This window comes from Arsukibacterium sp., assembly GCF_033721375.1.
GTDB lineage: Bacteria > Pseudomonadota > Gammaproteobacteria > Enterobacterales > Alteromonadaceae > Alishewanella.
In genome coordinates this window covers 288357-335323 of the sequence record NZ_JAWWAP010000005.1, presented here as the reverse complement: position 1 = coordinate 335323, position 46967 = coordinate 288357, and the positions used below count along the sequence as shown (strand labels likewise).

At 49.1% G+C, this 46967-nt stretch carries 47 protein-coding genes (1 of these 47 only partly in view); 45 read left to right on the top strand and 2 right to left on the bottom strand.

Annotation, left to right across the window (positions count from 1 at the left end):
- The first annotated feature begins 729 nt into the window (after positions 1-729).
- From R3187_RS10105 to wrbA, 17 genes are all read left to right on the top strand, one after another.
- Positions 730-1224: a rod shape-determining protein MreB gene (locus tag R3187_RS10105; protein WP_318966782.1), complete on the top strand. Its 495-nt coding sequence runs from the start codon at positions 730-732 to the stop codon at positions 1222-1224.
- 519 nt (positions 1225-1743) lie between these two features.
- A complete protein-coding gene (locus R3187_RS10100; protein ID WP_318966780.1) occupies positions 1744-2133 on the top strand; it encodes an SMI1/KNR4 family protein in 390 nt (129 codons plus the stop codon).
- Positions 2134-2214: 81 nt separating this feature from the next.
- A complete protein-coding gene (locus R3187_RS10095) occupies positions 2215-2520 on the top strand; it encodes a hypothetical protein (RefSeq protein WP_318966778.1) in 306 nt (101 codons plus the stop codon).
- 112 nt (positions 2521-2632) lie between these two features.
- Complete coding sequence (locus tag R3187_RS10090; RefSeq protein ID WP_318966776.1) at positions 2633-3070, top strand: DUF1851 domain-containing protein; 438 nt, start codon at positions 2633-2635, stop codon at positions 3068-3070.
- A gap of 69 nt (positions 3071-3139) precedes the next feature.
- The gene (locus R3187_RS10085) at positions 3140-3454 is read left to right on the top strand and encodes a hypothetical protein (RefSeq protein ID WP_318966774.1); all 315 of its coding nucleotides are present in this window, start codon (positions 3140-3142) and stop codon (positions 3452-3454) included.
- Between the two features lie 92 nt (positions 3455-3546).
- A complete protein-coding gene (locus R3187_RS10080; protein ID WP_318966772.1) occupies positions 3547-3744 on the top strand; it encodes a hypothetical protein in 198 nt (65 codons plus the stop codon).
- A gap of 131 nt (positions 3745-3875) precedes the next feature.
- The gene (locus tag R3187_RS10075; RefSeq protein WP_318966770.1) at positions 3876-4205 is read left to right on the top strand and encodes a hypothetical protein; all 330 of its coding nucleotides are present in this window, start codon (positions 3876-3878) and stop codon (positions 4203-4205) included.
- Positions 4206-4699: 494 nt separating this feature from the next.
- On the top strand, positions 4700-4891 hold the full coding sequence (locus tag R3187_RS10070) for a hypothetical protein (protein ID WP_318966768.1): 192 nt from the start codon (positions 4700-4702) through the stop codon (positions 4889-4891).
- Between the two features lie 58 nt (positions 4892-4949).
- Positions 4950-5843: a hypothetical protein gene (locus R3187_RS10065; RefSeq protein ID WP_318966766.1), complete on the top strand. Its 894-nt coding sequence runs from the start codon at positions 4950-4952 to the stop codon at positions 5841-5843.
- A gap of 289 nt (positions 5844-6132) precedes the next feature.
- Positions 6133-6456 (top strand): hypothetical protein, encoded by a 324-nt coding sequence (locus R3187_RS10060; RefSeq protein WP_318966764.1) that lies wholly within the window; start codon positions 6133-6135, stop codon positions 6454-6456.
- Positions 6457-6506: 50 nt separating this feature from the next.
- A complete protein-coding gene (locus tag R3187_RS10055; RefSeq protein WP_318966762.1) occupies positions 6507-7034 on the top strand; it encodes a hypothetical protein in 528 nt (175 codons plus the stop codon).
- 99 nt (positions 7035-7133) lie between these two features.
- Positions 7134-7535: a GFA family protein gene (locus R3187_RS10050; RefSeq protein WP_318966760.1), complete on the top strand. Its 402-nt coding sequence runs from the start codon at positions 7134-7136 to the stop codon at positions 7533-7535.
- A 480-nt stretch (positions 7536-8015) separates the two neighbouring features.
- Complete coding sequence (locus tag R3187_RS10045; RefSeq protein ID WP_318966758.1) at positions 8016-9113, top strand: serine hydrolase domain-containing protein; 1098 nt, start codon at positions 8016-8018, stop codon at positions 9111-9113.
- Positions 9114-9847: 734 nt separating this feature from the next.
- Complete coding sequence (locus tag R3187_RS10040) at positions 9848-10312, top strand: DUF3592 domain-containing protein (protein ID WP_318966793.1); 465 nt, start codon at positions 9848-9850, stop codon at positions 10310-10312.
- 24 nt (positions 10313-10336) lie between these two features.
- Positions 10337-10735 carry a thiol-disulfide oxidoreductase DCC family protein gene (locus R3187_RS10035; RefSeq protein ID WP_318966756.1) on the top strand — a complete coding sequence of 133 codons (399 nt, stop codon included), beginning with the start codon at positions 10337-10339 and terminating at the stop codon, positions 10733-10735.
- Positions 10732-11565, top strand: coding sequence for a GNAT family N-acetyltransferase (locus R3187_RS10030; RefSeq protein WP_318966754.1), 834 nt, complete (start codon positions 10732-10734; stop codon positions 11563-11565). The genes R3187_RS10035 and R3187_RS10030 overlap by 4 nt, the downstream gene beginning before the upstream one ends.
- Before the next feature lie 147 nt (positions 11566-11712).
- Complete coding sequence (wrbA, locus tag R3187_RS10025) at positions 11713-12315, top strand: NAD(P)H:quinone oxidoreductase (protein ID WP_318966752.1); 603 nt, start codon at positions 11713-11715, stop codon at positions 12313-12315.
- An 85-nt stretch (positions 12316-12400) separates the two neighbouring features.
- On the opposite strand, the gene R3187_RS10020 is transcribed toward wrbA, so the two are convergent.
- Positions 12401-13030, bottom strand: coding sequence for a PRC-barrel domain-containing protein (locus R3187_RS10020; RefSeq protein ID WP_318966750.1), 630 nt, complete (start codon positions 13028-13030; stop codon positions 12401-12403).
- Between the two features lie 27 nt (positions 13031-13057).
- On the opposite strand from R3187_RS10020, the gene R3187_RS10015 reads away from it, so the two are divergent.
- From R3187_RS10015 to R3187_RS09990, 6 genes are all read left to right on the top strand, one after another.
- Positions 13058-13267 carry a hypothetical protein gene (locus tag R3187_RS10015; RefSeq protein WP_318966748.1) on the top strand — a complete coding sequence of 70 codons (210 nt, stop codon included), beginning with the start codon at positions 13058-13060 and terminating at the stop codon, positions 13265-13267.
- A gap of 40 nt (positions 13268-13307) precedes the next feature.
- A complete protein-coding gene (locus R3187_RS10010; RefSeq protein ID WP_318966746.1) occupies positions 13308-13685 on the top strand; it encodes a hypothetical protein in 378 nt (125 codons plus the stop codon).
- Between the two features lie 105 nt (positions 13686-13790).
- Positions 13791-14576 carry an ABC transporter ATP-binding protein gene (locus R3187_RS10005; protein WP_318966744.1) on the top strand — a complete coding sequence of 262 codons (786 nt, stop codon included), beginning with the start codon at positions 13791-13793 and terminating at the stop codon, positions 14574-14576.
- Positions 14573-15559 (top strand): iron ABC transporter permease, encoded by a 987-nt coding sequence (locus R3187_RS10000; RefSeq protein ID WP_318966743.1) that lies wholly within the window; start codon positions 14573-14575, stop codon positions 15557-15559. Before R3187_RS10005 ends, R3187_RS10000 begins: the two co-directional genes overlap by 4 nt.
- A gap of 74 nt (positions 15560-15633) precedes the next feature.
- Positions 15634-16269, top strand: a complete 636-nt coding sequence (gene cobO, locus R3187_RS09995; RefSeq protein ID WP_318966742.1) for a cob(I)yrinic acid a,c-diamide adenosyltransferase — start codon at positions 15634-15636, stop codon at positions 16267-16269.
- 8 nt (positions 16270-16277) lie between these two features.
- Positions 16278-17126, top strand: a complete 849-nt coding sequence (locus R3187_RS09990) for a cobalamin-binding protein (RefSeq protein WP_318966740.1) — start codon at positions 16278-16280, stop codon at positions 17124-17126.
- Here the strand turns inward: R3187_RS09990 and R3187_RS09985 are convergent.
- On the bottom strand, positions 17123-19261 hold the full coding sequence (locus tag R3187_RS09985) for a serine/threonine-protein kinase (RefSeq protein ID WP_318966738.1): 2139 nt from the start codon (positions 19259-19261) through the stop codon (positions 17123-17125). The genes R3187_RS09990 and R3187_RS09985 overlap by 4 nt on opposite strands.
- Positions 19262-19643: 382 nt before the next feature.
- Between R3187_RS09985 and tagH the strand changes: the two genes are divergently transcribed.
- From tagH to R3187_RS09875, 22 genes are all read left to right on the top strand, one after another.
- Positions 19644-20936 carry a type VI secretion system-associated FHA domain protein TagH gene (gene tagH / locus R3187_RS09980; protein WP_318966736.1) on the top strand — a complete coding sequence of 431 codons (1293 nt, stop codon included), beginning with the start codon at positions 19644-19646 and terminating at the stop codon, positions 20934-20936.
- 22 nt (positions 20937-20958) lie between these two features.
- Entirely contained in the window at positions 20959-21444 is a 486-nt protein-coding gene (gene tssJ, locus R3187_RS09975; RefSeq protein WP_318966735.1) for a type VI secretion system lipoprotein TssJ, read from the top strand.
- Positions 21445-21473: 29 nt separating this feature from the next.
- A complete protein-coding gene (gene tssK / locus R3187_RS09970; protein ID WP_318966733.1) occupies positions 21474-22802 on the top strand; it encodes a type VI secretion system baseplate subunit TssK in 1329 nt (442 codons plus the stop codon).
- 19 nt (positions 22803-22821) lie between these two features.
- On the top strand, positions 22822-24171 hold the full coding sequence (gene tssL / locus R3187_RS09965; protein ID WP_318966731.1) for a type VI secretion system protein TssL, long form: 1350 nt from the start codon (positions 22822-22824) through the stop codon (positions 24169-24171).
- 21 nt (positions 24172-24192) lie between these two features.
- Positions 24193-27732: a type VI secretion system membrane subunit TssM gene (gene tssM, locus R3187_RS09960; RefSeq protein ID WP_318966729.1), complete on the top strand. Its 3540-nt coding sequence runs from the start codon at positions 24193-24195 to the stop codon at positions 27730-27732.
- The gene (gene tagF, locus R3187_RS09955) at positions 27714-28442 is read left to right on the top strand and encodes a type VI secretion system-associated protein TagF (protein WP_318966727.1); all 729 of its coding nucleotides are present in this window, start codon (positions 27714-27716) and stop codon (positions 28440-28442) included. The genes tssM and tagF overlap by 19 nt, the downstream gene beginning before the upstream one ends.
- A gap of 19 nt (positions 28443-28461) precedes the next feature.
- A complete protein-coding gene (locus R3187_RS09950) occupies positions 28462-29232 on the top strand; it encodes a PP2C family protein-serine/threonine phosphatase (RefSeq protein ID WP_318966726.1) in 771 nt (256 codons plus the stop codon).
- Between the two features lie 78 nt (positions 29233-29310).
- Positions 29311-30402 carry a type VI secretion system protein TssA gene (gene tssA / locus R3187_RS09945; RefSeq protein ID WP_318966725.1) on the top strand — a complete coding sequence of 364 codons (1092 nt, stop codon included), beginning with the start codon at positions 29311-29313 and terminating at the stop codon, positions 30400-30402.
- A gap of 58 nt (positions 30403-30460) precedes the next feature.
- Positions 30461-30961, top strand: coding sequence for a type VI secretion system contractile sheath small subunit (gene tssB, locus R3187_RS09940; RefSeq protein WP_097109783.1), 501 nt, complete (start codon positions 30461-30463; stop codon positions 30959-30961).
- 1 nt (position 30962) lies between these two features.
- Positions 30963-32456 (top strand): type VI secretion system contractile sheath large subunit, encoded by a 1494-nt coding sequence (gene tssC, locus R3187_RS09935; RefSeq protein ID WP_318966724.1) that lies wholly within the window; start codon positions 30963-30965, stop codon positions 32454-32456.
- A 54-nt stretch (positions 32457-32510) separates the two neighbouring features.
- Entirely contained in the window at positions 32511-34046 is a 1536-nt protein-coding gene (gene tssC, locus R3187_RS09930) for a type VI secretion system contractile sheath large subunit (RefSeq protein ID WP_318966723.1), read from the top strand.
- A 10-nt stretch (positions 34047-34056) separates the two neighbouring features.
- A complete protein-coding gene (locus R3187_RS09925; protein WP_318966721.1) occupies positions 34057-34911 on the top strand; it encodes a type VI secretion system accessory protein TagJ in 855 nt (284 codons plus the stop codon).
- 5 nt (positions 34912-34916) lie between these two features.
- Entirely contained in the window at positions 34917-35405 is a 489-nt protein-coding gene (gene tssE / locus R3187_RS09920; protein WP_318966719.1) for a type VI secretion system baseplate subunit TssE, read from the top strand.
- On the top strand, positions 35405-37237 hold the full coding sequence (gene tssF, locus R3187_RS09915) for a type VI secretion system baseplate subunit TssF (protein WP_318966717.1): 1833 nt from the start codon (positions 35405-35407) through the stop codon (positions 37235-37237). Before tssE ends, tssF begins: the two co-directional genes overlap by 1 nt.
- A gap of 10 nt (positions 37238-37247) precedes the next feature.
- Positions 37248-38243 carry a type VI secretion system baseplate subunit TssG gene (tssG, locus tag R3187_RS09910; protein WP_318966715.1) on the top strand — a complete coding sequence of 332 codons (996 nt, stop codon included), beginning with the start codon at positions 37248-37250 and terminating at the stop codon, positions 38241-38243.
- A 20-nt stretch (positions 38244-38263) separates the two neighbouring features.
- Positions 38264-40894 (top strand): type VI secretion system ATPase TssH, encoded by a 2631-nt coding sequence (gene tssH / locus R3187_RS09905; protein WP_318966713.1) that lies wholly within the window; start codon positions 38264-38266, stop codon positions 40892-40894.
- A 309-nt stretch (positions 40895-41203) separates the two neighbouring features.
- On the top strand, positions 41204-41683 hold the full coding sequence (locus R3187_RS09900) for an Hcp family type VI secretion system effector (RefSeq protein WP_097109775.1): 480 nt from the start codon (positions 41204-41206) through the stop codon (positions 41681-41683).
- Positions 41684-41783: 100 nt separating this feature from the next.
- Positions 41784-43598 carry a type VI secretion system tip protein TssI/VgrG gene (gene tssI / locus R3187_RS09895; protein ID WP_318966710.1) on the top strand — a complete coding sequence of 605 codons (1815 nt, stop codon included), beginning with the start codon at positions 41784-41786 and terminating at the stop codon, positions 43596-43598.
- Between the two features lie 52 nt (positions 43599-43650).
- Complete coding sequence (locus R3187_RS09890) at positions 43651-43941, top strand: PAAR domain-containing protein (protein ID WP_318966708.1); 291 nt, start codon at positions 43651-43653, stop codon at positions 43939-43941.
- Positions 43942-43943: 2 nt separating this feature from the next.
- Positions 43944-45005 (top strand): hypothetical protein, encoded by a 1062-nt coding sequence (locus R3187_RS09885; protein ID WP_318966706.1) that lies wholly within the window; start codon positions 43944-43946, stop codon positions 45003-45005.
- Complete coding sequence (locus R3187_RS09880) at positions 44990-45982, top strand: hypothetical protein (RefSeq protein ID WP_318966704.1); 993 nt, start codon at positions 44990-44992, stop codon at positions 45980-45982. The genes R3187_RS09885 and R3187_RS09880 overlap by 16 nt, the downstream gene beginning before the upstream one ends.
- A gap of 14 nt (positions 45983-45996) precedes the next feature.
- A protein-coding gene (locus tag R3187_RS09875) for an RHS repeat-associated core domain-containing protein (protein WP_318966702.1) crosses the window boundary here: on the top strand, positions 45997-46967 show its start. Its footprint extends 3172 nt past the window's final position; the window shows 971 of its 4143 coding nt (coding positions 1-971); the start codon lies at positions 45997-45999; the stop codon falls past the right edge of the window.

The following is a 46967-nucleotide window of genomic DNA, read 5'->3' as shown; positions in this document are numbered from 1 at the left end:
TTGTTTCTGAAGGTATGGAGGGTAAGGTAACAAAGGCATTAACCAGAGAAAATATGCTAAGCCACCCAACTTTTAAATCTTGGGTCTCAAGACAATTTCACAAAAGCGAGTACGTGCGCAATCTCGTAAATGAAAACAGTCATGACTCAAAGTAGGTGCCAAGTTACAGCTAACAAGACCAGCCAGCAACGCCCACTGCGTGTGCTGGACCTTCGTTCCGGCGCTTCGCTCCTCCACTACGGCCGCTGCTGGCAGCGTTATATGTCTCATTATGCATAAATATTGTTGCGGAAATTGCGAAATCGTCTTTGGAGAACATGAGCGTATTTGTGAAGACTGGAGATGCAAGGATAAATCAATTATTTGTCCTAAGTGCAGGCATTACTTAAAGGTTATTGAAATGTCATTTCCGTTCGAACAGGAGTGCACCTGGTTATTTTGGACAAGTTCGATATTTGTGCTTTTGGGGTATTTGTTAGAAAAATTAGAGTACGTCAAAGTTGTAGAAACATGGCCATACGCAATAATTTTTTTCATTTGCGTGATCTCAGGTATATATATGCGCTCAAACTCGAGTGCACGATTTCGCGGTGATATACAAACAGTATCGCTTGGGAAAAGTAGCTTATGACATATAACAAGCGCCTAAAACATCGCGGCCTGCGGCCGCTGGACTCGCAACAAGTTGCTCGCCGTTTAGGCGGGCGTTAAGTGGCTTGGAGGCCGCATTTGATATTCGAATTCATTAGAAGCCTGTTTTCCTTCGATCTGCTGGTTGAGTTGAGTGAAAATATAGTCACAATGCAAAAATTTTCAACCGGGCAATTTATTGAAATTGAACCTTGGATAGCGCTGGAAGGCGCAAAGGGAAAAGAAAAGATTAAGGCAATTGGTCGAGAAGCTAAATCATTATCGGGGCCAACTATTCAGACATCGAACCCTTTTTCACATACCAGAAGTTTTATCGGAAATTTCATGCTGGCAGAAAAGATTTTGCAGCATGGTATCTTTACTCTTACTAGCTCAAAGCTGAGAGCCGCGCCGAGAGTAATCATGCATCAGCTAGAAAAAACTGATGGCGGGCTCAGCGATATAGAGGAGCGTGTCTTACGTGAACTTGCAAGCGGTATGGGAGCAAGGGAAGTTTTGATCCATACTGGCAGTAAAATCAATGTGCGCGCACAGAGCTATGATGATATTAAAGCTAAAATCAAAGCCACTTAACAAGTTGCTTAATTTCGTTACCGCCACAAAAAGCGTGGCCTCCACTGGACTGCCTACGCTGCGCTGCGGCAGCCAATTAGCAAAGCGTTATGCGCACCAATAGAAAGGCCCCTGAAAAATGCTACCTAAGTGTTTAAAATGTTCATATCGATTATCTTTGGGCTGGTTTCTTGGTTCTTTTATTTGGACTAAGCATAGGTGCGTAAAGTGTGGCACATTACATGAGTTTACTCCTATGCATAGGCTGTCAGGAGTTTTACCTGTTATTGCAATATTTGGCGGGGTGCCATTATTAGAATCTGTCATTCCTTGGTTTTTCGGCAGGTTGCTAACTATCGTATTGATTGTCACACCTTTAATTTTAATAATTCCAAAGCAATATCGATTATCCTCAGAAGATAGCATGGATTGCCGTGGATAGTTGGTATGCGATTATGATAGCCAAACATAACAATCGCCATCACAACGCGCCTTTGGCGCTCGACTCGCAACAAGTTGCGCGCGTGTGTGGCGAGCGTTATGACTAAAGCTATGCATCAGATTGAGAGTATTCTGGCCAAGAACGAAAAGTATCGGCTTGATAATCCGATTCCTTCCGAGGGCGAAATGGATCAGGCAGAGTTGGCTCTGAGAACTGAATTCAAAGGTTGGTATCGTGATTTTGTCAGATTGGGCGGTTTAAACGATCTGAGGTTTAGCGCTGAAATACTCGCACCACAGGAACTGCTAGAGAATCAGATTTACGTAAAAAGTCGGGCTTATGTGGCTTTTGCTAGCAATGGTTGCGGTGACCTTTTCTGCTGGTCAGTCGGGGAGTCTCCAGCAATCTTTTTTTGGGACCACGAGACAAACCGATTCACAGAGGATGCCCCGGATTTTATTAGTTGGCTGGAGCGTAATCGGTTCTAGTCATAACAAGTCACGGAAGGCGGACGCGTGAGACGAGCCGCTTCGTTCAGCGTTATATTTTTTTTGGAGATTTTTACCTCAATGAAATTTAAATGGATCTTTGCTTCCTTGATAATTATTTCTGGTTGCAGTACTACTTCGAATTTGAATGAAGATTTTTGTGTAAAAAATGAATGTTCAAAACAAACTCAAGTTGCTTTTGAAAAGTTTAAAAAGCATAAAAACTATAAAGCGTTTGCATTCGGCAAAAGCGAAAATGGAGAAGTTTTTGGATTTTCGTATGACTATAAGTCCCAAAAAGCTGCCAACATGCGAGCGTTACTGGAATGTCAAAACAGAGTGGATGCTTTAAAAGCGGATGTAAAGTGTGTTGTAATCAAAAAGTAAAAATATAGCAAGCGCCACAACTGGACAAATACTTGTTGGCTCCTACGCTGCGCTTCGGTTTATAGCCAACCAATATTTGCCCGTTATGCGTGCGCTATGCGCAAAGGAAGACATGAGTATCATTCAGGAAATTAGAGAGTCGTGGGGTTGGGTTGGTATCAATCCTGTTGAAATCGTAGGAGAGAACGATTTTGGCAACCTTATGATCGAAGATTTTGAGGGCAAATACTGGCGCTTGTGCCCTGAAGATGCTTACTGTGAGGTTGTAGCTAACACCCGAGACGAGTTGGTTCGCCTGTCTTCTGATCAGGAGTTTTTGGAAGACTGGCGTATGGAAACACTGGTCGAGCAGGCAAGGGCGAATTTGGGTGAGCTTCCTGAAGGCGCGAAATACTGTTTGGTGATCCCCGGTGTGCTCGGGGGCGAATATGCCATTTCAAACATCAAGACCGCTCCGCTTGTTGAGCTTGTTCGATTCTCAGGCGACGTTGCAAAGCAAATCCATGACCTTCCAGATGGTGCAGAGATTCAACTGAGGGTGGTGGATTGAGCTCGCATAACAATCAGAGGCACGGCGGCGGCTACTCCAATGCGGCTGCGCGTGCTGCGTGCGTTATGCATGAGTAAGATCGTGGTATCAATGGATATAGCTAGAAGAGTACAGATCGCAATGTTAGGTGAGGTTCCTCATACGCTTCGCTTTCTTTACGTGTCGCTAATCGATAAAAAATTGAGTTTCCATGCAGTTTTTACTGATGATGCAACAAACGATCATCTTGAATCAGCAAGTTGCGTGTTAGCGGAAATAATTGCTAGTTGTCCACATAATGTAGTTCTCAATGAAATTATTGAACGCGATAGTAGAAAGCCATGGAAAATAGGTGGCGGTGACAATCTGATGTATTTAAGGTACGGCGAGTTAAGTCATGCATAACAAAGCGCTGTTGTCGCCACTGTCGTGGCTGGGTCGGCTTAGGCTGCGCACCAGCCGCCTCAAACTTTGCGTTATAAGCTCAAGGAGCTACGTTGATCTCTGAACCAGCGAATAGCATTTTAGTTATCATTGTTTGCATAATCGGTGCATTGCACTTTGGCGGTATTCTGGCCACTTCTAAAAAATCACCGGCTTTAGCGTGGATGAAGACAAAACATCCGTATTTCCCTAAGGTATTTGTTGTATTGTTAGTATTAGTAGCATTAACAAAAATAGCTGGTTTTTTTTAGTGCATTATTTAAACATCCAGCATCGGGCTTATAACAAAGCAAGGCACGGCGACGCCTTTTCTATTGCGGTTTCGCCTTCACTACTAAGCCGTACGTGCTGGCGGCGTTAGCGTCTTCAGGAGAAAGCTCAGATGTCATCTGTACCTGAAAAAGATTGGAAAAGGCTTAGCAGCTTAAAAGAGAGCTTGCTTAATTCTGCATGCGAGACAATATTTCGGCGCATCGAGCAAATATCATCTACCCGTAAAGGCCGGGAGCATGAGACTTACTTAGAGCTTTGGAAATTAATTAATAAAGAAGATGAAGTCATCGCTGAGATGTTTAATGATATTAAACGCAGTAATGCAGTGTTTAAAATAGCCGCCTTGAAACATCATGGTGTATTAACTGATGAACAATTGGCACTGTTTTCACAAGAAACACAAGATCAGGTTGCGCGTCTCTGCGAGTACAGACGCTAACAAACAAATATTATCGCCAGCAAAAAGCGCTGGTTGCGACGTCAACCCGCTGCGCGGGTTTCGGCCTGTGCTGCGAGCGTTAACGAGCATTATGAAATACTTCTTAAATCCAAAGTCACTCGCCGTACTCATAGTCCTCAGTGTGATTATGTGGGGTTATTTGGGTTTGCTAATTTACATTGGAGACCCTCGGGTAGCTGATTCGGGTTTAAGTGGTCCGGAGATGCATTTACTAGAATTGCTACTTCTTACAATGTCACTGTGTTCTTTGCTCTATCTATGGGGTTGCTCTGTCATTCATAGTTTTAAAAGCATAAGTAAAGTTATTGGGGTACTTATTGCTTTTATTTGGCCATTAACTTATTTGTACAGTTTATGTTTATTGTGTTCTAGTTGGTTTGTGCGCAGTGCTCGTTAATAAGCGCCATCAAAAACGCGCCCGATGGGCGCTCTAACGCTTGCTGCTTGCGGCGTTAGGTGCCTGAGGAGTTGAGATGTCTGATCCAAACAAAAAGAATACGGAATATTACACTGGCGTAGGTATAGCAATTGGCGTGGCGATAGGCTCTGGTATCGGTATTGCCATGGGTAATGTCGGTCTGGGTATTGGTGTTGGTGTTGCCATTGGAGCTGCACTTGGCCTAAGTATGGCTAAGAAGAAGGGTAGCAATGACGACGGAAGCTAAACACTATCTCAATTTTTTATTTTCTAAAGCAAATTCATGGAACTGAAGTTAACTTTATATGGGTAAGAACAGCTACGTTAAACACCTGTATACTTTTGAGAATGCAGATATGTCCAAATACATAATAATAATGGCTCTATTGATGTTAGTTGGGTGTACTAAAACCGCGCTGGTTAAAGAAAACACAGATATTCATGACCCTTATAGAATAATGAATACGATCCCAGAAGATCTTCAAATCGCTGTAGCAAAGGCTGAAATGTTTGGTGCAGAAATTTACATGCAGGATATTGCAGCTTGGGTTGTTACCGATTTTTTATCGGATAATGGCGTTTTAGGGCGAGATAAACGACTTCGTGGCTGGGTAACCGAACATGCCGATAAAGAAATGACTAGCGGCAGAATGATTGTGACTTTCGTAGGTGATGTTGAGGGCGAATTTAAAGGCTTATATCAAGTAGAAACCCAATCAGGTCGGGTTTTAGAACAAACGTACTTGGCTCATATCGAGGGATTTGAACTCACTTCCAGCCAGCTCTTCATGTTTAAAGCAAGGCAAACTGCGTTAAAAAGCGAATTTAAAGCATGCTCGGATAGGTATAATACCGCCGTTATAAAATTTAATGATGAGGTAAACAATTACAACATCGTTTATCTCTTGGCGGGGTCAGTCAAACATGGGGAAGTTATGGCTGGCGGCAACTACCAATTAATTATTAATGAGTCTGGAGAAGAGATTTTGGAGAATAACCCCCTTTCAAAATCGTGTATTGTGTTACAAAGGACAGAAAGGGTAGCAGCGTTAACTTTAAGTCATATCGTTGAACCTACACCAAACGCTGTTCATGTCTTTCTCAGTTTGTTGCACCAAGTTCCAATTTACATATTAACAACAGAGAATAAAATCACATGGAAAGTTGATGGCAACAAAATCAGTATTGTTAAAAGTTAAGGTTATATAGCCTAACATAGCAACTCACCCGATAAGCGGGTGCCAGGCCAATAGTTTATAACCTGTTTGAAAGACAACTTGGCTGCTATAACAAGCAGGAAATATTCTTTAAATCAGGTAGTTTCGAAGCATGGCCGTTTATTGATAATGCATCTCTTATGCTTGCTAAAAGCAATCCAAGGCTGCTTAATCGTAGCTTATAACAAACCGCGTCGTTCGGAGCCAGCGGCCGCTGCGACGCTTATAGTTCGCATGCATCCGTGGAGCGTTTTATTTAAACAGGCTTATCATGAAGACTCTGCAAATAATTGGTAACATCATCCCTATTTTATTAGTGTGCTTTGCTTATTTTCTATTTGGTGATACTGAACCAAATACACCTGTATATGCAGGCGCTGCTTTGGCTATGGCATGGATAGGCACTGCATTATTTGCTGTTGGTTTCGTCTTGTTGTTTGTAGTGCCTAGCTCATTAATCTTATTAACAACAGAAAATAGAAATTATTTTTCGTTTAACTCAAAAGCCTGGTTGTCTGTATTATTTATTAACTGGCTTTTTATTGGCTTATATTGCTTGAGCATAATAGTTTTTGTTTGGACTTCGGTTCGCTAAATTCACCGGACAAGCAAATTTGAGCTTCCCAAGGATAGGACGTTGCCTCCATGAAGATTGAGTTTCTAAATTCCTGCATCGCTAATTTCATCAGCTTCTTAAATGCCAATTATCAATTGGTTACTCAGTCATATGAAATGCATAAATTTTACGCAGAACAGCAAGAATTATGCTTAGTCTCATTTGAAGAGTATTTTGATGATTGGGCGCAAGCAAATTGGGAACTACTGGTTGAAAGAGTTGTATGCTCCAATAATGAATCACTTGTCATTTATGGTTCGGGCAGTGATTATGAAGCAGCGGCACATAGTCGAGTTTTTTTCCATAATGCAGAGCCAACTCACAAGATAATATGTTTTGCAAAATACACAGTTGTAGATTGTCTCTCTAAATCGAAAGTGGATTTAACAAAATTTGATTTTGATGCTTTCGTTACTTTTGAAGGGAAGTTGTTCGATATGGCACCACCTTTTGATCATGTATTGCTAACTGAACAAGGGACTGTTGGTTGTAGCTATCAACAAATAGTTATACCAGTTGAACAGATTAACTTTGGTGTACAAAAAATTGGAATATAACAAGTGGCATCACTCAGAAAAATTGGTCGCTGCGCGCCAAATTTTCTGGTGTGCTTCGCGTTATGTGTGTGCAAACTACAGACAACAGAGGGAGGCTTGATGACTGGTTATTATGGTACTTGTCTGTGTGGCAATGCAAAATTTGAAGTGCAAGGGACGTTCGACGGTTTTTACCTGTGTCATTGTCAGCATTGCCAAAAGGATACTGGGTCTGCTCATGCGGCTAATTTATTTTCGAAGTCAGCTAAGTTGTCCTGGTTGGCAGGCTCAGAGTCTGTGACTACCTTCAGGCTTCCAGGCACCCGCCACACGAAAAGTTTTTGCAAGTTCTGCGGTTCAGCATTGCCTAACATTCATGAAGGCGGTTTGCTTCTCGTTCCCGCAGGGTGTCTGGATACGGCAGTCTCTATGTCACCAACAGCTCACATCTTTACGTCTAGCAAAGCTGATTGGGATAAAGATTTAGATGATGTACCAGAATTCGAGAAGCTGCCAGAGTGAACGGCTATCACATAAAAATCCGTGTTAGTTCGCACCTCTCGGCGCCGGACTCGCTGCGCTCACCAATTAACTTGGGCGTTAACTGTCTGAGTAAATCGCCAGGTGCTTAAAAATTTGGCATTAATAGAGATTTTACTTTTAACAGCGCTCTCGGCATGGGTTGTATGGCCGATATCAGGACTTTGCTCTGGAAGGTATGTCGGTAATGATTATGAGAGTTGGTTCATACTCGAAATAAATATTTTCGCTCCACTGTCTCTGCTTTTGTTTGTTGGCTCAATTTGGTCTTTAATTAGAAAAACGTGGGTTCCTCAGTATTTTTTGGTTTTTGGTTGCGTAGTGATCATCATTTACTGGCTGGTACACGCTCTGTAAAACAAGGTATAACAAACCCAAGCAATATGCTGCGGCCCGGCGGGCTTTCGCGGGACGCCCAATGCTATGCACAGGGAGTAAGCACTTTTGAGGATGAACACACCTATGTGGATGCCGGTAGGCATATCCATTCTATTATTGGTCTTCGCTGGTTGCAGGGATACCGCATCATCCCAGGACCCGCGTATTGCAAAAGCAGAATCGATCGCCAGAGAGTACGCGACGACCGGGAAATGGCATGGTGGCTTGCTAGTCGCTGACGGCAAGACGGTGCTTTTCCGGGGGGCGGTGGGCCAGGCGGACCGTGATGCTGGGCTGTCGAACAAAGCAACAATGCCCTTTGACCTATTCTCCGTCTCGAAGCCGTTTACTGCTATCGTTGTGCTGCAACTCGTGGAGTCAGGTCAGCTCAATCTCAACGGCAGCATCGCCGACTATCTGCCGGATTACAAAGGACCAGGGGTAGCGAAAATCTTGATCCACCACCTTCTCAGCCATACCGCAGGTGTGCCCGACTATGTCTCTGTCATCCCAAACTATTGGGACAATCTCCCCAATCTCCAGCGTGACAGTGTACTTAAAATAGTCTCTGAGCAACCCCTGGAGTATGTTCCCGGAACGGGATTTGGCTATTCGAACACGGGCTACATTCTGCTGGCGAAAATCATAGAGGAGGTTACCGGGCGCCCATTTGAAGAGGCTTTGCACTCCCGCATATTCGAACCTCTTGGCATGAGCGAGACACACTGGGCGTCAATTCCGGCCGAGGCCGGGGGTGTTGCCATTCGCTATCGGGGTGAGCAGCGAGCTCCGATTGAACGCATCCAAAAAGGGGAGGCGGGGATTGTCAGCTCGCTTGATGACATGTTGCTCTTCGCACGGGCACTGGGATCTGGTGTGCTTCTCTCACAAGCTTCCTGGAACCTCGTTTTCACCCCGCACGGGGACCCTTCGCTTGCTCAGCGGTTTCACCCGGCGCACGGTGCACCCTACGGTTATGGCTTTAGCCTTCCCATCCTGGAGCTTGAAGATGGGCGCCGGGTTCGCGTCGCCGAGCATGGCGGTGCGGGATCCGGAGGGAGCGCAATGTTCCAACGGATAATCGACGCGGATGGTGTTGTAATATTGTGGAACAACGTCGAGGAGGCCATTCCTTACATGCCGGAGATGTTGCTTCTGGTCGCCACTCCGGCTGGTGAGTAGTGGCAAGAACTGCCGCCTCCCAACAAAAAAACATGCTGCGGACTCTCTACCAACCGCCGCTGACGCAGATTGTTAAAAGCTAATGGAGTTATCGTTGAGCATCAGGTGGGAATGATAGTGTTTTGTATGCGGCGCTGAAAAATAGCTTTATTCAAAAGCACGAAAAATTGGCTATGTCAGCCCGGCTGGGTTTGAACGCCAATGTGCATAGCCGAGTGTCGACTATTAATAGGTAAGAGCAATATTTTGCTGTTACCTTGTTTGGTTTATCTGCATTCTTTCAATTCACAGTTCACGGCAAGGAAAAGCATATGTCTGGGCCAGCGCAAAACGGTGTTGTTATTTACTCTGGTGATTTGAGCAACCCTGTATTTAAAGTTTCAAACATTGCAGATTGTGATGGTAATCACATTCAACTTCGGCAGTTAAACAAATGAATAAACGCGGATCAATACAGCAATGATCCAGCCAATCCCAATCGCTCTGCTGCTTGCGCTCGCTATGTATGGTTGCTGGCGCTTGTCGCGCAGGAAAGCGTTCTTCGTGTTGTCTGTTCTCTGGCTGTTGTATGCTGTCTATGAGTACTTTATGTATAAGCGGGTGCTGTGTTCCGGTGAGTGTAATATACGCGTTGATCTGTTACTTATTTACCCCGCGTTACTTGGCGGAACGCTTTGGCTTGCGGCAATGTCAGCCTTCAGAGCAATCCAAAAATTCAGGAGGAAGCGTTGGCGATGAACCTGCCACTGATTGTCGGTGTGATATTTCTGCTGTTTGGTATTTATATGCTGGGCCATGCCATTAGCTGTTATAAAAAGGCAAAATTGAGCCGGCACTGGCCAGCAGTTAAAGGGCGTCTGACTACAGTAAAACTATGGGGCCCGCGGCTGGTTGACGGTAAAACGATCGACGCTGAAAAACTGGATGTGGCGTACAGTTACACCGTTGATGGCATCAGCCACCATGCCCGCAGCGTCAGCTTCTATACGATGGTGTATCCTGAAACTCTTGCCTTTGCCAGACAGCACGCTGTGGGCAGCGACATCAGCGTTTATTATAACCCCCGAAATCATGCTGAGGCGGTGCTTATTTCCGGCCTTAACAAGAATAAACCCTACAGCGATTTAATCCTGGGCGCACTGGCAGTGATTGTTGGTGCCACCCTCGCTCTGCTGGCCTGGTTCAGGATTATTGGCTAAGGTTGGTTGTAAAAAGCAGGAAATATGGATAACCGATATCTGGTGATTTTTGATGGGGTATGTAACTTCTGCAACGGGGCCGTTGATTTTATTATTAAACGTGACCCGGCAGCAAAGTTTGTCTTTACACCGATGCAAAGCGAGCCGGCAAAACAAATAATGCAAACCTACAGTATCAGTAGCGGCGGGCCGGCAACGCTTGTGCTGATTAAACAGGGTAAAGCCTATGTCTGGTCTGATGCGGCGCTGGAAATTGCCAAAGATCTCAGTGGTTACTGGTCTTTGTTTCGCGTGCTAAAAGTGATACCCCGGCCGTTCAGAGACTGGTGTTACCGCCTTTTTGCCCGTAATCGCTATAAAATGTTTGGCAAAGCTAGCCAGTGCCGGGTGCCAACAGCCGCTGACAAAGACCGGTTCTTATGACGCTGGCAATGACATCGATAGTGCCGGCATCGATGGCGGATTTAAACAGCGTCAGCCGCTGGCTGACTAATGCTGAAGCCTGCCGGGTATGGGCGGGACCACGAATTAGTTTTCCGCTGCAAACGGCGCAGCTGGCGGCTGAAATGATGTTTTGTCCGGATAACGCCTACTGCCTGCAAAGGAATGGTGAGTTGGCTGGTTTTGGCCAGCTTATTAAGATTAATGAAGATTGCTATCATCTGGCCCGGATTATTACTAACCCTGAATACCGGGGGCAGGGCGTTGGCCGCGAATTGTGCTCGCAACTGATTACGCTGGCCTGGCAACGGGGTGGCAGTCAGCTTAGCCTTAATGTATATCGTAGTAATGCCCGGGCAGTAGCGCTGTATCAGCGCCTGGGGTTTATTGCCCAGGCAGACCAATCAGATAGCGACATGGTTTATATGCTGCTTGAAAACGAGGATACTAACATGGCCGATACTGGCAAAATTAATTACCTGGAAATGCCGGCGCGTGATCTGGCAAAAACCAAAGCCTTTTTTAATACGGTATTTGGCTGGGAGTTTATTGACTATGGCCCGGAGTATATGGCCATTGCCAATGCCGGACTTGATGGCGGCTTTTTTAAATCAGACAAGGTTGCAACCACCAGCAATGGCAGCGTACTGGTAGTGTTATACAGTCATCAGCTGGAAATCACCCTGGATAAGGTAACCGCAGCAGGTGGTCTTATTATTCAGGATATTTTTGCCTTTCCGGGAGGCCGTCGGTTTCATTTTACCGACCCTAATGGTAATGAATATGCGGTTTGGTCAGAAGTCGCTGAATGATAATACAGCGACCAGCTTTTGCATCCGCAGTTGTTATTGCAGCGGGGACTCAGTGCTGAAAATAGGATCATCTGACTGATAGGCTATGCTTAGTGGGCAGCGTTAGCTTTGCTCTATTGCAAAACCACCAACCTCAGGAGATGCAACATGACAAAACTTCTTGTTCTTTACTACAGTATGTATGGTCACGTGGAGACGATGGCGGAAAAAGTGGCTGAAGGCGCCCGCAGTGTCAGTGGCACTGACGTTACTATCAAGCGTGTGCCCGAAATTATGCCGGAAGAGACAGCACGAAAAGCCGGTGCCAAGCTGGACCAGAGTGCTGCTGTGGCAAGCCCGGAGGAGCTGGCAGATTATGATGCCATCATCTTTGGCACACCTACGCGCTTTGGCAATATGTGCGCCCAGATGCGGAATTTCTTTGATCAGACCGGACCACTCTGGGCTAAGGGTTCACTTATCGGCAAAGTGGGCAGCGTTTTTACGTCTACGGCCACCCAGCATGGCGGTCAGGAAACCACTATAACGTCGGTACATACCACTTTATTGCACCAGGGCATGATCATTGTCGGCGTTCCGTATTCCTGTCAGGAATTGAACAATATGAATGAAATTACCGGCGGCACACCATATGGCGCCAGCACCCTTGCTGGCAGTGATGGTAAGCGACAACCGTCTGAAAATGAGTTGAAAATTGCCTTTTTTCAGGGCGCTCATGTGGCAAAAGTTGCGGCTAAACAAGCAGGCTGACCAACCCAACAGATCCTCACAAAAAGGCCGGTGTCTGTAGCAGACACCGGCCCCTGTTCTTACTTACACTAATGCTTTCAGAGAATTACATTGATCCCATCTGGTACTTTTTGTGGCTGCTGACATCAGTAAGTGACGCTGACGACTTCACCTGACCAGACCATTTAATATGCACTTCATCAGCCGGAATGGCTCTGATATCATCTGAAAAGAAACCGTCGGTTGCCATATCAACGGTAAAATACTTAATTTTGCCGGTTTTACGGTCTATTAAGATATCGTCAATTTGGCGCATCTGCTGATCAGAAAACATAATGTATTCATCCAGTATTTTTGAAACCAAACGATACTCTGCCTCTTTATGTGTTACTTCAAGCTCTTGAGGTTTGCGCTGAGCGTTTGTATCTTTCACAAGCACCTGTAACTTACCGCCAGCGTCAGCGTTGAACTTTACATTGCTGATTTCAACGAAGCCTTTGGTATTGCTAACCGGGCGAAATGTGTTGGACGTTTCAAAAAACAGGTATTCAACTGCATCACTGTTTCTATTAAGCAATACATTTTCTATCCGTCCAAAAGTATTCAGACCATTAGTAATATCGCTATAAATAATATTACTGGCTTTGATCATATGATCATCAGCAGTTGCAGTGACTGGAAGTGCTAAGGCGCAGGCTACACAGCTGACTAAGGCAGTTTTTTTTAAGTAACTCATTACATCCTCCTTTATCACGAGTTAAAAATGTCATCAGGTGCTAACGTTCCTGATGTAAACGTTGTGACATTGGAAGAGAATGCAAACAGTATTCCACTTTTTATGCCCGCTAAATCAGCCAAAACAGCGATATTTTATAAAACGATGAAAGGTTTGCTCATTTGCTATGTAAAACTTACCGTTAACTTGCCGGCTTTTTTTGGTGGCAAGATTGCAAAACAGTCATTTTCTGTTTAGATTGGATAGCATAATTAGCAACAGATGGCAGGGAATAACAATGAAAAAATGGTTAAGTGCCGCAGTGGCCGCGTTGATAGTAACGGCACCAGTGCAGGCAGACACCCAGGATTACAAGCTGATAACCGTCGCGGGTTACTTAAATTTTTATCTGTTGAATATTAATGCCTGTCAGGATTTTCACCCGCAGGTACGGCAGGCAGCCTATGACGCTGAGCAGAAGCTGTATCCGTGGTTAGAAAAATTACATAGTAAACTGGCTGATGGCAAACAGGTGGCTGACATTGTGTTGAAACGTCGTTCGATGCTAAACACGCAAATTGGTGAGGGCGACTTTACCCTGGATCACTGTCAGGCCATTGTTAAAATTTTAAATGAAGACGGGCTGGACAAAACCTTACTGGCCAATCTGGACTAATGCCACGCTAAGCGGCTATTATCGCCGACTTAGCAAAAATAACCCCATTGACTGCCGGCTATTTGCCGGCAGTGTTGTTTATTCAGGATATGGCAGGAGCTGCGTTTGCCCCCGGCGTTGTTACGACTTAATCAGGCCGCATTGACGATTGATGGTCTATCCATCGTTGGACCCGTCAGCTTCAGCGCAAATAAAGGCGACTTTATTGGCATTATCGGCCCCAATGGTGCGGGTAAAAGCAGCCTGCTGAAGCTGATTAACGGCATCCAGCCGTTAAGCTTCGGTGAAATCCTGTTCCAGCAACGTTCGTTGACCAAACTAAGCAGTCGTCAGCGTGCCTGTAGGATAGCCAGCGTCAGTCAGGTCAGCCCGCCGGTATTTGCGTTAACAGTGTATCAGGTAGCGGCAATGGGCTTACTGCCGCACAAAGGCTGGTTTGACGTTAACAGTAGCGAAGATGAGCAACAAATTAAGCTGGCATTGCAGCAACTGGGTTTGCAACATAAAGCCCAGGCTTTGGTAGAAACTCTGTCGGGGGGCGAGTTGCAACGGCTTTATCTGGCCAGGGCATTAGTGCAGCAGGCAGAATTGTTGCTACTGGATGAGCCGACTAATCATCTGGATGTATTGTATCAACACCAGATTTTACAACTAAGCCGTGGCTTGGGTAAAACGGTGCTGGCCTGCCTGCATGACCTTAATTTAGCCGCCCGCTACTGCGATAAAATTGCCTTGCTGCATCAGGGCCAGTTGCTGGCGTTTGGATCGCCCGAGCAGGTAATGACTGGGCCGCAATTAAGTGAGGTATTTCAGTTGCCTTGTGAAGTCAAGCTGCATCCGGTGCATGGCAAATTGCAAATCACCTTTTTTGCCAGTGGAGACAGCCAATGAAGCAGCCGGTTGTGCTGGGCTTAATGCTGCTGGCGCTGATGTTAAGTGCGCTGCTGAGCCTGACTATTGGCACTGCCAGTTTAGCATTAACTGAGGTTTGGCAGGCCTTGTTGGGCAATTCGCAAAACCCGCTTGCCAGCACCATAGTCTGGCAGGTTCGCCTGCCGCGGCTGCTGTGCGCCATGCTGGTGGGCGCCGGGCTCGCGATAGCCGGTGCCGTATTACAAAATGCCAGCCGCAATCCGCTGGCCGACCCTTACCTGTTTGGCTTAATGGCAGGCGCCGGCCTCGGCGCTACGATCGCCAGTATTTTGCTGCCGCCCCATATGTTAAGCCTGGCGCTTGCGGCATTTCTCGGGGCGATATTTGCAGTCGCCCTGGTATTTCTGGTGTGTATGGGCCGGCAGTGGCGTAAAATTGAAATGACCTTACTGGCCGGGGTAGCCGTCTCTTTTATGCTCAGTGCCATCAGCAGTTTTATTCTATATTTTGCCGAGCCGTTTGCTGCCAATAAGGTTATTTTCTGGCTGATGGGCAGTTTAAGCCGCACGGACTGGGGCAGTGTTGGCCTGATTGCGCCGGCGGTCAGTGTTTTACTACTAATAGCACTGTTGCTGCGCCGCCAGCTTGATGCCTTATTACTTAGCGATGAAAGCGCCCAGACATTAGGGGTTAACCCAACGCGGCTGCGGTTTATTCTGCTGTTGCTTACCGCGCTGGTAACGGCCTGTATTGTAGCGCAGTGTGGCGGTATTGCCTTTGTTGGTCTGATGATCCCACATCTGGTGCGTTACTTTGTTGGGGTGACTGCCGTACCGTTGCTGCTGGGTTGTGCAGTTTTCGGTGCGTTATTTTTAGTCTGGATCGACAACCTGGCCCGTAGTGCTTTGCTGAACCAGGAGATCCCACTGGGAATTATTACCTCCGTGCTTGGCAGTGTATTTTTTCTGGTAATAATGCGCCAGCGCAGGAGTGCAGCCTGAGGCTGAGTACTAAGCATCACAAATAAAAACATCACTAAAAAGCATCACTAATAAAAATACTGACTGATAACAATATGACTGATAAAGATAAAACCAATAGTGACAACAACAGCGATCAAACCGGCCAGCAGCGCCATAAGCAGCGCCAGCAAAAGTTAAAGCAGCACGTGCAGCAGGGTATTGATAAGGCGACAACCGAAAAAGGGTTGTTGCTGGTGATTACCGGTAACGGCAAAGGCAAATCCACCTCAGGATTTGGTACTGTTGCGCGGGCGGTGGGCCATGGCTTAACGGCAGCGGTGGTGCAGTTTATCAAAGGTAGCTGGGATTGCGGTGAGCGCAATTTACTGGCCCAGCATCAGGTGGAATTTGCAGTAATGGCTACCGGTTTTACCTGGGATACTCAGGATAAAGCCGCTGATATTGCGGCGGCAGAGCAGGTATGGGCGAGGGCAGAGCAAATGCTGGCCGATCCGGCTATTGATTTAGTGCTGCTGGACGAGCTGACCTATATGGTGAGCTATCACTATATTGCCCTGGAGCGCATTGTAAAGGCGTTGCAAAACCGTCCACCTTCGCAGCATGTGGTTATTACCGGCCGTTCGTGCCATCGTACCCTTATTGACATGGCCGATACCGTCAGTGAAGTGCAGGTGGTTAAACATGCATTTGACGCTGGTATTAAGGCCCAGCGGGGCATTGACTGGTGATTAGGGCAATGCGGTTATTACTATGGTGCGGGCTGTTCCTGGCTGCACCTTTGATCACTGCCGCTGCTGATACACCCGGGCTGGCAGATAAGGCGACCGCGCCAAAGCGAATAATTTCGCTGGCACCACATATTACTGAATTACTGTATGCCATTGGCGCCGGCGGCCAGGTAGTTGGCGTCAGTGCTTATAGCGATTACCCGCCAGCGGCCGCTGATTTACCCGAAGTCGCCAATTATGCCGGTGTTAATTTTGAAGCCATTTTAGCCCTTAACCCCGATCTGGTTATTGCCTGGAAAACCGGTAATGTTGCTGCTGACATCAGCCGGTTGCAGCAGTTTGGCATTAAGGTGGCATTCTCAGATCCGCTGCTTATCAGCGATATTGCGACAGAGCTGCGCGCTCTTGGCCAGCTTACCGGGCATTCAGAACAAGCTGAGACGGCAGCGAGGCGCTTTGAACAACAACTGGCCGAGCTACGCCAGACCTATAAAACTAAAACCAGGCTGCCGGTCTTTTTCAGCATGGGTACAGCGCCGCTGAGCTCGGTGGCCAATCAAGCCTGGCCGGCCCAGGCGATTCGCTTATGCGCCGCTAATAATATTATTGCCGATTCGAAAGGCGATTATCCGCAACCGGGCATAGAACAGGTGTTACAGGCACAACCTGCTGTGATAATTCAGGCTACTGCCGGCGGCAAACCAGCAGATACCCGTTTCTGGCAGGCGTATCCGGTGATACCGGCCGTAACCCTTAACCAGTTTATAACGGTTGACGCCGACTTGCTGTACCGCACCAGCCCCCGCACCTTGCAGGGGATTAAGCAGCTGTGCCAGGGGCTGGACCGGTTTCGCTAGCTGTTGATACTGCTCATCAGACTATTAGCCCGGCGCATCAGCCGCTCAGCACTCCGTACCTGGTTGGTTTTTAACAATTCACCTGACAGGGTCAGGTACTTGTCTGCAAGTTGCCGTTTTAAACCGACCAGTAAACTGAAATCAGCCGGCAGCTGGTTGCTGTACAACTCATATTGCTCAAAGACAGAGTCAGTGTCGCGTGCAGAGCGGCTGACGGTTAACTGCTGAGTGAGCCTGTCAAAGGTTTGCTGATAGAAAACAGCTGCAGCCTGATGGGGAAAAGGCAGCGGTGTTTCGGTCTCTTTTGCAGCATGATAAGCCGCCATGGCCTCAACTGCAGCCTGTAACTGCTGACCATGGGCCAGCAATTGCTGCAGTTGTTCGCTGCCAGAGAAAAATTGGTTGCCGGCTTTAATCAGTGCTTTTAACGCCAGGGCGTCATGATCATGGCTGGCAGCAGCAAATGCACTCTGGTAGGCTGCAATTTCAGCCTCATCCGGCACGATGGCGTAGTGTTGATCTATCCGTTTAATATCCGCAAGAATCTGATAAATATCCGACTCTTCAGAATTAACCTGATATTGCTGGCTGACAAGCAGACTATTAAGCTGATTACGCAGCACATCGAGCGCTGTTTGCTTACTCCGGCTCATGCTGCTGGCAATGTCTGCTAAGTAGTGCGAATCAGGATACAGACTTTGGGCCTGAAACAGCAGTTGTTCAATTTGCGGATAGTCGGGGTAATTGTGCCGGCGGTCACTGATCACGCTATCAATCTGCTGTTCAAAATAGGCCAGTAACCGCTCAGATTGTAATCGCAGCAAACCTGAACGTACCAGCGGTCCGGCTGTTTCAAGGCTGCTGAACGCTTCCAGGAATTCAGCTGCATCGCTGTCAGCCAGTTGCAGATAGCGCTGCTGTTGCTGCTGCTGGTGTTGCTGTTGCTGCTGCATTGTCAGCAACTGGTGCTGCTGCTGACTATACAGCTGCCAAAGGCCGGTTGCTGCCAGCACGCCAATACAGGCTGCCGTGGCTACCGGCCAGTAGCGGCGGTTTAATGCCCGTAGCAGCTTATCAATAGTGATATTCCTGGCTTCGCTGTCAAACCGCAATGCGCGTTTTAACGCCAGCCACTGCAACACATTCAGATGATCGGGTTTAGCGGCCTGTTTGTGTTGCTCTGCGGCTTTATCGGCTGGGATCCGTTCAAAGGGGTGTTTACTGGTCAGTAATTCGTAACTGATACAACCAAATGAAAAGGTGTCATCACTGACCGACGGGGTTTTACCAGCCAGCAAATCAGTACTGGCGTAGGCTGGCGTGTAACCACTCAGGGCTGCGGCCGGGTTATGCTGCTCTGCAGCATAAATATCATGATTAAGCTGCAGGGTATGCGCCACACCAAAATCCAGCACTTTTAACTGACCACTGCGGTTAACCATGATGTTGGCCGGCTTTAAATCGGCATGCACTATGCCTTTACTATGGGCATAGGACAGCGCTGCAGCAAGTTGGTCCAGTAATTTGATGGCGGCTGTCAGGGGCAGGCCTTTAGGTTTGTAACGCTTGATCACCTGGTCCAGGCTTTCACCGTCAAGATATTCCATAACAATGAAATAGCAGTCTTGTGAACTGTCGACATCAAAGACCCTGACAATATTCGGATGCGACAACTGCTGTGTTCGGTGCGCTTCCTGCAGCAATAATTGCAGTGCCTCAGGCTGACTGACAAACTGAGGCTGCAGTACTTTAATCGCCACCTGATTTTCAGTAACCCCGGCCTGAGTTAAAAAAGTATCCCGTGCCCGGTAAATATCGCTCATGCCGCCAGAACCTATTTTTGATTCCAGCAGATAACGTTGTTTGATTGTGTTGCCGCTTAAATCGCGGGCTGGTGCGCTGGCCGCTTTATTTGGTCTGGCAAAGCGGGTTTTCTCATTGTCGTCTGCGACGTTAGTTGCCGTGCTGTCAATCATGCTGGCTTTAGTCACGTCGTTATCCGCTGCAGCGCTATTCTCAGCTGGTTTAGCAGTTGGTTTATCAGCTAGGCTATCAGCTGGTCTATCATCTAGGCTATTAACCGGATTGCCAGCCGGATTATCAGCGGGGGTCGTTTTATCGGCGTTATCAGACATCTCTAAGTTACCTTGTTATTTATTCTGCTGCCTTCGTATTCATTTACAGTAGTCATTTACTGTATTCGGGTACAGTATTCAGGTGCAGCGGTGTTTGGGGCTATGTTGCTGCAACTCTTCCTCTATTTACAAATGCGTGACAATAATTCGCCATGTAATAACGATGTAATGACAAATTTTCGGCGGCTAGTGATTTACCGCAGGCAGCATGATCATTAAAGCTTCGCTATTTTAGCTTTAGATGAAAAAACATCAAGCAAAATTGCATTAATGTAAACAAGATATATATTGACCTGCTTCTTTTTAGGCGTTAATCTTTGCCGCTGCATATTTTAGTAAAATAAATGTAGTCAACTAATGCAATGCTGGCAGGGAGTGTTAAGTGAGTCAGACGGATATGTTACTGGAACTGTCGGTGTTAAGTTATCACCGTTTATCTCCACGCCAGGTAGCGTTAAAGCGGTTTGATGCTAAAGGTGGCACCCTTGGCCGCGCTGAGCACGCCGACTGGCACTTACCGGATCCGGAACGGGTAGTGTCCAGTATTCATGGCCAGATTAGTTATAACGCCGACGGATACTGGGTCACTGACAGTTCAACCAACGGCTTATTTATTAATCGCTCGGTTACCCCGGTTGGCAATGGTAACAAACACCTGCTGGCAGATGGCGATTTGCTGTGTCTTGGTGATTACGAAATAAAAGTTGCCATTATTAACCCGTCCGCACAACCAGCAATGGCCTTATCAGCAAGCCCGGCTGCTAAAGTGACAGGCCAGGGGCTGGCGGTCAGTGATTTTGAATTTGCCGGGCTGCCGCGAGCGGCTGAGCCAGAAGCAGGGCTGGCACTGCCACCAATCAAAGACAGTATGTCGGCAGGCACGTTGGCCAGTCAGAATGCAGATGTTCTGGCAAATAACGATATGCTGACAGAAAACTTTGCCGCGCCACAAAGTCTGATCCCGGACGACTGGCAACCACAATGGCAACAGCAAGCCCTGCCAGATGAACCGATAAAACTGGCAGCGCCTGAGGTACAAGCGGATGCCAGCCGGGGCGCTTCATCGTCAGTGTCTCAGACCCAGGCGGGTGCAGAGCAATGTCTGCAGGCGTTTCTCAGTGCTCTTAATGTGCCGGCTGTGGCAGAGCAGCATTTGCATAACCCTGCCTGGTGGCAACAGTTGGGCGAAGCATTGCAAGCCTCGTTGCATGGCATTATTGAGGTAATGCGCTGCCGTTCAGAGCTGAAAAGCAATTTACGGGTGAACCAGACAACCTTCCAGCAGCGTGAAAATAACCCACTGAAATTTTCCGCTTCAGTAAGTGAAGCTTTTCATAACTTATTTAACCATAACGCCAGCAGTTTTATGGGGCCACGGCAGGCCGTTACTGCCGCTTTTGCTGATATCTCGCAACATGAGGCAGCGATAGTTGCCGGTGCGGCCGGCGCTATGCAGGGACTGTTGACACAACTGACCCCGGCATTAGTTGAGCAGCGCGATTTTGGCGCCAGCTTTATTGATAAAGTTAACCCGGCACAACGCTATAACCGCTACTGGAATTTGTATCAGGCCTTACATCAGGAATTGCTGGCTGAAGTCAGCCGCACCGCTAAAGGTGGGGTAAATGATGATTTTATCCGCGCTTATGAAGACTATTTAACAAATCGAAAATGACAGATCAATGGAGTTGTCACATATGAAACGGATCTACCTGCTGGTGTTAGCCATAATAGCAATGACGTTAGTAACAGGCTGTCAGGCTGTCTATTCTACTTTCCCACCTTCCACCACGTTGCATTTCAGGGTGGCGGAGGATATTAATCCCGATGCTGATGAGCGGCCATCGCCCGTTATTATCAGAGTGTATGAACTGGCTTCAAAGACGGTATTTGAAAACCAGGACTTTTTTGCGCTGTATGACAACCCTGAACAAACCCTGCGGACTGATCTACTGAAAATTGATGAGCTGGTATTTGAACCCGGCCAGCGCACTGAATACAAAATGACACTTTTACCGACAACCAAAGCGGTGGCGGTAATTGCTGCCTATCGCGATATTGAAGGCGCGCGCTGGCGGGCAGTGGTAGACGTAAAACCTACCGGCTACGACGACTTTTATGTCTACGTTGATAAGCTGGCAGTGTATATCCGTGAACATGACTTAGAGCGGCCAGCCCGCTGATAGCGGCAGTTACCCGGAGTAATAATTCAATGAGTGAATTCAGTAAAATTGCCTGGTCAGAGGGCATGTTTTTACGGCCGCAACATTTTCAGCAGCAAGAGCGCCACCTGCATTATAGCCAGCAGAGCCGGCAGGCTCAGTTAGCGCCTTTTTGCTGGGGCGTATACGACTATCAGCTGGACAGCCAGTGTCTGAAATTCAGTCAGTTTGGTTTAACTAAATTAAGGGGTATTTTACCTGACGGTACCTTGCTGGAGTTGCCAGATGTTGAGCCGTTACCGCAGCCGCTTAGTATTGCAAAAGGCTGTCGGGATCAGCAGGTATTTTTGTGTCTGGCTGTCGATAAAACGAACGGTGTGAATATTGCTGAGCAGCAAAGCCAGCAAATTACCCGTTTTCAATTTGCTGATCATAGTCTGACTGATACCAGTCTGGCCGAAGCAACCATTGAAACCTTGCAATTAGCCAGGCTGCGGCTGCTATTGAAGCTGGAAAGTGACGACAGAAGCGGCTTTGTTGGTTTTGCGATCGCCAGGGTAAGGGAAGTGACTGATCAGGGTGAAGTAAAACTGGATGATAAGTTTATTCCGCCGCTGCTTAACGTTCAGCGCAATCCGTCATTAAAAGCATTAATTAATGAAACTCTGGGCATGCTTAATCAGCGGGCACAAGCGCTGAGCGGACGGATTAGCAAAGGTCAGGGTAACAGCAGCTCGATAGCCGACTTTCTGATGTTGCAGGTACTGAACCGGTATGAGCCATTACTAAAACACTGGCAGCAAATGGATGGCAGTAACCCGCTGGCCATGTATCAGCTGATGGTGTCTATGCTGGGCGAACTGGCAACCTTTACCAGCAAAGAGAAACGGCCGCCGGAATTTCCTGCCTATGTGCATGATGAGCTGACCATGGTATTCGGAAACTTAGCCGTCATTATGAATCAGACACTCAGTGTGGTGCTGGAGCAAACGGCGCAGGCTCTGCCATTGGAACAGGCAAAGTTTGGCATTCTGGTATCGCCACTGACCGATAAAACGCTGTTGGATTATGCCCAGTTTGTGCTGGCAGTCAGCGCCGAAGTGCCGGCAGAAGATATTCGCAAGCACTTACCGGCCAGACTGAAAATTGGTCCGGTTGAGCATATTCGTGAGCTGGTCAATAACCAGTTGCCGGGCATTGCGGTTACCGGCTTGCCGGTTGCACCACGCCAGGTACCTTATCATGCCGGTTATCATTACTTTCAGCTGGATAAAAGCAGTATTTACTGGCAAAGACTGGCAAACAGTGGCGCTCTGGCGTTGCATTTATCCGGTAATTACCCCGGGTTAAAGCTGGAGCTCTGGGCAATTAAAGCCTGATTAACAGGGATAGATGGCAATGTCTGATCAAACCATTATGAAACCGCGACCAGGTGGTCGCAGCAGCCGGCCTGAAGGCACAGCTGCTATTCAACCAGCACCTGTGGCGGCGGCCACTGGCTTTATGGCCAACGGTACAAGTCCAGATAATGATAAAACCCGGATTGCTACCGGCAATCGTAGCGCAAGTTCCGGTCCGGCTGTGCAAAGTTTATCGGTCAGCGACAATGTGCTGGTTGACGAAGCCGCAATGCTTTTCTCTCTGGTGGCACCTATTCGCAGCACGGCCAGCCATAACGACGTAAATGGCTTAAAAAAACAGTGTGTTAATTTAATTAACCAGTATGAGCAGCGGCTGCGGGCCCGGGGCGTTGCGGCTGAAACCATCGAACAGGCCCGCTATACCCTGTGCTGCTTTATTGACGAGCTTGTTTTAAATACCAGCTGGGGCGGCAACAGTGACTGGGCTACTGAGAGTCTGTTGTCGACATTTCATAATGAAACGTTTGGCGGTGAATACTTCTTCACCCTGTTAGAAAACGCGATAGAGCACCCCAGCCAGGATCTGATGCTACTGGAGTTGCAGTATCTGTGTCTGGCGTTTGGCTTTGTTGGCAAAATGCGGGTCGAAGACCGTGGCTATGAAAAACTGGAACTGATTAAAGACCGGGCTTACAAAGCAATTCGCAGCCAGCGCGGAGAGCCAGCCCGTGAGCTTTCTCCCACCTGGCGCAGCGATGTTGTGCAATCTGGCGCGCTGGATAACAGGTTACCATTGTGGGTGATATGCTCCGTTATTGCGGCGCTGCTACTGGGCGTTTATATGTATCTTAATTATCAGGTTAATGATTATTCTGATCAGGTTCACCGCCAGCTGAATACCCTGGTTAACTGGCAACCTGAAACCGGTTCAGCCGCTAACGGCCAGTCTCAGCAGGACGCTGTACGTTTACAACAATTGCTGCAGACAGAAATTCGTCGTGACATGCTGCAGGTTATTACCTTGCCGGACCGGGTAAGGATCCGGGTCGGCCTGCATCATTTGTTTACCCCGGGCAGCGTGACAATTAACGAGAGCTTTGAGCCGGTTATTACCAAAATTGCCCGCGCGCTGGAAGCAACAGATGGCCGGATCCTGGTAAGTGGTTATACCGACGATCTGCCGATATTCACCAGTAAATACCCGTCAAACTGGCATTTGTCTCTTGCCAGGGCTAATGCTATGGCCGATGCGCTAGCCACCGGCGGCCAGTTACACGGCAGGCTTTGGCCAGAAGGGCGGGGAGAGGCAGATCCGATAGCCGCAAATGATACTGCTGAGAACCGGGCGCTGAACCGGCGTGTTGAAATAGATTTGTTAGCGCAATAGCGAACAGCAAGGAACAGATGTATGAAATTCAAAGGATTCTTTCTCTCATTGCGTCGCATTCTGACCGCAGGCTGGTTTATTACGCTACTGGGTTTATCAGCACTGGCACTGCTGATTTGGTTTGGCGGCCCGCTTATTGCTATTGCCGGTGTGGAGCCGCTGGCCAGTACAACGGCCAGGCTGGTTACGTTACTGTTGATTGCGGTAATTTGGGGAGCCAGTAATTATATTCGGGGCCTGCGCCAGAACCGCTCTAACAAGCAAGCCGTTGATACCCTGCTAAATGGTGATGAGCAGCAGCACGATGCATTGGCAAAACGGGATATTGAAATTCTGCGCAGCCGGATGCAAAAGGCGCTGGATATTTTAAAACATGCCCGCTTTAGCAAAGCCCGTGATATTTATCAGCTGCCCTGGTATATGCTGATTGGCCCACCGGGTTCAGGTAAAACCACAGCGCTGCAACAGTCGGGGCTTGAGTTTCCGCTGAAAGAACAAATGGGCGTTGATGCGTTAGAAGGTATTGGCGGTACCCGGCAATGTGACTGGTGGTTCACCAATCAGGCCGTACTTATCGATACCGCCGGACGCTATACTACCCAGGACAGTCATGCCCAGCAGGATGCAACTGCCTGGCAGGGGTTTCTGGGGTTATTACGCAAGCACAGACCGCGCCGGCCGATTAATGGGGTTATTGTTTTTGTCAGTCTGGCAGATTTACTGAACCAGACCCGCACTGAACGAAACTTACACGCCAGAGCAATTAAACAGCGGGTGCAGGAGCTGCAAAACCAGCTGGGCATGAGTTTTCCGGTTTATGTAATGTTTACCAAAGCCGATTTGATTGCCGGTTTTTCAGAGTTTTTTGATGATTTGGCGCCTGAAGACCGGGAGCAGGTATGGGGCACAACGTTTGCGCTGGAGCCGGAAGACGATGAAAAAGGCGTGGTGGCGCAATTTAATAAAGCCTTTCATGCCATGGTTAACCGCCTGCATCAACGGTTGTACAGCCGGCTGCAAACTGAACGGGAGCAGCCCAGCCGCGCCGCGATTTACGAGTTTCCCCGTCAGCTGCGGCTATTGCAAAGTGCCGCCGATGATTTTCTGAAAGAAATATTTGCGCCTAACCCGTTTGAACAGGCAACGATGTTGCGGGGGGTTTATATTGCCAGCGCCACCCAGCAAGGTCAGCCAATTGACCGGATTATGGCCCAGCTTGGTGGCAATTTCGGCCTGGCTGAGCCGCCGCTGCGTCGCCATACCGGTGAAGGTAAGAGCTTCTTCCTGAAACGGTTCTTTGAGCAAATTGTCATTCCTGAGCGCGAACTGGCGTCGGTTAATCTGCAGCATAAAAATAAGCACCGTTGGATCCGCCACGGTACGCTGGCCGCTACGGCTATTGCCTCGGTATGGTTGCTCAGTGCCTGGATCGCAAGCTATAACTGGAACCGGCAGCTGGTGGATGAGGTAGCGTTATCATTAGAACAGTACCAGCGTTTGGAGCAGGAGCAGGCCGGGCAATCGATGCTGCAACTGAACGAAAAGCTTAATGTGTTACGTGACATGCCCGCCGGCTATGCTGGTTTATTACCTGTCGATGGTCCGAAAAACCTGGGGCTGTATCAGGGTGACAAACTGGGACAATCAGCAAAAACGGCCTATCAACGTGCCTTATATGCTGATTTTGTGCCATTTTTTCTGCAGAGTCTGATAGCTGAAATGCAACAGCATGCTGATCATCGCGACTATTTATATGAAACCCTGAAAACCTATCTGATGATATTCCAGCCACAGCGTTATCAGCCAGAGCAGCTGCAGGCCTGGTTTGCTCAATACACTGAACGGATGTTGCCGGCGGACATCAATCAGCCCCTGCGCATGTCATTACAAAGCCATCTGGATGCGCTATTGCAGGCAGGTATTCAGGGGGCCGGGTATGACGAAGCCGTGGTAGCGGCCAGTCGTGATTTACTGATGACGGTGCCGTTAGCAGAGCGTGCTTATCAGCGGATCCGGACAGAGCTGATGGATAGTCATATTCCGGACTTCAGGCTGTCGGATGTGCTGGCAACCGACAGTGTTACGTTATTCAGCCGGCGTAGCGGTAAGCCGCTGCGGCAGGGGATCCCGGGGCTTTATACTTATCAGGGGTTTCATGGTGTATTTAATATTGAAAAACGCCGGATAATTCGCCAGTTAATGGCTGACAGCTGGGTCTACGGCGAAGATGAGAGTGCTGATGAGCAGAATAATGCTGATTTATCGGCTCAGGTTACGCTGCGTTATATGCGCGATTATGCTCATTTATGGCAGGAGTTATTAAATGATATTGAACTACAGCCTATTACCAATGTAGAGCAGGGACTGGCCCAGACTAAAATTCTGGCAGGGCCGGAGCAACCTATTCAGAATATTATTAAGGCGGCACAGCAGAACCTGCGGCTGACCCAGTTACCCCAGTCAGCAGAACTTGATATGGCGGCAGATGTGGCCGGCAAAGTAGCAAAAACCCAGTTTTCCAGTCAAACGACCCGGCTGAACCGGGTATTGCCTGATGAGATGCCGGATGTCAGCCGCAGCCTGCCGGGTAAGGAAGTGGAAGCCGCCTTTTCCGCCCTGCTTGCGATTGAGGCAGAGCAACTGGAACAGATCGGCCAGACGACAAGACGCTACTATGAATATTTAGAGCGATTATATGTGCCGGGAGGCCGGGCGCGGCAAGCTTATGCCAACCAGCTTAATTCACAGGAAGGTAATGAGCTTAGTGTCGCCCTGCGCCGCTTACGCAGCGAAGTGCCCGCGCCATTCAGCACCTGGCTGGGGAATATTTCCAGCGACACCGCCCAGTTATTTGCCAGTGGCAGTCGTCAGCATATCAATGAAGCCTGGCAGGGTAAGGTATTAACTGAATACCGGGGGGCGATAGCCGGTCGCTATCCGTTGAACCGCAAAGCAGCTGAAGATATCAAACTGCGCGATTTTGAACGCTTCTTCGGTTATGGCGGTACCCTTGACAGCTTTTTCAGTGAATACCTGAGCCCTTTTGTTAACACCAGTCGCACTACCTGGACCTTTAAAAAAGATATTGGCCTGGATGCGACCGTGTTGAAAACCTTTCAGCGTGCCCAGCGGATCCGCAGTACGTTTTTTGAACCGGGCAGCCAGAAGCTGAAAGTAGGCTTTAGTTTAAAACCCCTGTTTCTTGACCGGCATATCACCCATCTGATGCTGGATATTGATGGTCAGGAGTTGTCATACCGGCATGGTCCGACCCGCTCAAGCCAGTTCTACTGGCCGGGCGATCGGAATAAACTTAAAACCCGCTTAGTGTTTACCCCGGCCAATGCTGGTTTGTCTGCCAATGCCAGTTATGAAGGCGAGTGGTCGTGGTTCCGCTTACTGGACGAACTTACCCGTGAGCGGCCACAAACTCGCACAGATAAAGTGTTGCATCTGGCTGTACAAGGCAATAAAGCGCGGTTGGAACTGGTACCCGATACCGTTAATACCCCGTTCTGGAGTAATGAACTGGAGGCCTTCTCGTGTCCGGCCAGCCTGTAGCGCCGGGCCCGCTGGCGAAAGTCGGCTTTTGCGGCAAAGTAGTCAGTCAGGGCGACTTTCTGGCGCAGGGGCTCGACGTTGCTTTTGTTGACAGCTGGAACGAATGGTTGCAGGCAGTACTGGCAGTCAGCCGTGAGCAACTGGGCCAGGGCTGGCTGGAAACCTATCTTACCAGCCCGATCTGGCATTTTGCGCTCTGTGGTGGCGTGTGCGGTGATCAGGCAATGGCGGGTACCTTAATGCCGTCTGTGGACCAGGTTGGCCGCCATTATCCTTTTACCCTGGCTGCTGAGCTGGCTGTAACACCGGTTCAGGCCTGGCAGGAGCAAGATTGGTGTGCCCCATTGGAGCAGCAGGCGCTGGCAACACTGGATGAAGACTTTGCTTTGCAGCCCTGGCTGACAAAACTTGCCGATATGCCGATTGCCTGGCCAAAAGCGCCACGGCTTAGCGTTAGCCAAAGCAGTAATGAAGCTATCCGCCAGGCCTGGACAATCAGTGCCAGTGAACCGCTGGACAGTATTGCGCTGTTGCATCAAAGCTATTTACAACAATTTTCACGCTACTGCCTGTGGTGGACGTCTGGCTCTGAACAGGTTGCACCCTGTCTGCTGGTCACCTCAGGATTGCCGCAGGTAAGCCAGTATGCCGCCATGCTTGACGGTGACTGGACACGCTGGAACTGGCAGCAAAAACATATTCAATATTAATCCGGACGGTTTCAGTTTTATGCAAATTGCTTTTCATGCCCAGAGTCATAAGGGCTTAGTGCGACAACTCAACGAAGATGCGTGTCTGGCGATGCCGGAAGCGGGGGTATGGGCGGTGGCTGATGGCATGGGGGGCCATGCTGCTGGCGATGTGGCCAGTCAGATGGTTATGGATATGTTAAAAACGGTGGTCGATAGTGCCGGTAAGTCGTTAACTGCCGCTATGCTGAGCCAGGCATTGCAAAATGCCAATAAAGCCCTGGTGCAATACAGCCAGCAACAGTTGCTGGGTACCATGGCGGGCTCAACGGTGGTGGTGTTATTTATTCAGCCTGACCGTTACCACCTGCTGTGGGCGGGTGACAGCCGTTGCTATCTGCTGCGTGACAATACTTTGCAACAACTGAGTCATGATCATAGCCAGGTAAATGAAATGGTGGCACAGGGATTACTGGCCGCAAGTGAGGCCGAGAGCCATCAACTGGCAAATGTTATTACCCGGGCGGTGGGGGTGGATAGTGAATTAGACGTTGCGATGATTTCTGAGCAGACTATGGCCGGTGATTTGTTTTTATTATGTACCGATGGCTTAACAAAAGAATTACCGGACAACGAAATTTTTCAGTATTTACAACATGATGATTTAGCCGATGCCAGTAAGGCGTTGTTACATTCTACCCTGGTTGCCGGGGCTAAAGACAATGTCACCAGTATTTTGGTAAAGCTGCAAAGTATAAGTAATGTTAATATAAATGATAAAACCATTCCGCTTAACTTAAAAAATGTATAAATATAGTTTGCATTGTTGTTATTTGGTGAACTATAAAGTAACATATTTTGCTGTTAGTGTATTTAATGGTTAATTGTGATGGATCGCAGTGAATTAATAGATTTTGATATGTTAATTAAACCCGTGGCGGCGCAGGCAGCAGCGGGTATTGATCCACGCAGCGATATTTCGCCGACCTCGCAGTACTACACACTAAAAGACGTTCGCAGTCAGGCCCGGGCAAATGAGCGGGCTATGCTGTTTGAAGACGACGATTTCCAGTCGCTGGTGCTGGACTGGCGGCCACTGGCTCAGGCCTTACCCGATATTCTGTCTCATCAGAGCAAAGATCTTGAATACGCCGCCTGGCTGATTGAAGCCTGGTGCCGGACAGAAGGGTTTGCCGGATTAGCGGCCGGTTTTAAAGCTACCCGCCTTCTTATTGAGCACTTCTGGCAGGATATCTACCCATTGCCGGATGATGAGGGCATGGAGGCCCGTATTGCGCCGCTGATTGGCCTTAACGGCTATGAAGGTGATGGTGCGCTGATCACCCCGATTTTAAGTATTCCTCTGACCGATGTGACCTCTGTTGGCTGCTTCGCCTGTTGGCAGTATGTGCGGGCAGCAGAATTATCGCGCAAAGACGAAACCAAACAAAAACAACGCGCCGATGCCGGTATTGCCAGCCTGGAACTTATTCAGCAGGCAGTGCAGGAGACAGCGGCCGCTTTTTATCAGCAGCTGGTTAACGACATTCAACTGGCTATCGCTGAATTTAAATTATTGTCCGATGCCATGGATGCGGCTATGGCAGGGGAGCCGCAGCCAACAACAGCAATCAGCAAAGCGATGCAGAAGTGTCTGGATGCTGTGACATATCTGGCCGCAGATAAACTGAAAGTAACAGATGATACCGCCGGGCCGGCCAGCGCTGATGGCCAGATAGCCAATCTGAATACTAATACTGTCGATGAGCAGCTGCAGTCACGCCAGCAGGTTATTCGCTCGTTGCAGCATGCTGTCGAGTTTTTCCGAAAGACAGAACCTCATTCGCCAATGTCGTATGCGCTTGAACAGGTGATCCGCTGGAGTGATCTGACATTGCCGGAGCTGCTGCAAGAGCTGATTGACGATAGTAATACCCGAAACAGTTATTTTCGTCTGGCGGGGATACCGCAGACTAAGTAGTGCAACCGGCCAGCGTTGCCTGCGCGGCCACGACAGACAAATAAACAGGAGAGAGTAAATGGAAAGTATTCACAGCAAGTTGTCACGGGTGCGTAAACCCAGAGTCCACATTACTTATGACGTCGAGACAGAAGGTAACGCAGTAAAGAAAGAGCTGCCCTTTGTAGTTGGTGTAATGGGCGATTTTGCCGGCCACAACACGCAGGCGCTGAAGCCACTGAAAGACCGGCGTTTTGTGCAAATTGACCGCGACAACTTTGACGAAGTGTTAAAGCGGATGAACCCGAAGCTTAATTTTAAAGTGGAAAACAAGCTGGCCGGTGATGGCAGCGAGTTTGCCGTTGATCTGGAATTTAAATCGATGCAGGACTTTGAACCTGCCGCCATTGTCCGGCAGGTTGAACCACTGGAAAAACTGATGGCAACCCGGAATAAACTGCGCGATTTAATGACCAAAATTGATCGCTCTGAAGATCTGGAAAATATCCTGGAACGGGTACTTAACAGTGATGCTGACCTGCAACAGCTGGCGCAGGAACTGAACTTAGAGGACAAATAAAATGAGTACGGAAGCCTTAGCACAAAGCCACGAAAGCGGTAGCGCAGAGTTAGCCTCGCTACTTGATCAGGCGATCGGCGCCACCAAGCAAACTGACGCATCACGCGCGGAAGAGCTTATTCGTACGCTGACTGAAGAAGCCATGAGTGGTACGGTCAGCTGGAATAAAAACCTGACGGTAACCTTTAATGAAGCCATCAGCCGGTTAGACAGCCTGATATCCGACCAGCTGGCGGCAATTATGCATGCCGAAGACTTTCAGAAACTGGAAGGCAGCTGGCGCGGACTGAACCACCTGGTAACAAATTCTGAAACCGGTAGCTCGCTGAAGATCCGCATGATTAGCATGAGCAAGAAAGAGCTGTACAAAGATTTAAGCAAAGCGGTGGAGTTTGATCAGAGCCAGACCTTTAAAAAGGTATACGAGACCGAGTTTGGTACGCCTGGTGGCGAGCCTTATGGTGCCATCATTGGCGACTACGAGTTTACTAACCATCCGGAAGATATTGAAACGCTGACCTATATGTCAAACGTGTCTGCCGCTGGTTTTTGCCCGTTCTTATCCAGTGCGTCGCCGGCATTATTTGGCTTTGATGAGTGGACTGAACTGTCAAAACCGCGCGATCTGGAAAAGATTTTTGAATCGCTGGAATACACCAAATGGCGCTCATTCCGTGACAGTGACGATTCACGCTTTGTTACATTGAGTATGCCGCGGGTGTTAGCACGTCTGCCGTATGGTAGCTCTACCGCGCCGGTAGAAGAGTTTGGCTACGAAGAGTTTGAACTGGATGCCCAGAAGGCCGTCGCGAAAAACACCAACCATAACCATTATTGCTGGATGAATGCCGCCTATGTGCTGGGCAGCCGGCTGACCAATGCGTTTGCTCAGTATGGCTTCTGTACCGCAATTCGTGGTGCTGAAGGCGGCGGTAAGGTAGAAGGTTTACCGTCTCATATCTTTATGAGTGATGACGGTGACCCGGATCTGAAATGTCCGACTGAAATTGGCATTACTGATCGGCGTGAAGCTGAACTTGGCAAGATGGGCTTTTTACCACTTTGTCATTATAAAAATACCGATTATGCGGTGTTTTTTGGTGCACAGACAGCCCAGAAGCCGAAGAAGTACGAAAGCCCGGAAGCAACCGCCAATGCGGCCATTTCTGCCCGCCTGCCTTATCTGATGGCAACGTCCCGCTTCGCCCATTACTTAAAAGTACTGGCCCGCGACAAAATTGGCAGCTTTATGGAAGCAGAAGATGTGGAAGTATGGCTTAACCGTTGGATCCTGACTTACGTTAATGCCTCAGAAGGCAGTGGTCAGGAAGTACGGGCCCGTTATCCGCTGGCTGATGCGAAAGTACAGGTTCGTGAGATCCCGGGGCGTCCTGGTTCTTACAACGCTGTAGCGTGGTTACGGCCGTGGCTGCAACTGGAAGAATTGTCTACCTCGTTACGCTTAGTAGCCAAAATTCCAGAAATGGGCAGCTAAGCCAAACTGGCAATTGATGTACAGCGGGTTAGTTGAAGTAAGGACGGGCAGGTCATGGTGGACGCAGTTAATTTTGTTACCGATACAGTTTTTGATTTGGAAGAAGACTGCAGGCCTTGTCCGTCTTATGCCAGCGTTGAGCGCAAAGGATTGCTCAGCCGGTTTTTGCGTGAGTCTGAGCCGTTAAAGGCGATCCTGTTCTGGCTACAGCACATTGAAAGCCGGCCTTGCATCAGCGCTGCTTTTGTTACACCTGTGCTGGGGCGGGCGATTGCTGAAATTGACAATCTGATTAATCAGCAGATTAATGTCATTTTACATTCTGCAGCCCTGCAGGAGCTGGAAGCAAGTTGGCGTGGTTTGTTGTATTTAACTGAGCAGGCTGAACGCTACGATCGCGAGCAGAAAGTAAAAGTTAAACTAATATCCCTGTCATGGCCTGAGCTGAGTAAAGATATCAACCGGGCTATTGATTTTGACCAGAGTGATTTTTTTAAACTTATTTATGACAATGAATTTGATATGGCAGGCGGTGAGCCTTTTGGGGTACTGATAGGTGATTATCAGATAAGCCATAAAATCCGCCGCGGCCAGAGTATTAATGATCTGGATACCTTAAAAGAAGTTGCCCGCACCGCCGCAGCTGCATTCGCGCCTTTTATTACCGCCGCTCATCCATCACTTTTCGGGGTTGATCATTTTTCTGAACTTGGCCAGGTCGCTGATATCGCCAGTCAGTTCAAACAGCCTGAATATGTGAAGTGGCGGGCGCTGCGTAATATGGAAGATGCGCGGTTTTTAGGCCTGGTGCTGCCGCAGGTACTGATGCGGCCACCTTATAAAGATGATGGCAGCCGCAGTGAAGGCTTTGTGTTTAAAGAGCAGTTCAGCCGGCCACAGCGCGATTATTTATGGGGTAATGCAGCCTGGGCGTTTGCCGGCGTACTGGTGCGGGCTTATAGCGAGTCAGGATGGTTTGGTCAGATCCGGGGTATGAAAGCAGGCCATTATAACTTTGGGCTGGTTAGCCATTTGCCAGTTAGCCAGTATGAAACTGAGAAGTATCAGTCTTTTAATAAACCATCGGTAAATTTACTGGTTGGACACCGGTTTGAGGCGGCTTTGTCAGATGCCGGTTTTGTTCCACTGTCGGCAGTGCCTTACAGTGATTTTTATGCATTTTACAACAATGCCTCCGTCCAGGAAGCAAAAGCCTACGATAAAACTCTGTCTACAGTAAATGCCCGTCTATCTGCGATGTTGCAGTACATCTTATGTGTGGCCCGGTTTGCTCACTACATCAAGGTTATTGGCCGTGACAAAGTTGGCGGCTATGTCTCGGCAGAAGAATGTGAGCAGGAATTACAGCGCTGGCTGCATAACTATACCACCGCCTCAGAAGATGCCTCTTATGAAGTAAGAGCCCGCAGACCGCTGCGTGAGGCCCGGATAAAGGTAAAAGAGAAACGCGGCCAGCCAGGTCGCTATTATTCGGTTATTCAGTTGCAGCCGCACTTTCAGCTGGATCAGATGGTGACATCCGTAAAATTAGTCGCGGAGCTGTCTCCGAAACAAAAGGCGTCAGCCTGAGGAATTTTTTATGAAAAAACTTAATTCGTTAATCAGTAGCGGCCAGCTAAAGGGCGCATTAGAGCATGCCTTGGCGGTGCTTCGGGATGACCCGCTGAATGCCCAGATGCGGGCAGTATATGTTGAGCTGCTGTGTATCGCCGGCGAGCTGGAAAAAGCCGATGCGCAACTGGATATGATAGTCCGTCAGCATCCAGACTTTCTGCTGGGTGCCGTCAATGTCCGGCAGTTAATCAGGGCTGAAACCGCCAGACGTGACTTTTATCAGGGGGGCATGACAGCTACTTTGTTTGGTGAACCTGCGCCGATGTTCAGCGCCTTACTGCGGTTACGGTTAGCGATGCATGAACAGGATATCAGCGCGGCAGCAGTGGCGGCAGCAGAAATGGAGCAGTTGCGGCCGCGAGTGGCGATGGAGCACGCTGAACAGCTGCATCCGGATATTCGTGACCTTGATGACAGTCTGGGGGGGTATCTGGAGTTATTTGGTACCGATGGCAAATATTACCTGGCCGGGTTTGAGCAGATAGCCAGTTTAAAATTGCATCCGCCGAAAAGCTTGCTGGACATTATCTGGCGGCGGGTTGATATCAGCATTATTGACGGCCCTCAGGGGGAAGCGTTTTTGCCGCTTATATACGTTGCTGCCACGGCTGGAACAAGCGGTGAAGGCAACGATCCGGCGCTTCAGCTTGGCCGGGAGACCGACTGGCACGAGCACGATGCCAGATTGGTCACCGGTAGTGGCCAGAAGATGGTCTTACTGGGAGAGCAGGCCGTGGTGCTTGGCGATCTGGTTGAGCTGGATGCGCGAAGCGAACACAGCGCATCAGCGATAGCGGCCACAGCGGCAATGGCTGAATAACTGATATGAAAGTGCATCAGAAACAGGCGCTGCAAATGTCGTTGCTGGATCGGTTGATTGATGATGCACCTGGCCTGAAAGATCCGGGCCGGCAACGCCGTGGTTTTGATTTAAAGGCGTTACGCCAGAGTGTCCGGCGTGATCTGGAAAACCTGCTGAACACACGGGTGCAATGGCATGTCTGGCCTGAAAGTTACAGCGAGCTGCCGCAAAGTCTGCTCAACTATGGCCTGCCGGATTTCTCTGTAATGGTGGTGGATTCGATTGAAGGCCGCCAGCAGTTATGTCTGGCAGTAGAGCAGTGTATTCGCCGTTTTGAGCCCCGCTTTGTTGAAGTGGAAGTGTCGTTACCCGACGAGCAGCAAAGTATCGAACGGGTGCTGCGGTTACGCATTCAGGCGCTGTTATACGCTGATCCGGAACCGGAACACATTATGTTTGATTCTGAAGTAGAGCCGGTTCACTTAGGGCTGACCATCAGGGATTATCAGTAATGAATGATGAATTGTTGAAATATTACAATCGTGAGCTGACCTTTATCCGCCGGATGGGCGCCGAGTACGCCGAAAAGTACCCTAAAATTGCCGGCCGTTTACGGATAAGTGAAGAAACCGTTGAAGATCCTCATGTATCACGGTTAATCGAAGCCTTTGCCCTGCTTAGCGCTCAGATCCGGCAAAAGTTAGACGATAGTTTTCCGGAATTAACCGATGCCTTGCTTGGCCAGATGTATCCCGATTATCAGGCGCCGATCCCGTCGGTATCGGTACTGAAACTGGTTAGCCAGAATTTATCAACCTCTGGTATTAGTATTAAGCGCGGCACTGAATTTGAAACCCGGGCAGAGGGCTTAAAGCCCTGTACCTTTCAAAGTTGCTACGACACCGATATCTGGCCGGTTGAAGTTGTACAGGCAGAATTTAAAAATGCGCCTTTTCACGCGCCGAAACCGCCCGCCAGTCAGACGGCTAAAGCGCTGTTAAAACTGAGCCTGGCCTGCGAATTTGATAATACCTCCTTCAGCGAACTGGCGGTTGGCAGTTTGCGTTTTTATCTGAATGGTCAACGCCACCATGTATACAAGCTGTTTGAGCTTATTGTCCGTCAGGTAATTAGTATCGGGGTGGCACCTGCGGGCCAGCCTGAACAGATGCGCTTTTTGCAGCCGCGGCACATTAAAGCGGTTGGCTTTGCAGATGATGAACAGGTGGTGCCATACAGTCATCGCAGCTTCAGTGGTTACCGCTTGTTGGTCGAACAGTTTTTATGTCCGGAAAAGTTTTTGTTTTTCGCCCTGACTGAGCTTAACCCGGACTGGCCTGGTGTTGCTGATAAAGTGGATTTGTATTTCTATCTGGCAGAAGGCGCGGATGAGCTGGAGCGGCATGTTACCGCCGACAGCGTGCTACTGGGTTGTACGCCGGTTATTAACCTGTTTAAGCAGAAGCTGGAGCCGGTTAAGTTAGAGTCGGCCCAGTATGAATACCGGCTGGCACCGCGTTACCTTGATGCCGATGTTTGTGAAGTGGTGCAGGTGCAGCAGGTGCAGGCATTTGACCCGCAGGGCAATGAGCTAACGCTTAATCCTTACTACAGCCAGGGGCATCCGGATTATTTGCAGCAGCAACAGTTGTTCTGGCATACCCGGCGGGAATTTGTCGATTGGGCCGGGGGGTACGCAGAAGCTGGTACCGAAGTGTATTTATCTATTGTTGACCGCCAGTTTAAAGGGGTGAGCAACGATGATGAGCAGCAACACTGGGTTATTCAGGTTAATGCCCTGTGCAGCAACCGTAACCAGCCGGCCTATTTACCTTTTGGTGGTGGTGAGCCGGAATTTGCCATCAGTAAACATGCAGATGTTATTAAGTCAGTCCGCTGCCTGGTGGCACCGACGATGAGTGTTCGTCCGGCATTGGCCGAAAGCAGCCGCTGGCAGCTGGTTAATCATCTTACGCTGAACCATTTCAGCGGTGAGCAGGCGCTTAACGTATTGCAGGAAACGCTGAGGTTGTATGATTTCCGCTGTACGCCCGAATCAAAAGCCCTGATAGACGGTATTGTCGGCTTGCGTCTGAGCAGCGGCTCGGCCCGGGTTAATCAGCAGGGCCGGATCGCGGTGTGCAGTGGCACGGAGATTTTGCTTGAGTTCAGCCAGTCGGCCTATACCGGCAGCAATGTCTACTTTTTTGCCAATATTCTTGATGCCTTCTTTGCCCAGTATGCCAGTATCAACAGCTATACCCGGCTAACCGTTAAACTCAAAGAGCACGAGCAGATTTATCATCGCTGGCCCGCCAGAGTGGGCGGCAGAGTACTGTTATGAGTATGCCGCTATGACATTAACAGCATTAGTAGCCAGCCCGGCGGATTTCGATTTCTATCAGGCGGTGTATCAGATAGAACGTCAGCTCAGTAGTGAGCAGAAACAATGGCATGGTGTCGGCCGTGATGCATTTCCAGCGGCAGAGTTAGTCCGGTTTAAGGCAGAGCAACATCTTGGGTTTGCCGGCCAGCCAATTAATAAAGCCAATGCCCGCAGCAACAGCGATAACAAGCTGGCACTGGAGCTTTATGTCAGTTTTCTGGGATTAACCGGGCCTAGTGGTGTCTTGCCGCAGCATTACACTGAAATGGTGCTGCAACGGCTGAAGCAGCGTGATGGGGCCATGCGCGATTTCTACGATATGTTCAATCACCGGCTGATTTCGTTGTATTACCGGGCATGGGAGAAATACCGTTTCGCCTGCCAGTATGAAATTGCAGATGGCCTGAATGATCCGTTCAGTAAGCTGCTGCAACAATTAAGTGGCTGCCGGGATAACCTTGGTTTGTATTACGCAGGTGCTTTTAGTCAGCGCAATCGTTCGGCGCAGTTTCTGCAGCAAATATTAACCGATTTGCTGGGTGCCAATACCCGGGTGGTGTCGCTTGCCGGACGCTGGTTAGCGCTGGATGTTACCGAACAAAGCCGGCTATCTGGCCGCACCTTACCTGAGGGCCAAAATGGTGCACTGGGCCAGACCAGCATGCTCGGACAACGGGTGTGGGACGTCAGCTCAAAGGTCGTGATTGAAGTCGATGCCCCGCCAGAGAAACTGCCCGGCTTGTTACCCGGTGCCAGCCGCTATCAGTTAATTCAGCACATCGTCAGCCGCTATCTGGACCCTCATTTGCAGGTCCGATTGGTTATCAGGGGTAAACAACAGGATTTCGCCTGCACCCGTCTGGCCAGCCGGCAAACTGCGCTGGGGCGCGGTAGCCGGTTAAGTATCCGCGCTGCAATATCGCAGCATCCCGCTCAGGTTGGTTTTCACCTGGGCCGGCTTTAAACAATGCACAGGAAGCATGTATGTCGACAAGTTCTCTGAAAAGTCTGGTTGAAAAGCTTAATCATGACTGTAAACAGGCGCTGGAGGCGGCGACAGCGCGTTGCCAGTCACGCAGCCACTATACCGTGGAAATTGAACACTGGCTGGACGCCTTATTGCAAAAGGACAGTGCCGATTTTAATTTACTGTTTCGCAGTTTTGGCGTTGATACCGACAAACTTCAACAGCAGCTGCAGCAAGCCCTGGAGCAGCTAAAAACCGGCAATAACTCGTTACCCGGTATATCTGTGCAACTTATCAGCTGGTTAAAAGCGACCTGGCTTAATACCACTATTGAATTCGGCGACCGCCAAATTCGTAGTGCTTATTTGTTATATACCTTATTGCAGGATGAAAGCCTGGCGGGACTGGTACTGCGCCGGATCCCTGAGCTGGATAAAGTTAATCCGGCAGAGTTGTTGCGGGTCTGGCCCAGTCTGGCTGCGCAATCGGCAGAGCAGGGTACAGCTGCTGGGACGGTAACCCCGGGCCAGAGTGGCAAAACGCCGGCGCTCGATCAGTTTACTATCGATTTAACCGCCCAGGCGCGGGCCGGCAAAATTGACCCTATTGTTGGCCGCGATTTTGAAATCCGCCAGATGATCGATATTTTAACCCGCCGGCGCCAGAATAACCCTATTTTAACCGGCGAAGCCGGGGTGGGTAAAACCGCGGTGGTAGAAGGGCTGGCCTTACGGATTGCCGCGGCAGACGTGCCAGAAAAGCTGAAATCTGTAGCATTAAAGGTGCTTGACTTAGCCTTGCTGCAGGCCGGCGCCGGCATGAAGGGCGAATTTGAAAACCGCCTTAAAAATGTGATTAACGAAGTAAAACAAAGCCCCACCCCGATTATTCTGTTTATTGATGAAGCTCATACCATGATCGGCAGTGGTGGCCAGGCCGGGCAGAACGATGCAGCCAATTTACTGAAGCCGGCATTAGCCCGGGGGGAGCTCAGAACCATTGCTGCAACGACCTGGGCTGAATATAAAAAGTTTTTTGAAAAAGATGCGGCATTAACCCGACGTTTTCAGGTGGTTAAAGTTGAGGAACCCAGCCCGGCCAAAGCGGTGCTGATGATGCGCGGCTTACTTGAGGTGATGGAGCACCACCACGGTGTCAGTATCACCGATAAGGCGCTGCAGGCTGCCGCCTATTTATCTGATCGCTATATTAATGGCCGTCAGTTACCTGATAAAGCGGTAGGGCTGCTTGATACGGCCTGCGCCCGGGTTGCGATGAGCCAGGACGCGGTACCCGGCCTGGTAGAGGATCAGCAGCGCAAAGTCGACCAGCTGCATAGCGAAATCAGCGTACTGCAACGTGAGCAAACTCTGGGGGTGCTGCATACCAGCCAGCTGGAGGAATTACAGCAGCAACTGACAGCGGCACAAAGTACTCTGGAAGATTTGCAGCAACAGTGGCAAACCCAACGCGAGTGGGTCATGCGCGCCCGTGAGTTGGCAGCAACGCTGCATCAGGCTGGTAATGAGGCTAAGCAGGAAGCAGAAGCCAGTGGTCAGCCCGATCAGGCGCAGCTGGTGCAGCAACTGACTGAGATCCGGGCGTCATTAGCTGAACTTGCCAGCCCTATGGTGCACTGGCAGGTTACTGAACAACTGATTGCGGAAGTGGTGGCAGACTGGACCGGCATCCCACTTGGCAAAATGCGCTCTGATGAAATTAATAATGTACTGGCGCTGGAACAACACCTTGCGGACAGAGTGGTGGGCCAGCAGCATGCATTGGCGCTTATTGCCCGGACAGTGCAAACCTCACGGGCACAACTGGCAGATGAGAAGAAACCAAACGGCATTTTCCTGCTAACCGGACCAAGTGGCGTCGGTAAAACTGAAACCGCATTGGCTATTGCCGAGCAGGTGTATGGCAGTGAAGAAAACCTGACCGTTATTAATATGTCAGAGTTTAAAGAAGAACATAAAGTATCGCTGCTACTGGGCTCACCTCCTGGCTATGTGGGTTATGGCGAAGGGGGCATTCTGACCGAGGCGGTGCGGCGTAAGCCATACAGCGTGGTGTTGTTGGATGAAATGGAAAAAGCTCACCCCGGGGTGCAGGATATTTTCTATCAGGTTTTTGATAAGGGCACCATTAAAGATGGTGAAGGTCGTGATATCGACTTTAAAAATACCATCATCATCATGACGTCAAATGTGGGTACTGACACTACCATGCGTTTGTTTGAAGATGCGGATTCTGCGCCGTCAATTGAAGGTCTTGGCAAAGCATTGAAAGATGACTTACTGCAAATCTTCAAGCCCGCCTTTTTAGGCCGCTTAAACGTCATTCCTTATTTACCGTTGGCAGACGAGACACTGGCAATGATTAGCCGGCTGCAACTACAACGGATAGAAAGGCGTCTGCAACAACATTACAACGCAGGCTTCAGTTATCAGCCGTCGGTGATTGACACTATTGTCAGTCGCTGTCAGGACGCGGGATCCGGTGCCCGCACCATTCACAATATTCTGCAAAACAGTTTGTTACCAGAACTGTCGGTGTTGATCCTGCAATGCAGTGCCCGGCAACAACCGATCGGACACGTTACATTAAGTGTTAACGATGAAAAATTCGACTTTATAATTGATTAAATATTACATTTATTAAACAAAATTGATTGCAAGTCATTCTTAATGTGGCTTGTAATTTAAAAAGTTAAAAATAGATCTAAATAGTTAATTAAAAGTTGATCATACTTACTTTGAATGTATAATTTGTTCAGTTTGAAAAAGTACTTTACCGACAATTTCCGCTTTAATGTTTAAGCATTGTTAAATATGTTTGTGGTATGCATAGTGGTTGAAGGGAGTGTTTTTTTGGCGTTTGGCCGGGGTGTGGTTTGCCCGGGTTTATATCTGTCCTGAGTGGACACTATTTTAAATATGCAAAAGGAGCATAGCATGCAAGCAAATACCTACCTGCAGTATGGCGCGATCAAAGGCGAATCAACCGCTGATGAATTCAAAGACATGATTACTGTACTATCGATGGATTGGGGTTCTCACCGCGAGTTAACTTCATACACCGGTACTGCGATGGACCGTGAAGCCAGTTCTACCCGGTTAAACGATATTGTTATTACTAAACTGCAAGATAAATCATCTCCTGATTTATTCAAAGAAGCCACAATCGGTAAAGGCCAGAAGGCTGTGTTCCACATTACCAAGCAGGGCGACAAAATTGAAGAAATCATGAAAATTGAACTGACTGATGCCATGATCAGCAGCTATCAGATGTCAGTTTCTGGTGACCGTCCGGTTGAAACTATCGTGATCAGCTACACCGAGCTGATGATGACTGTTACACCTACTGACGACAAAAACAACGTTACTGCTCCATTGGTATACGGTTACAGCGGCGTTAAAGGCGCTAAGCTGTAAGCTGCAGATGCAGTTGGTGCCCAGTGCGGTGCCAGCTGCATTACTTGCTAATTCAGATAGCCGGAATTTTTACCAATCCATTCTTGATTGAGGCATACGGATGCAAAAAGCTACCCAGGATGAGAACAGCATCAGAATTGATACCCCTTTGGGTAAAGATGCACTTTATCTGACCCGGTTTGTGTTAGATGAAGGAATATCCCGGTTATTTTCCGTGGCGGCCACGGTGTATACCAATGGCCAGGAAATTGCAGCTAAAGATTTGATTGGTAAAGAGGTCTGTATAACGCTTGAAATGGGCAATAACAGCCAACGTTATGTGCATGGCGTTGTGGCCGGCTTAACGTCACTGGGCTTAAGGGTTAATAAAGAAGCCGGTGGCAACAAGTTTCGCGACTATCACCTTACTATCGTTCCCGCCGCCTGGTATATGCAGCATAAGGTGAATAGTCGCATTTTTAAATCACAGAATGTGCTGAAAATCGTCGAGACCCTGGCATCAGAACATGGCATTAAACTGGATGCAAGCGCCAAGATCAGTAGCAGTTATCCCGATTATGAGTACAAAGTTCAGTACGAAGAAGCTGATTTCAGTTTTATCAGCAGGCTGCTGGAGCAGGAAGGTATTTTCTACTTTTTTGAACACAGTAAAGGCCAGCACAAATTGATCCTGGCTGATAAAGCCACGGCTTATGAACCCTGTATAGAGAAAAACGTAAAATTTCACACCGGTACGTTGGCAGAGGCGCATATCAGCCAGTGGCAAAAAGCGTTACGAATGGTACCGGGGAAATTTGTCGAGCGCGGTTATAACCTGGAAAAACCGAAAGCGCTGCCTACTGGCAGCTATGACAAAGGCAGCCTGGTCAGTAAACATGCTGATTACGAAGTATTTCATTACGGGGCAGAAGCAGAAACCCATAAACGCTCCAAGGCCATCGCCACATTGCGGCTGGAAGCTCTGCAGCGGGATATGGCAATGCAGCAGGGCGCCAGTAGTTGTCGCAGTTTCACCGCCGGGCGCACTTTTACCATTAGTGAGCACGAAGATAAGGCAGAAGAAGGCAAGCAGTATGTGATTACCGATCTGAGGTTGGATGCCGCGATAATAAACCAGGCTGGCGCAAATCAAAGTGCCGGGAAAGTAATTACCAACAGTTTTCGCTGTGTACCTAAAGACGTAGCTTACCGGCCGCTATTACAAACACCGAAACCACTGGTGAAAGGGGTGCAAACCGCTACGGTAACCTGCAAGGGGGCAGAAGAGATATCAGTTGATGAACTTGGCCGGGTAACCGTAAAGTTTCACTGGGACCGCAGCGATATTACCGACAATGAAAGCTCTTGTCCTATCCGGGTCAGCCAGAACTGGGCAGGCAAAAAGTGGGGCATGTTCTTTTATCCGCGGCGCGACCAGGAAGTATTAGTTGAGTTTTTAAATGGTGATCCGGATCAGCCGGTAATTATTGGTGCCGTTTATAACTCTGATCATATGCCGCCATACGACCTGCCGGTAGCGAAAACCCAAAGTGGTGTGAAAAGCCGCTCCAGTGAAGGTGGCGGTGCAGACAACTTTAACGAAATTCGGTTTGAAGATAAAAAAGGCGATGAGTTGCTTTATCTGCATGCTGAAAAGAATTTTAAAGTGCAGGTGGAAAATGATCAGCAAATTAATATTGATAACGACAGCAGCCGGCTAATCAAAGGTAACGACATAGATACGGTAAATAAAGACCGCAGCAGCACCATCGATGGTGCTGAAACTCATAAAGTGGGCAAGTCACTGACAATTGAAGCGGGCGATGCTATTACCATTAAAACCGGTGCGGCCTCTATTGCAATGAAAAGCGACGGCTCTATCGCCATTAAGGGCGTTAACATTACCATTAATGGCGCCAAGGTAAGTATTAACTAGATATCCGCCAGAGCCCGACTTTAGCAAAGTGTCAGCATTATATAGGTGAAATATGAGCAAACCCGCTGCGATAATTGGTTGTATGCATGTCTGCCCTAAAGTCACAGGCCAGGTGCCGCATGTGGGTGGCCCGGTTTTGCAAGGCTCACCCAATGTCAGTATTGCAGGGATGCCAGCGGCCAGAAAGGGCGATAAATTACTGTGCGTCGGCCCGCCTGATAGTGTAAGCGGAGGTTCTGCCACGGTATTTATTAATGGCAAAAACGCCGCCCGTTTGGGTGATGATACCGCCCATGGCGGCAAAATTGTGGTGGGTGTGCCCACTGTGCTGATTGGTGGCTAACAATGATGGAGACCTTTGCTGATCTGGCAGAGCGCACGCATTTATTGTGGCTGCAGCGCTTAGCTCTGACAAGCAGTGATTACATTACGCTTAGCCAGTTAAAGCAGCATGATCAGCGGCTATTGCAAAGTGTCAGCTTATCTCAGCGCTATCTGGATGGCAGCGAACCGGAATTGCCACTATGGCTGAATGCCCTGCTGGATAACAGCGCAGCAGAGCTACAGACACTGCTGACACTACCCCTGCCGTTGTCGGCTCAGGCGTTGCTGGCTGAACTGTGGTTGGCACTCCATCAGAAAACCGCTGCTCATTACGTGCAGCAGTATCAGCGGCCGGAGCAAAGCCAGCTGCTCTGTTTGCTGGTGAATAAGGCGCTGGCGACAAATTTGTTCCAACCTATGCAGGTATTGGATTTAAGAAGTGCAGTGCAGCTGGCCGGGCAGTACGGTTTAACAGAGCGATGCGCCCTGTTGCAGCAGTTGACAGCTGAGCTGCAGCACAATGCAATACTGCAGGCCGAGTTAAGCTACAGCTTGTATTTGCTGGGACAACGTACTGACGAGTTTGATTTAGTGCTGCAGCTGCAGCAAACAGAGTGTCTGACACCCAGACAACTGCAATTATTATTATTGGCTGCACCCGCTGAGCAAAAAGTCAGAATAGTTAATGCCTTATGTCTGACCGATATCTGTCTGGCGATCAATGCAATGGGGTTTAGTGGTCAGCGTAAATTTTTGCCGCTGTTACTTGAGCTGAGTAGCCAAAGTGAACATCAGGCTGCAGCCCAAAGCGCACTTATTACCATGTTTGGCAGTCTGACTGCCGATGCCGTGCAACGTGAACCACAAATGCGTGAACCACAAATGGTAAGTGGTTCGCAGTTAAGCAGCAACCAGCATCTGGTTGGCGGTATGGTTAGTGACGCGCTGGATTTGCAGGGATTGTGGGCCAGTGGCAATCAGTACCAGCGGTTTGCGGCGGCGGCATTGCTGGTATTACAGCAGCCAGGTTTTGCCTTGGCAGAGCCAAATAACTGGCTGGGAGGCTCATGGCCAGTTCGATAGTGGTAAAAGACTATGCTGTGGTACTAGGTAAGACCCCTGACACTGACTGGGCATTATTGCTGGATGTGATACCGGTTGAGCCCACGCTGCTAGAACAACCGGACCAGTTGCAACAGGTTAATACTTTAAGCGGTATCGACGCTGGCCTGACATTTAACGGTCGGTTACTGGCGTTACTAACCAGACTGCTGGCCCAATTTAAGCGCCCGGCGGATAAAGCACCGGTGTTATTAGTGCTTCCCGAGCAACTGGCAAATGAGCCGGCATTGTCGGACTTTGTGCAGGCTTTGCGGCAGCAATTTCCATCATTGCTAAGCCATAGTGGATGTCAGCTGTTTCCTTATGGCCGAAGCGCAGGGCTGATGGCGCTGGCAGCGGCCAGGCAGCTGTTAGCAACCGGTGAGCCAGAGGTATGGATCATTGGCCTGGATAGTCCGGTTGCCATGCTGCAGACAACAGCAACACAAGCCGCAGATAGCGCTGATTTGCTTTCGCCAGCGGCTGAACGTCAGCTCCCGGATCAGGTGGTGTGGTCAGAAGGGGCCGTTGGTATGGCATTGCAGCAGAGCGATACAGGCTTGTATTGTCAGTATCTGGCGTCTGATGCCACAGTAACTAATGATGCAGAAGAGCTGGCTCTGGCACAGTTATTTACTGCAGCGGCGGCTCACTCTGACAGTGCCCTGACGCAGCTTTATTTACCTGACAATGGCTGCAGTGAATTAACGGCTTGCTGGCAACCTCATTACCGGCGCCTGGCACCGGTTATAAATGAAGCCAGTCAAATGCGTTTTCCAGCCTACAGCTCAGGCGAGCTGGGAGCTGCAGGCGGGCTTTATCGGTTTTTACTGTTATATCTGAGTTATAGCAATGCAAACCAAAGCGGATTAACCCTGCAGTGCGAGATCTCACAGCGGTTATATCGCGCTGTGGCCGTTTTCAGCTGGCAGCAGGCCGGCGGCTTATCTGAACGTTAAGGACAATTATTGGTATGGCTGTGCATTCGTTAACCCTTAAATCCCGCTCGGGCAAAATGTTTCTGTTTTGCACTGAAAGCCAGGGGCAAAGCGGCACAGCTCTGCAGTTTGCCAGCCGTGACGCGGCAACCCAATGGATCCGGCAGTCATTCGATCGAAATGCGACCCAAAGCGACAGCATCCGTGATGTTTATCAGTGGTTTGCCAGTCAGTTGTCGGCAAGAGATTTAGTCGCGCCGTGGAGCGCCGTGCGTGACGCTGAGTTGTGCCGTACCCTGGCGACAGCCCTGCTGGAAGGCAAGCTGCTTATTCTGCAACAACCTGAGCGAAAAGCCGTATTAACTGCACCCGAGTCTGTTACACCCGCGCCTGCCAGCAGTAAAACACTGGAGCGCGGCGGACAAACCACCGGCAAACCTGCTGCTGAAAATAGCAACGTGGCCAGCGACCAGGCTGGTACTAATGCGGCAGATAACCAGACACCGGCAACGGAAAATGTGACAACCTGCGGCGATCCGGTATCGATGTGTACCGGTGAGGAAATTCTCGAACTTACCGATTTTGAGCTGGCCGGGCCCTTGCCGATGCAATGGATCCGAACCTATCGCTCCAGTCAAAGCCATCAGAACATTGGTTTTGGCTATGGCTGGCGCAGCAATTTTAATTTACATATTGATACGTTGACGGCTGACGATGGCACCGTTGCCCTGCAATTAGTTAACGAGGAAGGGCGGCGGCTGCATTTTGCCAGGCCTGAACCGGGACAAACCAGTTATCAGCTGGCTGAGGAGCTGGCACTGCGCTCGGAAGCGGACGGCAGCCTGGTGTTGCTGAAGCCCGATAATACCCATTGGGTATTTGTACCCGCTATCAGCACTGCCGACACTGCGAATACCCAGCGCTGGCTGCTGCATCAGGTAATGGACAGTGTCGGGCGCCACTTACAGCTTTACTACAATAAGCAAAGCCGGTTGAGCCGGATTGA

What these genes read in the sequence shown, in the direction of transcription:
- R3187_RS10100 (WP_318966780.1), top strand. Translation starts at nt 1,744, where the DNA reads ATGACTAAAGCTATGCATCAGATTGAGAGTATTCTGGCCAAGAACGAA.
- R3187_RS10095 (WP_318966778.1), top strand. Translation starts at nt 2,215, where the DNA reads ATGAAATTTAAATGGATCTTTGCTTCCTTGATAATTATTTCTGGTTGC.
- R3187_RS10090 (WP_318966776.1), top strand. Translation starts at nt 2,633, where the DNA reads ATGAGTATCATTCAGGAAATTAGAGAGTCGTGGGGTTGGGTTGGTATC.
- R3187_RS10085 (WP_318966774.1), top strand. Translation starts at nt 3,140, where the DNA reads ATGAGTAAGATCGTGGTATCAATGGATATAGCTAGAAGAGTACAGATC.
- R3187_RS10075 (WP_318966770.1), top strand. Translation starts at nt 3,876, where the DNA reads ATGTCATCTGTACCTGAAAAAGATTGGAAAAGGCTTAGCAGCTTAAAA.
- R3187_RS10070 (WP_318966768.1), top strand. Translation starts at nt 4,700, where the DNA reads ATGTCTGATCCAAACAAAAAGAATACGGAATATTACACTGGCGTAGGT.
- R3187_RS10065 (WP_318966766.1), top strand. Translation starts at nt 4,950, where the DNA reads ATGGGTAAGAACAGCTACGTTAAACACCTGTATACTTTTGAGAATGCA.
- R3187_RS10060 (WP_318966764.1), top strand. Translation starts at nt 6,133, where the DNA reads ATGAAGACTCTGCAAATAATTGGTAACATCATCCCTATTTTATTAGTG.
- R3187_RS10055 (WP_318966762.1), top strand. Translation starts at nt 6,507, where the DNA reads ATGAAGATTGAGTTTCTAAATTCCTGCATCGCTAATTTCATCAGCTTC.
- R3187_RS10050 (WP_318966760.1), top strand. Translation starts at nt 7,134, where the DNA reads ATGACTGGTTATTATGGTACTTGTCTGTGTGGCAATGCAAAATTTGAA.
- R3187_RS10045 (WP_318966758.1), top strand. Translation starts at nt 8,016, where the DNA reads ATGTGGATGCCGGTAGGCATATCCATTCTATTATTGGTCTTCGCTGGT.
- R3187_RS10040 (WP_318966793.1), top strand. Translation starts at nt 9,848, where the DNA reads ATGAACCTGCCACTGATTGTCGGTGTGATATTTCTGCTGTTTGGTATT.
- R3187_RS10035 (WP_318966756.1), top strand. Translation starts at nt 10,337, where the DNA reads ATGGATAACCGATATCTGGTGATTTTTGATGGGGTATGTAACTTCTGC.
- R3187_RS10030 (WP_318966754.1), top strand. Translation starts at nt 10,732, where the DNA reads ATGACGCTGGCAATGACATCGATAGTGCCGGCATCGATGGCGGATTTA.
- wrbA (WP_318966752.1), top strand. Translation starts at nt 11,713, where the DNA reads ATGACAAAACTTCTTGTTCTTTACTACAGTATGTATGGTCACGTGGAG.
- R3187_RS10020 (WP_318966750.1), bottom strand. Translation starts at nt 13,030, where the DNA reads ATGAGTTACTTAAAAAAAACTGCCTTAGTCAGCTGTGTAGCCTGCGCC.
- R3187_RS10015 (WP_318966748.1), top strand. Translation starts at nt 13,058, where the DNA reads ATGTCATCAGGTGCTAACGTTCCTGATGTAAACGTTGTGACATTGGAA.
- R3187_RS10010 (WP_318966746.1), top strand. Translation starts at nt 13,308, where the DNA reads ATGAAAAAATGGTTAAGTGCCGCAGTGGCCGCGTTGATAGTAACGGCA.
- R3187_RS10000 (WP_318966743.1), top strand. Translation starts at nt 14,573, where the DNA reads ATGAAGCAGCCGGTTGTGCTGGGCTTAATGCTGCTGGCGCTGATGTTA.
- cobO (WP_318966742.1), top strand. Translation starts at nt 15,634, where the DNA reads ATGACTGATAAAGATAAAACCAATAGTGACAACAACAGCGATCAAACC.
- R3187_RS09990 (WP_318966740.1), top strand. Translation starts at nt 16,278, where the DNA reads ATGCGGTTATTACTATGGTGCGGGCTGTTCCTGGCTGCACCTTTGATC.
- R3187_RS09985 (WP_318966738.1), bottom strand. Translation starts at nt 19,261, where the DNA reads ATGTCTGATAACGCCGATAAAACGACCCCCGCTGATAATCCGGCTGGC.
- tssJ (WP_318966735.1), top strand. Translation starts at nt 20,959, where the DNA reads ATGAAACGGATCTACCTGCTGGTGTTAGCCATAATAGCAATGACGTTA.
- tssK (WP_318966733.1), top strand. Translation starts at nt 21,474, where the DNA reads ATGAGTGAATTCAGTAAAATTGCCTGGTCAGAGGGCATGTTTTTACGG.
- tssL (WP_318966731.1), top strand. Translation starts at nt 22,822, where the DNA reads ATGTCTGATCAAACCATTATGAAACCGCGACCAGGTGGTCGCAGCAGC.
- tssM (WP_318966729.1), top strand. Translation starts at nt 24,193, where the DNA reads ATGAAATTCAAAGGATTCTTTCTCTCATTGCGTCGCATTCTGACCGCA.
- R3187_RS09950 (WP_318966726.1), top strand. Translation starts at nt 28,462, where the DNA reads ATGCAAATTGCTTTTCATGCCCAGAGTCATAAGGGCTTAGTGCGACAA.
- tssA (WP_318966725.1), top strand. Translation starts at nt 29,311, where the DNA reads ATGGATCGCAGTGAATTAATAGATTTTGATATGTTAATTAAACCCGTG.
- tssB (WP_097109783.1), top strand. Translation starts at nt 30,461, where the DNA reads ATGGAAAGTATTCACAGCAAGTTGTCACGGGTGCGTAAACCCAGAGTC.
- tssC (WP_318966724.1), top strand. Translation starts at nt 30,963, where the DNA reads ATGAGTACGGAAGCCTTAGCACAAAGCCACGAAAGCGGTAGCGCAGAG.
- tssC (WP_318966723.1), top strand. Translation starts at nt 32,511, where the DNA reads ATGGTGGACGCAGTTAATTTTGTTACCGATACAGTTTTTGATTTGGAA.
- R3187_RS09925 (WP_318966721.1), top strand. Translation starts at nt 34,057, where the DNA reads ATGAAAAAACTTAATTCGTTAATCAGTAGCGGCCAGCTAAAGGGCGCA.
- tssE (WP_318966719.1), top strand. Translation starts at nt 34,917, where the DNA reads ATGAAAGTGCATCAGAAACAGGCGCTGCAAATGTCGTTGCTGGATCGG.
- tssF (WP_318966717.1), top strand. Translation starts at nt 35,405, where the DNA reads ATGAATGATGAATTGTTGAAATATTACAATCGTGAGCTGACCTTTATC.
- tssG (WP_318966715.1), top strand. Translation starts at nt 37,248, where the DNA reads ATGACATTAACAGCATTAGTAGCCAGCCCGGCGGATTTCGATTTCTAT.
- tssH (WP_318966713.1), top strand. Translation starts at nt 38,264, where the DNA reads ATGTCGACAAGTTCTCTGAAAAGTCTGGTTGAAAAGCTTAATCATGAC.
- R3187_RS09900 (WP_097109775.1), top strand. Translation starts at nt 41,204, where the DNA reads ATGCAAGCAAATACCTACCTGCAGTATGGCGCGATCAAAGGCGAATCA.
- tssI (WP_318966710.1), top strand. Translation starts at nt 41,784, where the DNA reads ATGCAAAAAGCTACCCAGGATGAGAACAGCATCAGAATTGATACCCCT.
- R3187_RS09890 (WP_318966708.1), top strand. Translation starts at nt 43,651, where the DNA reads ATGAGCAAACCCGCTGCGATAATTGGTTGTATGCATGTCTGCCCTAAA.
- R3187_RS09885 (WP_318966706.1), top strand. Translation starts at nt 43,944, where the DNA reads ATGATGGAGACCTTTGCTGATCTGGCAGAGCGCACGCATTTATTGTGG.
- R3187_RS09880 (WP_318966704.1), top strand. Translation starts at nt 44,990, where the DNA reads ATGGCCAGTTCGATAGTGGTAAAAGACTATGCTGTGGTACTAGGTAAG.